Annotated in this window: 35 protein-coding genes (1 of these 35 running past the window's edge); 23 read left to right on the top strand and 12 right to left on the bottom strand. The window is 74.4% G+C overall.

Translation table 11 applies throughout. From position 1 onward, the window contains the following. Positions 1 to 125: 125 nt before the first annotated feature. On the top strand, positions 126 to 1,448 hold the full coding sequence (locus AB0C76_RS03330) for an MFS transporter (protein WP_359958881.1): 1,323 nt from the start codon (positions 126 to 128) through the stop codon (positions 1,446 to 1,448). Positions 1,449 to 1,635: 187 nt separating this feature from the next. Here AB0C76_RS03330 and AB0C76_RS03325 read toward each other — a convergent pair whose 3' ends face one another. The 4 genes from AB0C76_RS03325 to AB0C76_RS03310 all read right to left on the bottom strand — a co-directional run bounded on the left by AB0C76_RS03325 (position 1,636) and on the right by AB0C76_RS03310 (position 5,318). Then, a complete protein-coding gene (locus AB0C76_RS03325; protein WP_359958878.1) occupies positions 1,636 to 2,994 on the bottom strand; it encodes a sigma-70 family RNA polymerase sigma factor in 1,359 nt (452 codons plus the stop codon). Beyond that, positions 2,967 to 3,386 (bottom strand): YciI family protein, encoded by a 420-nt coding sequence (locus AB0C76_RS03320; RefSeq protein ID WP_359958875.1) that lies wholly within the window; start codon positions 3,384 to 3,386, stop codon positions 2,967 to 2,969. Before AB0C76_RS03320 ends, AB0C76_RS03325 begins: the two co-directional genes overlap by 28 nt. Positions 3,387 to 3,494: 108 nt before the next feature. After that, on the bottom strand, positions 3,495 to 4,853 hold the full coding sequence (locus AB0C76_RS03315) for an MFS transporter (protein ID WP_359958926.1): 1,359 nt from the start codon (positions 4,851 to 4,853) through the stop codon (positions 3,495 to 3,497). Positions 4,854 to 4,964: 111 nt separating this feature from the next. Beyond that, positions 4,965 to 5,318 (bottom strand): metalloregulator ArsR/SmtB family transcription factor, encoded by a 354-nt coding sequence (locus AB0C76_RS03310; protein WP_359958872.1) that lies wholly within the window; start codon positions 5,316 to 5,318, stop codon positions 4,965 to 4,967. Positions 5,319 to 5,486: 168 nt separating this feature from the next. Between AB0C76_RS03310 and AB0C76_RS03305 the strand changes: the two genes are divergently transcribed. Both AB0C76_RS03305 and AB0C76_RS03300 read left to right on the top strand, forming a co-directional pair. Further along, entirely contained in the window at positions 5,487 to 6,812 is a 1,326-nt protein-coding gene (locus tag AB0C76_RS03305) for a permease (protein WP_359958869.1), read from the top strand. Positions 6,813 to 6,885: 73 nt separating this feature from the next. Then, complete coding sequence (locus AB0C76_RS03300; protein WP_359958866.1) at positions 6,886 to 7,596, top strand: hypothetical protein; 711 nt, start codon at positions 6,886 to 6,888, stop codon at positions 7,594 to 7,596. Here AB0C76_RS03300 and AB0C76_RS03295 read toward each other — a convergent pair. The 3 genes from AB0C76_RS03295 to AB0C76_RS03285 form a co-directional block, all read right to left on the bottom strand. Continuing rightward, positions 7,572 to 8,411 (bottom strand): DUF4389 domain-containing protein, encoded by an 840-nt coding sequence (locus AB0C76_RS03295; protein ID WP_359958863.1) that lies wholly within the window; start codon positions 8,409 to 8,411, stop codon positions 7,572 to 7,574. The genes AB0C76_RS03300 and AB0C76_RS03295 overlap by 25 nt on opposite strands. A 119-nt stretch (positions 8,412 to 8,530) precedes the next feature. Further along, on the bottom strand, positions 8,531 to 9,349 hold the full coding sequence (locus AB0C76_RS03290) for an MBL fold metallo-hydrolase (protein WP_359958860.1): 819 nt from the start codon (positions 9,347 to 9,349) through the stop codon (positions 8,531 to 8,533). Then, a complete protein-coding gene (locus AB0C76_RS03285; protein WP_359958857.1) occupies positions 9,346 to 12,138 on the bottom strand; it encodes a BTAD domain-containing putative transcriptional regulator in 2,793 nt (930 codons plus the stop codon). Before AB0C76_RS03285 ends, AB0C76_RS03290 begins: the two co-directional genes overlap by 4 nt. Positions 12,139 to 12,289: 151 nt before the next feature. Here AB0C76_RS03285 and eccB point away from each other — a divergent pair, with 151 nt between their 5' ends. The 8 genes from eccB to AB0C76_RS03245 all read left to right on the top strand — a co-directional run bounded on the left by eccB (position 12,290) and on the right by AB0C76_RS03245 (position 29,567). Next, positions 12,290 to 13,747 carry a type VII secretion protein EccB gene (eccB, locus tag AB0C76_RS03280; RefSeq protein WP_359958854.1) on the top strand — a complete coding sequence of 486 codons (1,458 nt, stop codon included), beginning with the start codon at positions 12,290 to 12,292 and terminating at the stop codon, positions 13,745 to 13,747. A gap of 58 nt (positions 13,748 to 13,805) precedes the next feature. After that, positions 13,806 to 14,159 carry a hypothetical protein gene (locus AB0C76_RS03275; RefSeq protein ID WP_359958851.1) on the top strand — a complete coding sequence of 118 codons (354 nt, stop codon included), beginning with the start codon at positions 13,806 to 13,808 and terminating at the stop codon, positions 14,157 to 14,159. 55 nt (positions 14,160 to 14,214) lie between these two features. Then, on the top strand, positions 14,215 to 14,505 hold the full coding sequence (locus AB0C76_RS03270; protein ID WP_359958848.1) for a hypothetical protein: 291 nt from the start codon (positions 14,215 to 14,217) through the stop codon (positions 14,503 to 14,505). Between the two features lie 13 nt (positions 14,506 to 14,518). After that, a complete protein-coding gene (locus AB0C76_RS03265) occupies positions 14,519 to 15,010 on the top strand; it encodes a hypothetical protein (RefSeq protein WP_359958845.1) in 492 nt (163 codons plus the stop codon). A 114-nt stretch (positions 15,011 to 15,124) separates the two neighbouring features. Then, positions 15,125 to 17,320, top strand: a complete 2,196-nt coding sequence (locus AB0C76_RS03260; RefSeq protein WP_359958842.1) for a hypothetical protein — start codon at positions 15,125 to 15,127, stop codon at positions 17,318 to 17,320. Positions 17,321 to 17,445: 125 nt separating this feature from the next. Continuing rightward, a complete protein-coding gene (locus tag AB0C76_RS03255) occupies positions 17,446 to 17,880 on the top strand; it encodes a YbaB/EbfC family nucleoid-associated protein (RefSeq protein WP_359958839.1) in 435 nt (144 codons plus the stop codon). Then, the gene (locus AB0C76_RS03250) at positions 17,873 to 18,169 is read left to right on the top strand and encodes a hypothetical protein (RefSeq protein WP_359958836.1); all 297 of its coding nucleotides are present in this window, start codon (positions 17,873 to 17,875) and stop codon (positions 18,167 to 18,169) included. The genes AB0C76_RS03255 and AB0C76_RS03250 overlap by 8 nt, the downstream gene beginning before the upstream one ends. 67 nt (positions 18,170 to 18,236) lie before the next feature. After that, a complete protein-coding gene (locus AB0C76_RS03245) occupies positions 18,237 to 29,567 on the top strand; it encodes a hypothetical protein (protein ID WP_359958833.1) in 11,331 nt (3,776 codons plus the stop codon). A gap of 59 nt (positions 29,568 to 29,626) precedes the next feature. Here AB0C76_RS03245 and eccD read toward each other — a convergent pair whose 3' ends face one another. Beyond that, positions 29,627 to 31,009, bottom strand: a complete 1,383-nt coding sequence (eccD, locus tag AB0C76_RS03240; protein ID WP_359958830.1) for a type VII secretion integral membrane protein EccD — start codon at positions 31,007 to 31,009, stop codon at positions 29,627 to 29,629. A 145-nt stretch (positions 31,010 to 31,154) separates the two neighbouring features. Here eccD and eccCa point away from each other — a divergent pair, with 145 nt between their 5' ends. The 7 genes from eccCa to AB0C76_RS03205 all read left to right on the top strand — a co-directional run bounded on the left by eccCa (position 31,155) and on the right by AB0C76_RS03205 (position 45,965). Beyond that, the gene (gene eccCa, locus AB0C76_RS03235; protein WP_359958827.1) at positions 31,155 to 35,150 is read left to right on the top strand and encodes a type VII secretion protein EccCa; all 3,996 of its coding nucleotides are present in this window, start codon (positions 31,155 to 31,157) and stop codon (positions 35,148 to 35,150) included. 112 nt (positions 35,151 to 35,262) lie between these two features. Continuing rightward, complete coding sequence (locus AB0C76_RS03230; protein ID WP_359958824.1) at positions 35,263 to 38,103, top strand: hypothetical protein; 2,841 nt, start codon at positions 35,263 to 35,265, stop codon at positions 38,101 to 38,103. A gap of 423 nt (positions 38,104 to 38,526) precedes the next feature. Continuing rightward, positions 38,527 to 38,958: a hypothetical protein gene (locus tag AB0C76_RS03225; RefSeq protein WP_359958821.1), complete on the top strand. Its 432-nt coding sequence runs from the start codon at positions 38,527 to 38,529 to the stop codon at positions 38,956 to 38,958. A 96-nt stretch (positions 38,959 to 39,054) separates the two neighbouring features. Further along, positions 39,055 to 39,492: a hypothetical protein gene (locus AB0C76_RS03220; RefSeq protein WP_359958818.1), complete on the top strand. Its 438-nt coding sequence runs from the start codon at positions 39,055 to 39,057 to the stop codon at positions 39,490 to 39,492. A 55-nt stretch (positions 39,493 to 39,547) separates the two neighbouring features. Next, on the top strand, positions 39,548 to 40,966 hold the full coding sequence (locus AB0C76_RS03215) for a hypothetical protein (RefSeq protein WP_359958815.1): 1,419 nt from the start codon (positions 39,548 to 39,550) through the stop codon (positions 40,964 to 40,966). A 45-nt stretch (positions 40,967 to 41,011) separates the two neighbouring features. Next, positions 41,012 to 44,395, top strand: a complete 3,384-nt coding sequence (locus AB0C76_RS03210) for a right-handed parallel beta-helix repeat-containing protein (protein ID WP_359958812.1) — start codon at positions 41,012 to 41,014, stop codon at positions 44,393 to 44,395. 364 nt (positions 44,396 to 44,759) lie between these two features. Further along, positions 44,760 to 45,965 carry a S8 family serine peptidase gene (locus AB0C76_RS03205; RefSeq protein WP_359958809.1) on the top strand — a complete coding sequence of 402 codons (1,206 nt, stop codon included), beginning with the start codon at positions 44,760 to 44,762 and terminating at the stop codon, positions 45,963 to 45,965. Positions 45,966 to 46,222: 257 nt separating this feature from the next. Here AB0C76_RS03205 and AB0C76_RS03200 read toward each other — a convergent pair whose 3' ends face one another. Continuing rightward, positions 46,223 to 46,843: a TetR family transcriptional regulator gene (locus AB0C76_RS03200; RefSeq protein ID WP_359958806.1), complete on the bottom strand. Its 621-nt coding sequence runs from the start codon at positions 46,841 to 46,843 to the stop codon at positions 46,223 to 46,225. A 68-nt stretch (positions 46,844 to 46,911) separates the two neighbouring features. Between AB0C76_RS03200 and AB0C76_RS03195 the strand changes: the two genes are divergently transcribed. Further along, positions 46,912 to 48,372 carry an FAD-dependent monooxygenase gene (locus AB0C76_RS03195; RefSeq protein ID WP_359958803.1) on the top strand — a complete coding sequence of 487 codons (1,461 nt, stop codon included), beginning with the start codon at positions 46,912 to 46,914 and terminating at the stop codon, positions 48,370 to 48,372. 7 nt (positions 48,373 to 48,379) lie between these two features. Here AB0C76_RS03195 and AB0C76_RS03190 read toward each other — a convergent pair whose 3' ends face one another. Both AB0C76_RS03190 and AB0C76_RS03185 read right to left on the bottom strand, forming a co-directional pair. Continuing rightward, positions 48,380 to 48,718, bottom strand: coding sequence for a hypothetical protein (locus tag AB0C76_RS03190; protein ID WP_359958800.1), 339 nt, complete (start codon positions 48,716 to 48,718; stop codon positions 48,380 to 48,382). Between the two features lie 32 nt (positions 48,719 to 48,750). Continuing rightward, a complete protein-coding gene (locus AB0C76_RS03185; protein WP_359958797.1) occupies positions 48,751 to 49,500 on the bottom strand; it encodes a hypothetical protein in 750 nt (249 codons plus the stop codon). A gap of 469 nt (positions 49,501 to 49,969) precedes the next feature. Here AB0C76_RS03185 and AB0C76_RS03180 point away from each other — a divergent pair, with 469 nt between their 5' ends. The 3 genes from AB0C76_RS03180 to AB0C76_RS03170 all read left to right on the top strand — a co-directional run bounded on the left by AB0C76_RS03180 (position 49,970) and on the right by AB0C76_RS03170 (position 51,776). Continuing rightward, the gene (locus AB0C76_RS03180) at positions 49,970 to 50,395 is read left to right on the top strand and encodes a hypothetical protein (RefSeq protein ID WP_359958795.1); all 426 of its coding nucleotides are present in this window, start codon (positions 49,970 to 49,972) and stop codon (positions 50,393 to 50,395) included. A 187-nt stretch (positions 50,396 to 50,582) separates the two neighbouring features. Beyond that, the gene (locus AB0C76_RS03175) at positions 50,583 to 50,945 is read left to right on the top strand and encodes a hypothetical protein (RefSeq protein WP_359958793.1); all 363 of its coding nucleotides are present in this window, start codon (positions 50,583 to 50,585) and stop codon (positions 50,943 to 50,945) included. Between the two features lie 141 nt (positions 50,946 to 51,086). After that, the gene (locus AB0C76_RS03170; RefSeq protein WP_359958790.1) at positions 51,087 to 51,776 is read left to right on the top strand and encodes a sigma-70 family RNA polymerase sigma factor; all 690 of its coding nucleotides are present in this window, start codon (positions 51,087 to 51,089) and stop codon (positions 51,774 to 51,776) included. Between the two features lie 7 nt (positions 51,777 to 51,783). On the opposite strand, the gene AB0C76_RS03165 is transcribed toward AB0C76_RS03170, so the two are convergent. Further along, complete coding sequence (locus tag AB0C76_RS03165) at positions 51,784 to 54,717, bottom strand: AfsR/SARP family transcriptional regulator (RefSeq protein WP_359958787.1); 2,934 nt, start codon at positions 54,715 to 54,717, stop codon at positions 51,784 to 51,786. Positions 54,718 to 54,977: 260 nt separating this feature from the next. On the opposite strand from AB0C76_RS03165, the gene AB0C76_RS03160 reads away from it, so the two are divergent. Next, positions 54,978 to 57,671, top strand: the 5' portion of a protein-coding gene (locus AB0C76_RS03160; protein WP_359958784.1) for a BTAD domain-containing putative transcriptional regulator. The gene runs 96 nt beyond the window's last position; the window shows 2,694 of its 2,790 coding nt (coding positions 1-2,694); it begins with the start codon at positions 54,978 to 54,980; the stop codon falls past the right edge of the window.

The raw sequence follows: 57,671 nt of genomic DNA, 5'->3' as shown, positions 1-57,671 counted from the left end.
CAGTGTCGCGGCAACACCGGTGCGAGCGGAACCCGGGCCCCCGGATCTCGCCAGAACTCTTGATGTGAAGTATCTTGATGTCGAGATTGATCCGGGGTGGGCCCGGGAACGGAACGGGGGAGAACATGGGACGGAGCGGGAACGGGCTGATCGGACAGCTGCGGCGGCCGCCGGGCGGACGGGACGCCCGCACGATGCTGCTCGCCCAATTCGTCGACCGCACCGGCACGGGCGTCTGGGCCGCCGCCTCCGTCCTGTACTTCACCTTCGTCCGCGGACTCGACGCCGGGCGGCTCGGCCTCCTGCTCGGCGTCGCCGCCGTCGCCGGGATCGCCGGCTCGCCGCTCGCCGGGCGGGCGGCCGAGCGCTTCACCGTCCGCGGCCTCCTGACCGCGTGCCACCTGCTGCGCCTCGGGACGATGGCCCTGCTGCTCGTTGTCGACCAGTACGTCCTGATGCTGCTCCTCGTCGCGCTCACCTGCCTCGGCGAGCGCGGCGCCAAGACGCTGGAGATGCTCTTCGCGACCCGGGTCGCGGGCGAGCGGCGAGGCGAGTACCAGGCGCTGTTCCGCAGCGTCGCCAACGCGGGCTACGCACTCGGCGCGGGCATCTCGGCGGCCGGGCTCGCGGTGGGCACGGTGACCGCCTACCGCGCGCTGATCCTGGCCAACGCGCTCTCCTTCGTCCTCGCCGCGGCCCTCGTCCGGCGGACGGGCGAACCGGCCGGGCACGGGCTCGTGGTGACGCGGAGCACCGCGCCGAGCAGGCCCGGGCCGGCCGCCGGCAGCCCCTGGCGGGACCGCGGCTACCTGCTCTTCGTCCTCCTCGACATGCCGCTCAACCTCGACGACTCCGTGCTCAACGTCGGCCTCCCGCTCTGGCTCGTCCACCACACCAGCGCGCCGCACGCCCTCGTGCCCGCCTTCCTGGTGCTCAACACCGTGCTCGTGGTGGTGCTCCAACTGCGCGTCTCCGCTTGGGCGCAGGGGCCGGGCGGGGCGATCAAGTCGCTGGCCTGGTACGGCGCCACGCTGCTCGCGAGCTGCCTGCTGCTGGCGGCCTCGACCGGGCGCGGGGTGTGGGTGGCGTCCGCGGCGCTGCTCGCGGCCGGGGCGCTGGTGACGTTCGCCGAACTGCTGCGCTCGGTCAGCTCCTGGGAGTTGGCGGTGAGCCTGGCCCCGCCGCAGGCGCGGGCGTCCTACCTGGGCGTGGCCGGGATGTCCCAGTCGGTGCAGAAGTCGGCCGGGCCACTGCTGCTGACCGGCGTGGTGATGACGGCCGGCCCGGTCGGCTGGATCGGGCTCGGCGCGGTGGTGACGGCCCTCGGCGCGGTCCAGCGCCGGGCGGCCGGCCGACGACTGGCCGCCCTGGCGCGGCCCGTGGAGTCCGAGCGGCGCGAGGACGGCCGGCAGGCGGCCCGCGAGGTTCAGCGGACGACGTCGATGTAGCTCATCGTGCCCACGGATCGGGAGCGGGCCGTCGCCTCGCGGCTCGCCCTCGGCCGCATTCCCGTCGGCCGTCTCCGGCACGAGGGGACGGAGCTCCGTGCTGCTCGGCGTGAGCCGCGCTCCTTCACCGCACGGCAGTCGGGGCGCAGCGTGATCATGCGTACGACCGGCATGCGCCCGACAGGACTCACCCCCGAATTCCCTCGCCGCCGTCCGCCAGGGCGGCGGCCTTGCGCAGGAGGACGGAGCGTTCGCGTGCGTTGGCGCAGAGGCGGACGGCCCGGTCGAGCTCGGCGCGGGCCTCGGCGGTGCGGCCGAGGCGGGTGAGGAGCTCGGCGCGGACGGTCGGCAGCAGGTGGGAGCCCGTGAGGCGGCCGGTCGCGGCGAGGTCGTCGACGAGGTCCAGCGCCGGCTGCGGGCCGCTCGCCATCGCCACCGCGACGGCCCGGTTGAGCTCGACGACGGGCGAGGGCGCGACCCGGCCGAGCGCCTCGTAGAGGAGCACGACGCGGTCCCAGTCCGTCTCCGCCACGGAGGGCGCCAGGGCGTGGCACGCGGCGATGGCGGCCTGGAGGCCGTACGGGCCGAGGCCGCGTCCGGCCGCCGCGGCGCGGTCGAGGGCGGCCCGGCCGCGGCGGATCGCCGAGCGGTCCCACCGGCGCCGGTCCTGGTCCTCCAGGAGCACCGGCTCGCCGTCGGGCCCGGTCCGGGCGGGGAACCGGGCCGCCGTGAGCTCGAACAGGGCCAGCAGGCCGTGCACTTCGGGCTCACGGGGCAGCAGCGCGGCCAGCATCCGGGTCAGCCGGACGGCCTCGCGGGCGAGGTCGGTGCGCAGCAGGTCGTCGCCGCTGGTGGCCGTCGAGCCCTCGGTGAAGATCACGTACAGGACGCTGAGGACCGCGCCCAGCCGGGTGCGGCGCTCGTCGGCCGGCGGCAGTTCGAACGGGACGCCGGCGGCGCCGATCGTCTTCTTGGCGCGGGTGATCCGGGCCTGGACGGTCGGCACGGGCACGAGGAAGGCGCGGGCGATCTCCTCGCTGGACAGGCCCGCCACCACGCGCAGCGTGAGGGCCACCCGCGCCTCGGGGGAGAGCACGGGGTGGCAGGCGATGAACATGAGCGCGAGCACGTCGTCGTCGACGCGGTCCGGGTCCCACGGCAACTCGTCCGTGCGGTCCGGCGGCTGGAGGGCGCCGGTGGCCGCCTCGCCCTCGTTGAGGCGGCCCGCGAGCCGGGCGTAGCGCTCGTCCCGGGCGGAGCGGCGCCGGAAGCCGTCGATCGCGCGCCGCCGTGCGGTGGCGAGCAGCCAGCCGACCGGGCTGGCCGGAGCGCCGTCGCGCGCCCAGGAGACCAGCGCCTCCGCGAGCGCCTCCTGGGCGACGTCCTCGGCGAGTTCGAAGTCCCCGGTGTAGCGGGCGAGCGCGCCGACGATCCGGGCGGACTCGATCCGCCAGACCGCCTCGACGGCCCGCCGGGCGCAGTCGCCGCCCGGCGGGCCGTCAGCGGGAGCCGGCTCCGTCACAGCTGGCCGGTCCGCTCGCGCCACGCCCGCTCCTTGACGATCCACTCGTTGTCCTGCGGGAACTCGTCGATCGTCGGGACGCGCCGGATCTCGCACTTCGACCCGGTGACGGCGGGCATCCGCTTCGCCCACTCGACCGCCTCCTCCTTCGAGGCGACGTCGATGAGGTAGAAGCCGCCGAACAGTTCCTTCGTCTCACCGTAGGGGCCGTCGGTGACGACGGGGGTCTCGCCGCTGTAGTCGACCACGACGCCCTGGCCCGGGTCGTCGAGGCCCTCGGCGGCGACGAGCACGCCCGCCTTGATCAGCTCCTCGTTGAAGCGGCCGACGGTTTCGAGCATCTCCTCGAAGGGGGTTTTCATCATCTCGGCCATCGACTCGTCGGTGCCGCGCATGATCAGCATGTACTTGGCCATCGTCGTTCTCCTCGGTGCCGGGGGTCGTCCGTGACCCCCTCTCTACCTCAGGTCGAACGGCGGCGTGGGGAATCGACACAAGGCGGGAGAACTTTTTCAGGCTGGCTCTCAGTGGCCCGCCGCCGGGCGGGGCCAGCTGTGGTGGTGCTGGTCGATCACGTAGTGGTGGACGTGCTGCCAGCCGCCCTTGGTGGCCGGGCGGGCGTCGGTGAGGTGGGGGTGGCCGGGCGGGAGGTCGGTGTGGAGGTGGCCGAGGGTGTCCGGGTCGCGGGCCGGCCACAGGGCGGCGGCGCCGGCCGCGGCGGCCAGCGCGACGGCCCCGAGCACGACGGCCGTGACCGGGAGTCCGGCACCCGCCGCGAGCCAGCCGGCCAGCGGGTAGGTGAGCAGCCAGCAGCCGTGCGAGAGCGAGAACTGGGCGGCGAACGCGGCCGGGAGGTCCCCGTCGGCGGACGAGCGGCGGATGAGCCGGCCGCCCGGCGTGAGGACGGCCGAGCTGCCCGCGCCGATCAGGGCCCAGGCCGCGAGCAGCGCCGCCCACGCCCACGCGCCGGGACCGGCGGCCGTGATCGCCGTGACGGCGGCGAGTACGACGGGCAGCGCGAACGCGGCGGGGAGCATCACCCGCCGGTCGCCGGTCCGGGCGAGCAGTCGGGGGAGCAGCAGGGCGGCCAGCATCGAGCCCGCGCCGTAGGCGCCGAGGGCGAGCGAGACGGCGCCGGCCGGGCGGTGGAAGTGCTCACGGACCACGACGACGGTGTTGACGAACACGATCGCGCCGGCCGCCGCGACGGCGAGGTCGAGCGCGAGCAGGGCGCGCAGGCGCGGGGTCGCCCAGAAGAGGCGGGAGCCGAACGCGGCCTTGGCGTAGGCGCCGCCGGTGCGCTCGACCGGGGCGGGCTTGGGCAGGACGGCGGAGACGACGAGGGCGGCGGAGGCGAGGAAGCCCGCGGTGGTGCCGGCGAACAGCCAGTTGTACGGGACGACGGTGAGCAGGAGGGCGGCGAGCGCGGGGCTGAACAGGGACTCAAGGTCGTAGGCGAGCCGGGACATCGACAGCGCCTGCGTGTAGTCGCGTTCGGCGGGCAGGAGGTCGGGGATGGTGGCCTGGAACGTGGGGGTGAACGCCGCCGAGGCCGCCTGGAGCAGGAAGATCAGCAGGTAGACCTCCCACACCTGGGTGACGAACGGCAGGGTGAGCGCCACTGCGGCCCGGGTGAGGTCCATGCCCGCCATGAGGGCCCGCCGGGGTATCCGCCCGGCGATCGCGCCGGCCAGCGGGGCGATCGTGACGTAGGCGACCATCTTGATCGCGAGCGCGGTGCCGAGCACCGCCGAGGCGTCGGCGCCCGCGAGGTCGTACGCGAGCAGGGAGAGCGCGACGGTGGCCAGGCCCGTGCCGACGAGCGCGACGACCTGCGCGGTGAACAGGTGGCGGTAGGAGCGGTTGCGCAGCACGGAGAGCATGGGGCCGTCCCGGTGGTCAGGGGGCGGTGGGGACGTGCCCATGATAGTCAATGCGTGCGTACGCGTGCACATGTTTGTGGGACGTGGGCCCGGGCGGGCTCCGCGGGGGCGTCAGTCGTGCGGCGGCAGGTGCCGGATCTGGTGGTCGGCGACGTTCATGGCCTCGTCGACGAGCCGCCGGAGGTGGCCGTGGCGCAGCGAGTAGACGACCCGGCGGCCGTCGCGGCGGGTGGCGACGAGGCCGGAGAGCCGGAGCTTGGCCAGGTGCTGGCTGACGGAGGGGCGCGCGGCGCCGGTGGCCTCGGTCAGCGTGGTGACGTCGGCCTCTCCCTCGCCGAGTCGCTCCAGGAGCGCGAGGCGGGTGCGGTCGGCCAGCAGTCCGAGGATGGTGGCGGCGACGTCGAGCCGCTCCTCGGCGCGCTGGTGCGAGTGGTGTGCATCTGCCAGCTCGGTGCCACTGCTCATCCGGCCATCGTAGGTCGTCGGACGGCTGTGGGTGTGCTCGGGTGCGCACTCATCGTGAGTTGCCGGGAAGCCGGGTGGGGTGGCGGCCTCTCGGATACCGTGCTGGGGTATATGATCCCGGACCGTCCGGCGGGAAGCCGGGAAGCCTGGGGGAAGGCGGACCACCACATGCACGCGATCCTGCACGCCCTGTCCATCACCGGTTCGATGACCTGGGAGATCACCTGGGCCCTGGTGCTGGGCTTCCTGCTGTCCGCCGTCGTCCAGGCCGTCGTGCGCAAGGCGACGATCGTCCGGCTGCTGGGGGACGACCGGCCGCGCACCCTGGCCGTCGCGTCCGCGCTGGGCGCGGCGTCCTCGTCGTGCTCGTACGCGGCGGTCGCGCTGGCCCGGTCGCTGTTCCGCAAGGGGGCGGACTTCACGGCGGCGATGGCCTTCGAGATCGCCTCGACCAACCTGGTCGTCGAACTCGGCGTGATCCTGGCGCTGTTGCTGGGCTGGCAGTTCACCGCGGCGGAGTTCGTGGGCGGCCCGGTGATGATCCTGCTGCTCGCGCTGCTGTTCCGGCTGTTCCTGCGGGACCGCCTGCTGCGCGAGGCGCGCGAGCAGGCGGAGCACGGCCGGGCCGGCTCGATGGAGGGGCACGCGGCGATGGACATGTCCGTGCGCGGCGAGGGGTCGTTCGCGAAGCGGCTGCTGTCGGGCGGGGGCGTCACGTCCGTCTCGCACGTGTTCGTGATGGAGTGGGCGGCCATCCTGAAGGACCTCGTGATCGGCCTGCTGATCGCGGGGGCGATCGCCGCGTGGGTGCCGGACAGCTTCTGGCAGGCGTTCTTCTTCGCCGACCACCCGCTCGCGAGCAAGCTGTGGGGGCCGTTGGTCGGCCCGCTGGTGGCGGTCGCGTCCTTCGTCTGCTCGATCGGGAACGTGCTGCTCGCGGTGGTGCTGTGGAAGGGCGGGATCAGCTTCGGCGGGGTGGTGTCCTTCATCTTCGCGGACCTGCTGATCCTGCCGATCCTCAACATCTACCGGAAGTACTACGGCGGTCGGATGGCGCTGTTCCTGTTCGCCACGTTCTACGCGGCGATGGTCGTCGCCGGGTACGTGGTCGAGTTCGTCTTCGGCGGCCTCGGGCTGGTGCCGGACCAGCGGACGGCGGAGATCCCGATGGCGGGCATCGGGTGGAACTACACGACGTGGCTGAACATCGCCTTCCTGCTGCTGGCGGCCCTGCTCCTGGTGCGGTTCTTCCGGACGGGCGGCAGGGCGATGCTCCGCATGATGGGCGGCTCGCCGGACGGCGGTAACCACCGCCACGGTCATGACGACCACGACGGTCATGACGACCACGACGGTCATGACGACCACGACGGTCATGACGACCACGACGGTCATGACGACCACGACGGCCATGACGACGACCGCCACGGCCATCACGACGGCCACGACGGTCATGACGACCACGACCACCACCACGGTCACGGCCACCACTGACTCGCCGCGCCGAGCCGCGCCGACTCTGCCACGCTGAAGAGTGCAGCTACCTCGACCGAGGAGGCCCGCACCCATGTCAGCGCAGAAACCGGGACCGGCCGAGCGGCGGGCCCGCGCCGCCGCGCTCCGGGCGGAGGAGGCCCGCCGGCAGCGGCGCCACCGATGGCTGGTGGCCGGGGTCGTGGGGGTGCTCTCGCTCGCCGTGATCGGCGGGATCGCCGGCGTGATCGCGACGAACCAGAGCTCGACCTCCCCCTCCGGTGTGCCGGCGCACCCGCGCACGACCGCCGAGGGTCGCACCACCCCGCCGCCCTGGGACGCGCCCGCCGACGCCGCCGCGGCCGTGAAGGCGGCCGGGCTGCCGATGCTGGGCGCCGAGGGGGAGGTCCTGCACATCCACGCGCACCTCGACGTCTACGCGGACGGGCAGCCGGTGACCGTGCCGGCCCTGGTGGGCATCGACGAGGCCGCGCAGAAGATCAGCCCGCTGCACACCCACGACACCACCGGCGTCCTGCACATCGAATCCCCCGTGCAGGCCGACTTCAGCCTCGGCCAGTTCCTGACCGAGTGGCAGGTCTCCGCCTCCGCCGACCACCTCGGCGGGCTGCGCACCGACGCGACCCACTCGCTCACCACGTACGTGGACGGCAAGGCGGTGGCCGGCGACCCCGCGGCGGTCATCCTCCACGCGCACGACGAGATCGCCCTGGTGTACGGCACGGCGGAGGAGAACGCCAAGGTCACCGTGCCGAGCAGCTACAACTGGCCGAGCGGGCTCTGAGGCGCGCGGGCGGCGGGGCCCGGCACGAGGGGCCCGATGACGCGCTCGGTCGGGTTGACGGTGTTGTCGTCCTTGTCGTCCGAGTTCACCGAGGTGGTGATCGAGCTCGTCGCCCAGGAGACCACGCCGAGGATGATGAACACCACGAGCAGACCGCGCCCGCCGCCGCTGAGCACGAGCGGGCGGGTCGCCGACACCGGGCCGTCCGGCTCGCTGCCCGCCTCCTCGCCGAACAGACGCTTGGGGTAGGCGGAGGTGAGCATCACGAGGTAGGCGGTGGTGCGCATCCGGTAGCGCACGATCGCGGCCGTGGCCTCGAACAGCGGCTGCGGCATCCGGCCGAGGACCAGCACGACGAGCCAGAGGACGAGCGAGGCCGTCCACCACCCCGCGTACACCAGGCCCTGCACGATCGCCGCCGGGATGACGAGGAAGATGCGGAACAGCACGGCCAGCCGGTTGAGCTCCCCGGGCCGCAGCTCGACCCGCACCGGGTACTCGGGCGTCTGGAACCGGAACGGCGGGTAGCGGTCGTGCATGAGCATCAGGTACGAGGTGACCCGGGTGTCGTAGGGGACGAACGCGGTCAGGTAGTCCGCCGCGAAGCCGGGCAGGCGGCCGAGCGCCAGCGCGCCGAACCAGCCGATGACGGTGACGAAGAACGCCACCACCGACAGCACCCACACCACCACGAACTGGGGGATCAGCAGCAGGGCGCGCAGCAGCACCGTCCAGCGGTTCTGCCGCCCCGGTCCCGGCATGTCCAGCACCGGGAGCCACTCACGGCTGACGGGGGCGGGGGGAGCCTGCCACATCCGGGCCTCCACGGTCTCGGGACGACGGACCCCGGCGGGTCGGCGGCCGGGTGCCTTCCGAAGATCGCAGCAGGCCGCCCGGCCCGCGCGCGGTGCTGGGCCGGACGGCTGACGGGTCCTTAAGCCGTGAGGTACGCCGGGTCGTGGGCGCAGATGATCCGGACGTCGGCGGAGCGGGTGCGCTGGAGGGCGCGCAGGCGGTCGAGGTTGTGGAGGCGGGCCGGGTTGTCGACGGCCATGAGGCGCTGGAAGGCGGTGAGCCCGGCCGGGCGGCGAGGGGAGCCGGGGGCGATGTCGGCGTGGTTGAAGTAGGCGTCCCCGGCGTGGAGCAGCCAGCGGTCGCCGGTGCGGACGGCGACGCCGCTGTGGCCGCGGGTGTGGCCGGCGAGCGGGACGAGCAGGACGTCGGCGCCGGCCTCCGGGAGGACGGGCATCGCGCGGAAGCCGTACCAGTCCTCGGTGGCGGCGTCCGGCCGGTGCTCGACCCAGCGCGGGCCGTGCGCCCACTGGGCCGGGCGGTAGCGGTCGCGCTCGTTGAAGGTGTGGCCGGCGCGGGCGGCGCGGAGTTCGTCGGCGAGCACGTGGACCTCGGCCTGCGGGAAGTCGCCGAGGCCGCCGGCGTGGTCCGGGTCGAGGTGGGTGAGCACGACGGCGCGGACGTCGCGCGGGTCGTGCCCGAGGGCGCGGACCTGGTGCAGGGCCGTGCGGGCGGGGGTGAGGCGCGGACGGACGGTGGCGAGGAATCGGCGCCCGAGGCGCTCCCGCGGGCGGGCCACGTCGTCGGTGCCGAAGCCGGTGTCGACGAGGACCAGCCCGTCGGCGCCCTCGATCAGCAGGCAGTGCGCCGAGAGCAGGCCGAGCAGCCGCCCGCCGCCGCCCATCAGCGCGCGGCCGCCGAGCGGGCACATCGTGGCGCAGTCCAGGTGGTGAACGGTCATGTCGCCTCCAGGGGTTGGGGAGCCTCGGGGTTGCGGGACAGCAGCCGGTCGAGGCCGGCGGCCAGCTGGACGTCCCCGTGCGCGGTGTACAGCGCGCCGGCGGTGCGCCGGTGTTCGGCGGCCTCGGCGGAGCGGCCCAGGGAGTCCAGGAACTCGCCGAAGTGGCGGTGTGCCAGGGCGTGCAGGCGGACGTTGCCGGACGAGCGGCACAGGTGCAGGGCCTCGCGCCAGGTGAGTTCGGCGGCGTGCGGGTCGTCCAGGGCGTGCAGGGCGAAGGCCTCGTTGACCATCGCCCACACGTAGGCGTTGGCGGTCGGCTGCGCGGCCAGCAGGTCGCGGGTCTCGCGGGCGAGGTCGAGCGCGGCGGCCGGGGCGCCGAGGGCGACCTTGAGGGCGGCCGCGTTGCTGAGCACGGTGGCGGCGTGCTCGCGCAGGCCGGTGCGCCGGACGAGGGCGAGGGCGGCGTCGGAGAGGCGGTCGGCGCCGACCTGGTCGCCGGTGAGGGCGGTCATCGAGGCGCGCACGGACAGGGCGTGGATGTGCAGCTCGCCGTCCTCCGGCGTGGTGCGCTCGACGGCCCGCCCGGCGAGGGGCAGCGCCTCGGCGACGCGCCCGGTGGAACCGAGGGCGCAGGCCGTCGTGGCCTCCATCGCGGCCAGGCCCTCGCGGTCGCCGCTCGCCCTCGCCGCGCCCAGCCCGACGCGCAGACAGGCGAGGCGGTCGTGGACGCGCCCGGCGCCGTAGTAGAGGGTGGCGGCCGCCCGGGCCAGTCGCCAGGCGCGGTCGTGCTCGCCGTGGTCGGCGGCGGCCGTGACCAGCGCGCGCAGCACCGGCTCCTCGGCGTGGCACCAGGCGAGCGTGGCCTGCGGGTCGGTGAGCCGGGGGAGGGCGAGGTGCCCGGTGCCCGGGGGGCGGAACGGCTCGTGGTACGGGTTCAGGCGGCGGATGGCCGTGCCGGTGGCGAGCAGTTCGTAGTCGACGAGGCGGCGGAACGCGTCCTGCCGGCCGGCGTCGGGGAGGCCCGCGAACAGCTCGGCGCCGTACAGGCGGACGAGGTCGTGGCGGGCGAAGCGGCCGGGGGCGGTCTCGGTCAGCAGGTGGTGGGCGGCGAGGGAGCCGAGCGCCAGCCGGGTCGTGTCGGTGTCGGCGGCGAGCAGTGCGGCGGCCGCGTGGACGTCGACCTCGGTGCCGGGATGGGGGGTCAGGAGGGGGAGCAGGTTCCTCGCGTGCGACGGCAGGTGACGATACGTCAGGCTGAGTGCCGAGTGGACGCCGAGAGTTCCGTCCGGAGTGGCAAGGGTGGGCAGGCGGGTGCGTTCGTCCGCCAACTCTGCGACCAGATCCGCCAGCTGCCAGCCGGGGCGGGCCGCGAGCCGGGCGGCGGCGATCCGCAGGGCGAGGGGGAGCCGGTCGCACAGTCCGACCAGGCGGCGCGCCGCTTCCGGCTCGGCCGCCACGCGCTCGGCGGTGAGGCGGAATCGGAGCAGACGATGGGCGTCGGCATCGGGCAGCACGTCGACCTGGAGCATGGCGGCGCCGTCGGCGACGACCAGCTCCTCCAGGCTGTTGCGGCTGGTGACGACGGCGACGCAGTCCGGCCCCGCGGGCAGCAGGTCGGCGACGTCGTCGGCGCTGCGGGCGTTGTCCAGCAGGACCAGCAGCCGTCGCCCGCGGGTCCGTTCGCGGAACAGCGCGGCGCGCGCGGGGCGGTCCTCGGGGATCGCCGGTTCGGGCACGCCGAGCGCGCGCAGGAAGCGGCCGAGGGCGTGCGCCGGGTCGGCCGGCCCGGCCGGGTCGAAGCCGCGCAGGTCGGCGAAGAGTCGGCCGTCCGGGAAGCCGGGCGCGGCGCGGTGGGCCCAGCGGACCACCGTCGCCGTCTTGCCCACTCCGGCCGGGCCGACCACCACGGCCAGCCCGTCCCCGGTGCGGTCCGGGCCGCACTGGGCGTCGAGCCAGCGGCCCTCCGCCTCCCGGCCGACGAACCCGCGTGCAGGGGTGGGAAGTTGGTCGGGTACCGCCGATGGCGCGGGCGTCGGCGGCTCGGCGGGCTCCTCTTCGGGTTCCTCGCCGGCGAGCACGTCGGAGAGGGCCTGCTGGAGTTCGCGGCCGGGGCGGATGCCGAGCTCCTCCGCGAGGCGCGCGCGGGTCCGGTGGTAGGCCTCGAGTGCGGCGGCGGTCCGGCCGCTCCGGTGCAGGCAGTGGACCAGCAGAGCGGCGACGGGCTCGCTCAGCCCGTCCGCGGCGACGGCCTGCTCCAGCGCCGGGACGGCCGCGTAACCGCGCCCGAGGCGGAGCAGGCGCCGCGCCCAGGCAGCGAGGAGCTCGGTGCGGGTGCCGTCCAGGCGGCGGGCCAGGACCGCGGCGGGCACGGTGGCGGGGAGGTCGGCGAGGGCCGCGCCCTGCCAGAGGCGCAGGGCCCGTTCGAGGAGCGCGGCGGCCGTGGCGTCGTCGTCCGTCGCGGCGGCCCGTGCGCCCAGTTCCTCGGCGGCCAGGGCGTCGACGGCGGCCGGATCGCCGGTGAGGTGGTAGCCGGGGGAGCGGGTCGTCAGCTCGAAGGGGGAGCCGGCGAGCAGCTTGCGCAGCGCGGCGATGTGGCCCTGGAGCGCCGCCTTGGGGTGCGCGGGCGGCTCGTCCTCCCAGAGCAGCTCGACGAGGCGCTCGACCGGGACCGTCCGGTTCAGCTCCAGCGCCAGCAGGGCGAGCACCGCCCGCCGTTGGGCGCCCCCGACCGCGGTGGGGGCGCCGGTGCCGAGCGTGAGCTCCACCGGGCCGAGCAGCCGTATCCCCATGCGTTCCGTCCTGCCGTCACGTCGTTGGTTCGACCGCAGCTTACCCGCCAGTAGCCAAGCGGTTCCCGATGCGTTGAACGCCTTCGCCCGCCGCACCCGTTCACGGAGAAGGGCGCACCGCCGGGCGCCCGGAGACACGGGGAGGACGTGGATGCAGTCCCGACGCGACCAGGTGCAGGCCCACCTGTTCGTGGTGAGCAGACTCGCCTCCGGCATGCTGCGCGCCGAGCCCGACGCCGCCGACACCCCGACCGGACGCACCACCCGGGGCGCGGTGACCGGGCTCGCGCTGGGCGTGCTGATCGGCCTCGGCGCCGCCGTCTACGGGGTGATGGTGCCCGGCGGCGACACGGCGTGGGCCAAGCCCGGCACGCTGGTGATGGTCAAGGAGACCGGCGCCCGCTACCTCTACGTCGGCGGGCAGCTGCACCCGGTCCTCAACGACACGAGCGCGAAACTCGTGGCCGGCGAGCAGATGGCCGTCCAGGAGGTGAGCCGCGCCTCGCTCGCGGACACCCCGCGCGGCGCGCCGGTCGGCATCGCGGGCGCCCCGGACGGGCTGCCGCCGGCCGCCGACCTGGCGGGCGGCACCTGGCTGGTGTGCGGGACCGTCCAGCCGGCGCCGGGTGGTGGCGCGCCCGTGCCGAAGCTGGGCGTGCAGCTGGACCCGGCGAAGGAGGGCAAGGCGCTGACCCCGGGCCAGGGCCTGCTGGTGACGACCCCGGACGGCGCCGTCCACCTGCTCTGGCAGGGCCAGCGCCTGCGCGTCGACACGGCCGACAAGGCCATCCAGGCGCTGGGTTACTCGGGCACGACGCCGTTCCCCGTCACGGCAGGGATGCTCAACGCGCTGCCCGCCGGCCCCGACCTCGCCGCACCCGCCGTCCCCGGACGTGGCGACCCGGGCCCGGCACTGGCCGGCGGCCCGACGCGTGTCGGGCAGCTCTTCGAAGCCCAGGGCGGCGTGCACTACGTTCTTCAGCGGGATGGGCTCGTGCCACTGACGAAGACGCAGTTCGCGCTCCTGATCGGCGATCCGGGCACCCAGAGCGTCGCCTACGCCGGGGCGGCCCCGGCGCCCGCGCGGATCGGCGCGGCCGACCTCGCCGCGCATGCAGCGCCCGGCGCCGGGACCCCGGCGCCGGGCCTGCCCGAGTCCCCGCCGACGCTCGTCACGCCGCTGCGCGACGAGGGCGTGTGCGCGGACCTGCGCGTGGGCACGGGGGCGCCGGTCGGCTCGGTGACGGTCCTGGGCGCGGCCGACGCCGGAGCGGGCCGGGCGCCGGTGTCGCCTCCGGGCTGTGCGGCCGCCGACCTGGTCGCCGTCCGCCCGGGCCGCGGTGCGCTCGTCCGTGCGCTCTCCGGCGCGGGCACGGGCAGTACGGAGTACCTGGTGACCGAGGCGGGCGTGCGCTACCCGCTGCCGTCCGCCGCCGCCGTCAAGCAGCTCGGCTACGCCGGCGCCACTCCCGTCGCCGTCCCGACGGGCGTCCTGGGGCTGCTGCCGGCGGGCCCGAGCCTGGACCCGTCCGTCCTCGGCGGCGACGCCACCGCGAGCCCGGCCGCCAGTGCCGCACCCGTCGCCGCGAGTTCGCCCGCCTGCGGCTGAACCGGCCCGTGAACAGCCTCCGTTGACGAGGTAGACCGACGAACGAAAGGAGCTCCCGATGACCACCCCCGCACCCGGCGGCACGCTCAATGTGGAGCAGCAGGCGATCCAGAACGCCCTGCAGAGCCTCGAAGGCCAGATCGCCGCGATGATCGCCTCCGGCCAGACGGTCGAGCGGATCAACATGGAGATCGCCGCCAACTACGTCTCCGGCGCCAGCCGGAAGTTCCAGGACAGGGTCAACGACTGGGTCACCAACTACAAGCGGGTCATGCAGGCCTTCGACAAGCTCACCCAGGACCTGGGCAGCGCCCGGCAGATCCTCGCGAAGGCCGAGGAGGACGCGCACGTCCAGGGCGGCAACTGGGGCGCCTCGGACGGCGTCTACCACGCCCTCGGCGGCAAGAGCTGACGTTCCGTCAGAAGCATTCCCACCCCAGACCACCGAACACGAGGAGGAGACGCCGATGCCCGGTCCCACCGACATCATGCTCAAGCACGAATCGATCGACGCGGCCTTCCAGGACCTGCTCAGCGCAGCCCAGACCATGCAGAACGACCTGCACGACCTGATCACGCAGCTCGGGGGAATGGAGGCGAACGCCGGTCAGTACAAGGAGGCGTTCCACGAGTTCCTGGCGATCGCGAACCGCAGCTACGAGGCCATGCACAACGACATCCAAGCGGGCGCCACGGCCCTCGACGAGATGAACCAGGCCATGAGGTACGCCGACCGGGCCGCCGCCGCGGGCTTCTGAGCGGGGCACGGGAATGGCCAAGGAATTCCGGACCACCGCGGACAGCCTCAACTCCATCAGGACGCAGGTCGACCTCTGGCGGAGCTGGCTGCTGGGCAACGTGCCGCCGGCCGGCGCGCCCGCGCACGCGGACGGTGACAAGCACACCAACCTGATCCGCCAGATCCAGGCCTTCGCGGCGGGCGGGGACGGTCTGGGGACCGTGGACAACCCCGACGGCTACAGCAAGCTGCTGGGCGCGCTCGAGATGCAGACCTCGACGCAGATGCAGACGGACTTCCAGAACTTCACCAAGGCGGTGAAGGCTCAACTGGACGCCATCGTCAAGTCGTTGGACCGGGTGTCGGACGGCCTCGACCTGGCCACGGTGAAGTTCGCGACGGGTGAGGAGCACGCGCTCAGCGCGGCCGAGATGTTCACAATCCTCTCCGGTTCGCCGAACACGAGCTCGACCAACCCGGTGACGCCGCCCCCCGTGCCTCCGACGACCCCGCCGAAGGCCTGAGTGCCGTCGCGGGCCCGGCCGCGGTCGCCGGGCCCGCGACGCCGTCCGTGAGTGGCAGCCCACGTCGTTCGCAGCGTTCGCAGCGTTCGCAGGATCCGCAGGAGAGTGATTCGATTGGCCGAGAGCGGTGGCAGTGGTGGTGGCGGTGGGGCCGACTACCCCTGGGAAAAGGCGCTGAAGGCCTTCGGCAATCCCAGCCCCGTCTCCCGCGACGACGTGGCCAACCCCGCGATCGTCGGGGACTGGATCAGGGGATCGATCGTCCGGTCGTCGACTCTGCTGACCGACGGCAAGGACAACGACGTCGTTGTCACCGCCGTCCTGAAGAAGTCGGACGGTTCCACCTGGTACGTCGGACTCAACGGCAACTACGGCGGTAACGGTCAGGACAAACCGGGCTTCGACTTCGCGAACAACAAGTGGGACCAGTTCGTCGGCAACATCGACCTCTTCATGCCGGCACTGGTTCTGGGCGGCGAGAACAAGGCCACGAGCCGGCCCAGCCTCGCGTCCGGCGCCTACCTGGTGAAGAACCTTGGCGCGCTGCTCGATCTCATGAAGGTCGACATTCACGCGTGGGGGAACGACCTCGACGTCGCGGACAGCGACTTCCAGGGCACTGCGGCCGGCGAACTGAAGTCGTTCCTGGCCAGCATCGAGAACGCCCTGCTGCTCCTGGAGTTCCGGATCAAGCGGCACGGGGACCCCGTGAAGGCGCTGGACGACGCGCAACTGGCCCTGGGGGACGCGTACACCAACCTGACCAAGGCTCGCGACGCCTGGAGGAACTTCAGCACGAAGTGTTCGCCGATCCCCTGCCTGCGGGAGGCGCTCACGGAGTTGCTCCAGGACCCCATGCTGGGCAAGGGCACCGACGGCAACGACACGGTCCTTTCCGGTGGCCTCGACGTGCGGAGCGACGCGTTCCTCTCGGCCGTGGAAAGCCGGGCCAAGCAGCTCTGGAAGAACTACGTCGCCGACAACCTCGACAAGCCCGCGCTCGGGTACCTGGGCACCCTCAGCGACAAGTTCGCCGACGTCTCGGCGTCGCTGTACACGGACATCCCGACCGAGACTCCCGCACCGGCCCCCATCACCGCGCCGAACCCCGACGGCACCGGCGGTGGCGGCGGTGGCGGCGGGGGTGACGGCAAGGACGGTGGCGGCGGTCCGGGAGGGAAGGACGGAAACGACAAGCTCAACCTCGATGGTGGCGCAGGCGGCGGTGACGGCAAGGGCGGAGACAAGCACGGCGGCGGGCCGCTCGGCCTCAACGGCGGCGGGCCGCCCCCTCCGAAGCACGGCGGGCCGCTCACTCTGGACCCCAACGGCGGCGGCGCCGGCGGCAGCCGCGTCCCGCTGCTCGACAAGGACGGGAAGCCGCTGCTCGGCAAGGACGGCCAGCCGCTGACCGTCCCGCCCGGTTCGACCATCGACGGCCAGGGGCGGGTGATCGGCCCCGACCACAAGCCGGTGCTCGGCCCGGGCGGCACGCCCCTGGTGGTCCCGAAGGGCACCAAGCTGGGCGCGCCGACGCCCGTGGTTCCCGGCGGCGGGTTCTTCACGGTGCCGTCGGGTTCGAAGATCGACGAGAACGGCATGGTCCTCGGCCCGGACGGCAAGCAACTGCGGGACGCCAGGGGCAATCCGGTCTACGCGGGCAAGAAGGGCTCGATCGACAAGGACGGTCGGCTCCTCGACGCCAACGGCAAGCCCGTCACGACGAACGAGCAGCTGTTCGCCGACGAGGAGCACGCCCTCAACTCCCTGACCACGCTCGACCCCGCCACCAGCAACGGCGGGTTCGACCTCGGGTCGCTGCGGGGCGGGAACCGGTGGTCCGATCCGGGTTCCCTCGATCTCGCCGACGGGCTGTCGGGTTCCTTGGGCGGCGGTCGGCTGTCGATCCCCGACGTGGACGTGCCCAAACCGGAGACAGCGTCCGGCTCACCGCTGACCCTCACAGGGGGGTTCTACGGTGACAAGGCGGTGAGCGAGAACGGAGCGGTCAACTCCCCGGCGGACCGGGCCCTGTTGGAGACCGCGAGGAAGGCCGCCGCCGAACAGGCGCTGACCGAGAAGGCCGGTCCGAAGCCCCCGAACCCGGCTCAGGAGGAGGCTCAGCTTCAGGGCCGCAACGTTGCCACCAGCAGCGGCGGCATGCCGCCCATGATGCCGCCCGGCGGCATGGGCGCAGGGGCCGGTGCCCCGCAGGACGGCAAGGAGCGGCAGCGCACCACTTGGCTGGCCGAGGAAGAAGAGGTCTGGGGCACCGACGCCGGCGCCGTCAGCGGCGTGATCGGCCGGTGACGGCACGAGGGGTGAACGCGACCCGCCGCCCCTCCCGTTGTCCCGAATAGCAACCCCAAAGCCGACGCGCCCCTGACCCCGACCCCCGTGGGGCCCGGGGCGCGTCCTTCTCCGAGAGGCGTCTGATGGCGGTCTCCCCGTTCGCGCAACAAATCGAAGAGGCCATGGAGACCCTGCGCGAGCAGCAGGCCAAGCTGGCGGAGGCGACCAGCAAGCTCCAGGCGACCACGGTGTCCGTCACGTCCAAGGACCGCATGGTCACGGCCGTCCTCGGCGCACAGGGCCAGGTGGTGTCGCTGACCTTCCACACCACCGCCTACCGCTCCATGGCCCCGGCCCAGTTGAGCGCCGCCCTGACCGACGTGCTCAACCGGGCCCGGGCGGACATGGGCGCCAAGGTGACGGAGTCGCTGGGCTCCTTCGAGGGCCTCGGTGAGACGCTGCGCACCTCGATGACCGGCGGCACCGAGCTCGACGAACTGCTCGCCCCGCTCCAGGCGATGCGACCTGGCTTCACCGCCGGGGCCCGGCGCGAGCGGCAGGAGGAGTTCCGTGGCTGAGTTCAAGGCGACCGCGGAGATGGGGTCCGCGTTCTCCAAGTACCCCGAGATGTCGGCCCTGCTCCTCAGGATGCAGGGCAGGGTCCACGAGATCGACGGGTTCAACACCAACGCGGCCGGCCACGACGAGATCGGCAACGCCTACTTCGAGACGGTGGATCCGCCGACGAAGGGCCTCCTCAAGATGCTGGGCCAGGTCAGCAAGATCGCCGAGAAGGCCGGCCACAACGGCCAGACCGCCGCCAAGCTGTTCACCCGCACGGACGACGACCTCGCCTCGGGCGTCTAGTGCCACGGCACTAGCGCCTCCGGACGGCCCGGCCGACGCACCTCGCACCCTCAGGAGTTCCCCCGCCATGTCGATCCACATCCCGGACGGGCTCGCGAAGCTCTTCCACGGTCTGACCGGCATGGCGTGGCCGGAGGCGGACGAGGACAAGTTGCGCCTCGCGGGTGACGACTACCTCCTCGTCGCCAAGGACATGCCGCAGTTGGAGGACTACATCCGGGACCTGACCGCCTATTGCCAGGGGCAGGTCTCGGGCCGGACCGGCGACGGCTTCGCCGACATGGCGGCCACGCTGATCAGCATCGGCGGGGGCAGTGCCCTCGCGGAGGCGGCGGAACAGGCCAAACAACTGGGCAAGGTCGCGCACGACACCGCCAACCAGGTCGAGTACACGAAATGGATGATCATCGGTCAGCTCGTTCAGCTGGCCGCCGAGATCGCCTGGGCGATCGCCGCCGCCCCGTTCACCGGCGGGGCGTCCCTCGGCGAGGCCGTGGCCGCCAAGCTGGTCACGCAGGCCGTGCTCCGCAAGATCCTCGCCTGGCTGATCGACCGGATCCTGATGCACACCTTCGTGAGCATCGCCGGTGGTGTGGTGATGGACACGATCATCCAGCTCATCCAGATCGAGAAGGGCCACAAGAGCGAGTGGGACACCAAGTCCCTCCTCCAGGCCGTCGAGTTCGGAGCGCTCAACGGCCTCATCGGCGGCCCGCTCAGCCTGATCGGGGCCGGGCTGACCAAGCTCTTCCGGAACGTGATCGCCAAGGGCCTGGGCAAGGAGGCCGGCCGCGTCCTCGGGGGGGACCTGGCCAAGGTCTCCAACGGGCTCGCCAAGGACAGCCTGGGCACGGTCCTGTCCAAGGACGGGTTGAAGGCGATCGAGAACGACGCGACCAAGGCCCTCGGCAAGGACATCGGGAAGGCCGCCGAGAACTCCCTGGCCAACGAGGCCGGGCACAGCGCGGCGGGGGCGGCCGCGCGGGACGCCGCGAAGGGCGCCGAGAACTCCCTGGCCAACGAGGCCGCGCATAGCGCGGCGGGGGCGGCCGCCCGGGACGGTGAGAAGTGGCTGGCGAAGGAGTCCGCGGAGGCCTTCGGCAACGACCTCGCCCAGACCATCGGCCGCTACTCCCACGACATCGCCAACGCCTTCAAGGGCGGCCTGCGCGAACTCCCCGCGCAGGCGGTGGCCCGGTTCGAGAAGGACGTCGCGCAGGTCTTCGAGAAGCACTTCGGTGCCGTCCTCGGCAAGGAGGAGGCCGCAGCCCTCGGCAAGGACTTCGCCAAGGCGATGGCCGCCAACGGCGGGCGCGGCGCCGCGGAGCACGAGGCGCTGCGCGACGCGATGCGGGCCGCGCTGAAGCCGGGCGGGCTGAGCTCGGAGGGCGTCGACCAGTTGGTCGAGCACCTCCCCGGGCTGCTCGACAAGGTGGGCGGGGACACCAAACTGTTCAAGGTGGGCATGGCGTTGGGCGGTTACCTGGGCGGCGGCGTCCAGAACGGCCTCACCGAGGGCTTCTACAACCTCACCTTCGGGCCCGACCACGAGTTCTCCGTCTCCTGGGAGAGCTTCGTCTCCGGCATGGCCATGGGCTTCGTCGGCCACATGGGACACCTGGCCGTGCACCCGCTCGTCGAGCGGTACAAGGTCTGGGTCTCCGAGAAGCTGGCCGACCCGAACGACACGGGTCCCGAGACCCAGTACCTGCCCTGGAACCACCCGCTCACCATCCTCTCGGCGGTGGCCAACCTCACCGGCCGTCCCACGCCCTTCCCGGTGCCGCGCCCGAAGCCGATGCCGGTCAAGGTGGAGCACTCCGGCGAGTCGGCGCACACCGACGTGCCGAAGGCGGATGCGCGGGGCGGCAGCGAGGGTGCGAAGGCCGGGAGCACCTCGACGGTCGGCGGCAGCAGGTCGTCCTCGTCGTCGGAGCAGGTGCCGACCGCACCGGTGCCCGACTCGGTGAAGGTCCAGGGCGGCGGGGAGCACCAGCAACCGTCCGAGTCCGAGGCCGGCGGGCAGCAGGGGGCGGTCAAGACCTCGTCGGAGGGCGGCACTTCGCCGTCCGGCCCGGTGAGCGCGCCGGAGGCGCCGGTGCAGGTCGCCACGTCGGAGGGCGGTCCGGAGGAGGTCGTACCGCCGGTCCAGGTCGCGACATCGGGGTCGGTGGCGCCCGAGGCGCCGAGGCCCGTGGCGCCCGAGGCGCCGCGGAACGTCGACGTCCCCGTCCTGCCGGTCGCCGAGGCGGCCCCGGACGCCGCGTCGCCCCACGACGCTTCCGTGGCTGGTCGCCACCTCCCCGACGGGAGCGGCTGGCTCCTCCACGACACGGGCGCGGACGCGCCGCCCGTCCCGGCGGACCTCAGGAGCGTCCTCGACCGTTCGCGGGAGGACGGCACCCGCTACCCCGTCCTCGTGCACGTCGGCGAGAACGGCCGGCCCACGCTGCACGGCGAGGAGGTCCCGCCGGAGCGGATGGCGGACATCCTCCGCCGGCGCGAGGCGGACGGGGAGTGGGAACCCGGCGCCCAGACGGTCGAGTTCCTCGGGTACGGTGACCGGCGCAGCGTCGACCCGCAGTACGTCCAGCGGGTCGTCGACGAGCTCGGTCGCTCGCCGCGCTTCGCGGACGTCCAGGCCCGGACGGGCGGGAACGGCGCCGATGCCATCGTCCGCACCGCCGAATCCGCCGAGCGCGCCCGGACGTTCGACGAAGGCTCCGCCGACCGGCGCACCTTCGGGGACCGGCTGCGGACGTCCTCCGACGGCACCACCGGTCCGTCCGCCGAGCACTCGCCGCTGTCGGACCTCACGAAGCTGCACGAACTCACCGCCGCCGAGCGCGTGGACGCGCTGCGAGACCTGCCGAACGAGCGGCGCCGGGAGCTGGCGCGCGACGCGGCCGTCATCGAGAGCCTGAAGAAGCTCGGCGGCACCCGGGAGTTCGCGGAGAGCGCCGCGCACCTGATGGTCGACTCCTCCCCCCGGATCGGAGGGTCCGGGCCCGCGCACCGGGAGACCGTCGAGCAGGTCGCCCGGATGCTGCGGAACCGTCACGTCGCCGTGAAGCTGCTGGAGGCGGGCCACCGGGTGAGCACCGCGTCCGACGGCCGCCCGACGACGACCCGCGAAGTCGCCCACGCGGTCCTCGACGTGCTGTCGGCCCGGGACCGGGCGATCGTCAGGGAGGCCCACCGGGCCGGGCTGAAGGGGGACGGCGTAGGAGAGCCGACGCGCAACGACGCGTCCCGGGGCGAGCACGAGTACTTCGCCCGGGTCACCGACGCCTACCTCGGCACCGACGGCGGGCCCGACCGGGTGCGGCGGAACGAGCCGCCCGAGCTGTCCGCCCTGCTGAAGCGCCTGTACGGCAAGGACCCGGCGCACCCGAACGACGGCAACGGCCCGCACCTGGCGCCGTCCTCGCCGTCCGGCCAGGGCGGACAGCCGAACCAGGTCGCCGCTCCGGGCCAGGGCGGCGGGCCGACGACCTTCGTGGCGCCGCGACTGACGAGCGGAGTCAGCGACCTCTTCGGTGGTCTCGGCATGGACGATCGACCGGGCAACCGCGTCTTCGACGGGGCCACGAAGAACGTCGGAGCCATGCCGAAGCTGTCCGAGGCGGACTACCTGGCGTTCCTCAAGCCCGATGAACCCGATGCCCTTCCCCCTCTTCGACCGCTCGGCTTCGTGGTCAGCGCCATGACGAGTTACAAGAGCGCCGGCGAGATCAAGACCGTGATCGAGCGGATCATGGAAGGTTCGAAGGGCATGGACGGCCGGGTGGCCTTCGTGATCGGCCTGAACGCCCCGAAGGGCGAGGAGGCGGCCCTCGCCGCCGCCGCCCGGGAGGCCAGGGGGATCGCGGAGACCATGGGCGTGCCGGTGGCCGTCGTGACGTCGACGTTCTCGTGGCTCAAGGTCAAGGGGGAGGAGGTCTTCCCCTACGGCGAGATGCGCAACGAGCTCCTCGACAGCGCGCCGACCCACCAGCTGATCAAGGCCATGATGGACGGCGGCCTGCATCCCTACCTCGCGGTGCAGGACTACGACATGGGCTCCCGCAAGGTGCCGTCGGGCCAGCACGTCTTCAACTTCGTCGAGGACACGCTGCACCGGCCGCAGCCGCACCCCGACCACTCGCGCACGGGCACGGGCGAACAGGCCGACCACCGCCTCGACGTCGAGGACGACGCCCTCGACCCCAGCCGCCCGCTGGCCTTCGTCGGCGGGTACCGGATGCCCACCGAAGAGGCGGACCTGGACCGGCTCGTCGCCGATGTGCAGGCGAGGTTCACCAAGAAGGGGAAGCAACTTCCGGCGAAGTGGCTGGACGCCGAAGGACGGGCGGAGATCCTGGAGCAGGTGAGGCTCGCTGTCGAGGCGGACATGCTGGAGCGCGACTGGCAGGCCTCGTACGCTCCGCTGCTGCCCTACGCGCCCGAGCCCAACCTGATGGTCGACGGGCCGGCGGTCCTGCTGGCCGACGGGCGCGGCACCCCGGCCCTGAAGTGGGGCCCGGGCCGGGCGGAGTTCGAGGAACTCGGGCGCGGACTCAACCGGATCAACGCCTGGGAGCTCGACCGGTACTACCGGAACGAGCTGGAGGGCAAGCCGGAGACCGTGGACGTGCCGAGGAGCACGCGGCCCACGAAGACGCCCACGTTCCTGGACCAGGGACGGGACGAGATCATCGAGCGGGTGCGCGCCGACGCGTCCAACAACCGTCTCCCGAACCGGGGTGAGGCCTTCCGCACCGACTTCCGGGGCGGTGCCACCGTCACCGACCTGTCCCGGCTCGTCGCCGACCACCTGGAGAAGGTGGCCGCGTACACGGGCAGGGGCGCGGGGCCGAAGATGGCGCTGGGGCAGTCGCACGTCGGCCTCGCGACCCCGTCCGCGCGTCTGAACAGCAAGGACTTCCGCCTGGGCGACGGCGATCCGAACTCCTCCGCCAGGTCGGCCCGGCACACCATCGGACTCGGGCCCTACCGGGAGGACTACGGGAAGAACCTCGCCGACCGGTTCCAGAACGAAGACCGGCTCAACCGGTCGCACCGGGAGCCGGCCGGGGGCCGGAACGCGACGGTCCCGGTGGATCCCGCCGACTACAAGACGCCCGAGGCGTGGCAGAAGGAGATGGTCAAGACGCCGGCCGGCCGCGACTGGCTGCTGGCCGGACAACCGGGCCCGGACGGCAGCGCGACGCCGCGGCACCTGATCCCGACGGACGGCCAGGGCAGGCCCGAGTTCGGGCCGGGCGGGCTGACCAAGAACGTGCTGAGCCACTCGACGTCGGCCCCGCTGGACCCGGAAGGGCCGTTCGCCGGCATCAAGGCGGGCATCCAGGACGAGCACAAGCTTCCCACCGCCCAGGCACTGGCCCTGTCGACGGCCGCGATCCGCCTCGGGCGTCGCCTCGCCGACCTCCGGTTCAACCCCGAGCGGACGTACACCGCGCCGCGCGCCGAGGACGCGGTCGGGCCCTGGCGGATGCCGACGGAGCCGGCGCTGCGCGAGTACGGCGGTCTGTACCGCACCTTCGGGCGCATCCGGGCGGAGAACCGGCCCGGCGGTGCTGCGGGGCAGCCCACCGGCGCTCCCGGGGAGCTGCGGACCGCCATCGAGGAGGTGCGCAAGGAGGTCTTCGACTGGATGCTGAAGCCCGCGAACCTCGAACGGGTCACCACGTACGCCCGGGAGAAGGGCGTGAACCTCGACGACCTGTTCCTGGCGATCGAGCACGGCGAGGACCGGACCGGCCCGACGGGTGACGTGCTCCCGAAGATCCTCGCATCGATCCGCAAGGCGAAGCTGGACTTCGGCACCGGTGAGCCCGTGCCGCCCTTCAAGGGCAACCCCAAGAAGGTGATCAGGGTGGACGGGCCCGGGGACGGTGACACCACGATGGACATCGATCCCGTGATGGACACCGGTACCGCGATGGACATCGATTCCGCGATGGACATCGATCACCCGGCGCCGGAGGGGACGCCGGAGCCGGGCCCCGCCGTCCCGGGCGGCGCGTCGAGGCCCGTGCGGTCCGTCCACGAGCTGGAGCTCCTCGCCCCGGAGGCCCGTCGTGAGCTCGCGCGCGACGCCGAGTACGTCAAGAGCCTTCGCGAGAGCCTGGAGCCGGAGGACTTCGCCGATGCGGCGGCCCGGCTGATCGTGGACGTCGACCCCCGCACCCACCAGCCCGTCGCGGCGCGGCACGCGGCGTACGAGCAGGTCGTGCGCATGCTGCGGGATCCGAAGGTCGCGGAACGGCTCCTCACGCAGGAGGTCCGGGTGGTCGTCGTTCCGAGGGACGTGCCGATCACCGAGGTGGCGGGCCTGGAGCACCTGAACGACCTCCCCGAGGTCGACGGCCGGCCCTGGCGGACCGTCCGGGGCGTGCAGTCCGGGAAGATCGTGGTCGTGACGGAGGAGAACCTCCTCGGCGCGAGGACGACGCTCGGGCGGGCCTCCTCCCACCCCGAGGGCTACTCCACGACCACCCACGAACTCGCCCACGCCATCCACAAGTTCGGCCTGACGGGCGACGAGCACGCGCTCGTCAGGGAGGCCTACCGGGGCAAGCGCCAGGCCGACGGACTGACCGACCTGTTCGGCGAGGAGCCCGTCGCGGCGTGGCCCGACGGCGGGCGGCGCAATGCCGCCGACGAGCTGGTCGGCAACTACTCCTCGGCCGACGAGTACGAGTACTTCGCCCAGCTGAGCAACGCCTACCTCGGCACCAACCACGGGAACGACCCGGGCACCCGGCTGCCCCGCAACAACGGCGCCGACTGGGTCCGGCGCAACGACCCGGAACTGCTGCCCCTGCTGGAGCGGCTGTACGGGCCCGACCCCCAGGCCGGCCACCCCGCCCCGGCCAACCCGGTCAGCCGCACCCGCGCGGAGGAGGAACTGTACGGCGGCTTCCGGGAGTTCATGCGCACGGCGACGGGCGAGCCGCACCCCGAACCGGAGGGGCCGAGCCACCCCGTCTCGGAAGCCGACCTGATCGAGCTCGCCCTCAACCCCGTTGCCGCCACGCCGGCCCACGGAGCTCACGGAGCCCTCCTGTCGCCGGAGGGGGAGGACCCGAAGCCCGTCGTCATGACCGACGAGCAGTTGGTCAGGCCGCTGGTCAACGAGATCCTCCCGAGCCCGCACCCGGGCATGACCTTCGCGGTCGGGCACCTGCGCCTGGAGGGGGAGGACAAGGCCGGGAACCCCTATGTGTGGACGTCGGAGCGGACCAACAACGGGGCGAGGCAGTTCCCCGGGATCAACGACCGGGATCGGCTCGACGAGCTGAAGAAGCTGTCCCGGCCCGAGGACGACAACGCGATCAAGCAGGGGAAGGGCTACCAGAGCGCGGAGAAGTGGCGGGCCGAGAAGGTGGCCACCGTGCTCCGCGAGGCGGCCGCTCAGCACAAGGCCGCGTCCACCGGACTGACGGAGGCGGTCGCGGGGTACAAGTCCGCGTTCGCGGCTCTGGACACCTGGGTCACCAAGCCCACTGAAAGGGAGGCGGCCGAAGCGCACTTGGCCGCGGTCGCCAAGAAGATCGAAGAAGCGGTAGCCCTGGCCGCGACCGCACGGGAGAGGACCACGGAGGACGAAGGGGACAGGTCGAGGGGTCCGCGCGAGTTCTGGAACAAGATCGCGCTGGCGGACACCCTCCATGCCGAGGCGGCCGAACTCCACCGGCAGGTCGTGGACATCCAGAAGACGGTGAAGGATGCCAAGACCGGGAACGAACCGGTGGCGAGGATGGCGGAGTTGCGCACGGAGGCGGAGGATCTCCACAAGCGGGCCTTCGAGAAGTTGAAGGAGTACGCGCAGGCCGAGGGCGACGTGGCCGCCGAACTCCGGAAGCCCGCTGCCGACCACTCCTTCGGCTACCAGCGGAAGGACGCCGAGGTCAGCCTGCTGAACGCGGCGTACCGGCAGCTGGAAAGCTGGGGTTTCAAGGAGAAGAACCAGGTGTCCGGGACGTTCACCGTCTTCTCCACCAAGGGCACCTGCGAGAGCTGCAAGGACGTCGTCCGCGACCTCAACCAGGCGTACCCCGGGATCCGGGTGGTGGCCGCCTATCCGAAGGACGACGGCAAGTTGCCGCCGAGCCGGGAACTCACATTCGGGGGCGCGAAGATCAACGTCGCCATCCCGTACGGGTACGAGCACGTCGACGGGACGTTCGACGTCACCGTCGCCGACGTCCGGGGGAGGAAGCAGCGCCACCAGATCGCGTACAAGACCGTCGCGCCCGTCGCTCGCCCGAGCGACGCGGCGACGGCGGCCGGGGCGGGGACACAGAAGCCGGAGGCGGGGGCGGGGGCGCCCGAGTCGTCGTCTCAGCCGGTGAAGCCGCAGGCGAAGGGCGCGTGGGGCAGGCCTGCGCCGCAGTCGTTCGGACAGCGCGAGCATGCGGGCCCCGACGCCGAGCACCCCGTCGCCGACCACTCCGGCAGCCCCGACGCGCCGTTCTGGCCGGCGGGCGAGGCGCCGGACCCGGCCACCGCCGACGCCCTGGCCCACTTCCCGCACGATCCGGCCGTCCGGCTGGTCGCCCTGCACACCAAGGACGCCCAGCTCCCGCTGAGCCCCCGGCAGCTCGCCGACCGGCTGATCGAGTGGCACCGGAGCGGCGGCTGGGACGGCCGGACGACCCTGCGGTTCGTCGCCTGCGACCTGGCCTCGCAGGGCGGCCACACCCAGGTCGCCGAGGTCCTGGCGCACCTGGCCGAGCACGGGCTCGCACCGGAGATCCACGCGGCCACCGGCCCGGTCTGGTTCGTGCCGGACCACGGGAACCCGGACGGGCCCGGACACCTGCTGGTGGCCGCCGAGGTCGGCATCGACGCGCACGGCCGTCCCGTCGTGGTGCCCGGGGGCCACTGGGTCGGCCACCGTCTCGGCGAGGACGGCGTGGTCGTCCGCACCGAGCTGCCCTCCGGGGACCTCCCGCCCGGCTACCACGCGGCGGAGCACACCGCGGGCCAGGGTGAGCACCACCTGCGGCCGATGGAGGACACGGCACGGTTCGGGTACCACGAACGACCGGAGGGCGACGACTCCGGTTCCTCGGCGAGTGGTCACACGCCGCCGACCGAGGTGGGCAACCTCGTGCCGGTCGCCGGCGACGGCCTCTGTCTGCTGCGGGCGGTGGCCGCCAGTGACCCGCGCGGCGTGCAGCGGCTGTTGACCGACTCGGGGGTGACCAGCCTGGCCGACCACGAAGGCCTGCTCGACATCGTCATCCGGTACCTCGACCGGCAAACCGCGGATAGCCTGCCGCACGACGTCGTCCGGATCGTGCGGGGGGACGACCACGCATACCGCGGTCTGACCCCGCACGAGTACGTGGAGTTGGTCAACGCCGTACACAACTGGCGGACGCACTGGGCCACCTCGTCCGGAGACATGTTCGCGCCGCTGGCGGCGCACGCACTGGGCGTCCGGCTGCGGATCGTCCACACGCAGGACGGGGCCTCGATCGAGTTCGGCGATCCGGCCGCCCGCCAGGTCACGGTCTTCTACACGCCCGGCCCCGGCCACTACGACGCCAGCGACCTCCTGCACCGTCCCGAGGCGCCGGAGCGCGCGCAGGCCCTGGCGACCCAGATCGAGACGACCGGCGACACCATCTCCCGGGTGATCATCCGCGGCCGCCCGGACGGCCCGTACAGCGACACCATGGGTGACCACTCCACCGCGTTCGCCGTCCAGGTCTCGGCGGTGACCAGGCACCTGGAGGGCCGTACCTTCGACCACGCGATGGCCGGGCTCCGCACCCTGACGGACGAGGTGCACAAGCTGCCCGGTGCCGCGATGATCGACGGTCTGCCGACCGACCACCGGTGGAGGATCGCCGAAGCGGAGCGTGAACTCGTCGAACTGGAATACCTGTTGCGACTGGCCACCGGCTCCGAGTTCCGGACCTCGCTGCTCCAGCAGTACGCGTCCGCCTTCCTGCACTACCGCGAGCTGATTCCGCTGTCCACGATCAACGTGGCGGCGGTGAGCAGGGCCACTGCGGGGAAGGGCAAGGCCGAGGCCGCGCCGAACCGGCTGCTGAACGCCTTCGAGGACGGCGGGGACCGCATCCGGCAGACGGACCTGCAGGACGCGATCCTCGGCCTCTTCGACCCGCGCGCCGCAGCCCGGGTGGTGGCCGAGCTCGACCCCGACACGCTCGCCAGGCTCGCCCCCGGTATGCCGTCCTCCGCGACTCGTGAGCAGCGGATGGCAGCGCTCGTCGAGCAGCACCTCCGGTCGGTGGACCTGGCCTTCCCCCGGGCCTTCGACGCGGCCTGGGGACACGACGGGGATCGGATGGAGCGAGCGGCCGTGCAGCTGAAGATGCGCCTCCGTCCGGAGGTCCGCCAAGTGGTCGACGACTACCTGCGGAACAGCAAGCTCGACGTGCAGGCCAAGCTGAACGAGCTGGAAAGGGCCCAGCAGGATGCCGTCCTCCTGCCCAAGAGGCAGAAGGAGAAGGCAGAGGTCGCGATCGGTGCGTTGAGGCGCGAGGGAACGGCGCTCGAAGAACTGACCAGGAAGTTCGAGGAGATGCAGTTGGACCTCTCGAACGATCCGGCGGCCACCGGCAACCCCACTGCGCCGTCGCACGACGGGGATCGCCCGTCCGGCCGCAACGCGCAGTACGCCGCGGGCACCGGCCTGCCGGAGGAGGAGACGGGCCCGCAGGCGCGGCTCGCGACCCAGGCCGTCATCGGGCCGGACGGGAGGGTCGAGCGGCTGCTCTTCGCGGGCCGCAGCCCCTCTCCGTTCTCCGGCACCATGGGAGCGCACACCACCGCCTGGGTGGTCCACCAGGACGTGATCCGTCGGGCCGTCACCGGAGAGGCGATCCCGCAAGCCATGCGGAACCTGGTGCTGGTAGCCCAGCACACCGTGCATCAGCAGGCCGCGCGCAGAGGGGTCATCGGGATCGAGCCCTACCACCAGGAACGGCTGGACGCGGCTCGCTCGGAGGTCGACGACCTGGTGCGCGACGTCGGGAACGGACGCGCGGGGACGTCCCCGCAGGCTCTCCAGCGGTTCGTCAACAGCCTGCTCACCTATACGAACTACCTCCCCGGGGCCACCATCGAAACGGCGAACACCAACGGCCGGGCCGAGGCGACGCACCGCGCGTTCCTCCGGGGGCATCCGGCCGGTGCCGGCGCGAGCGCGGCGCAGCTGGCCCATGCGGTGGTCGGTCTGTTCGACGTGCACGACGTCCAGGAGGATGCGGCCCTCGTGCTCGCCGAGCACCACCGCGAGCTGATCGAGTGGGCCTACCCCGGGGTGCTCGCGGCCGCCGGGCTGGGCTCCGCCCGAGCGCTGCTCAACGCGGCGCGAAGGGCCGAGCGGGCTCGGGAGAGGCGCACATAGGTACGCGTGTGCCCCGGCTGCTGGCAGCAGCCGGGGCACGGGGCGGATGGTGGCGGGCCTCAGCCGCCCAGGCCGCGCAGGTGCTGGTAGAGGCCGCAGGCCTGGAGGGCCAGCGGGAGCAGCGCGAGCGCCGTGAGGGTGTGGAGGATGTCGGCGATGCGTCCCCAGTAGGGCAGGAGGCGGCGGCCGGGGACGGTCCAGGCGGCGACCAGGAGGGCGGCGGTCAGGGCCACCAGCACGCCGAGGAGGGCGAGGCGCTCGGTGGGGGAGGCACCGGCGGTGAAACGGGTGAGCAGCACGGCGCCGCCGTACACGCCGGGCAGGAGCAGGACGAGGCGCTGGCGGATGCTGCCGATGGCTCGGGCGTGGAGGACGAGCAGCAGCGCGAGCGCCCCGGCTTCGGCCGGGCCGGCCCACCCGTCGGTGAACGGCAGGACGGTGAGGCAGGCCGCGCAGACGGTGCCGATCGCGGTGTAGAGCGCCATCAGGTAGTCGTCGGCGACGAGCGCGCGGGGGAGGACGGCGGTGGCCGGGACGGGATCGATGTTCTCCTGGAGCTCCTCGGCGTTGCGCGGCAGCATCGGCAGCCGCAGGCCGGAGAGCCGGAACGCCACGGACGGCACGAAGGAACCGACCAGGACCGCGAACACCGAGACGAGGGCGACGAGTTGGTCCGCCGCGAGGCCGAGCAGGAGCAGCGCCCCGGCCAGCACCCCGAGCGCGGCGACCAGTACCAGGCCGATGAACAGCGGCGCCGCGGCCCCCACCGCCGCCAGCGACAGCACGGCCGCGCCCGCCGCGGCCGAGGAGGCCGCGAGCACCCGGGCCCCGAGCAGGTCGTCGCCGCCCGGCCCGGTGGGCAGCAGCAGGGCGGCGAGCCCCAGGTACGGGACGGCGGCCGCGCCGAGCGCGGTGCCCGCGCCCGCGTCGGCCATCGCGCGGGAGGCGCTGGCCGCGCCGAGCAGCAGGAGCGCCGCGACGCCCGCCGCCGCGGCCTCGCGCGGGGCGACCGGGCCCGGGAGGGCCAGGACGATCCAGCCGGCCGCGAGCGCGGCCAGGCCCAGCGCGAGGGCGAGCCGGCGGGTGAGGGCCGGGCGCCAGGTGTCGCCGCGCTCCCGCACGCCGGTGGCGACGCCGTCGACCAGGTCGTCGAAGTGCACCGGGGGCAGCGCCTCGTGCCGGCGACGCAGGTAGAGGGAGTCGCCGTCGTGGAGCTGGAGCGCCTCGACGCTCCGCTCCTCGTCCAGCGGCTCCTCGCCGAGCCGCTGGAGCACCCAGCCGCCGTGCTCCAGCCCGGCCTCGGCGAGGTCGGGCCCGGCGTGGCCGATGATCGCGGGGAGCAGGTCGGCCAGGGGGACGTCGGCGGGGACGGCGAGTTCGAAGACCGCCTCCGGCGCCTGGAACCTCAATCGGCACAGTCCTGCGACGGCGCTGGTGCTCACGCCACTCCTCGGGGTCGGGGTCCGTAGTGCTCTCCGTCTTCTCGAACGGGCCGTGCGGGAGTCGGCGTTCAAGCACCTGCTGAACCCCGCCGCCGCCGCCGTCCGTCAGCGTGAGAGGACGGTGGCGGAACGTGAGGAGCCCTGAGTGAGTGTGGTCCTGGTCAAGCGGACGCCCAGGCGTCCGGGGCCCGAGATGCCGGACGGCGACGTCCAGCTCCAGGAGCCGCCGGTCCTGCCCGAGAAGCAGAGCGGCATGGCGAGCATGATCGGCATGGCGCCGATGGCACTGGGCTCGCTGTCGATGGTGTTCATGTTCCTGCGCCCGGCCGGGCCCGAGGGCGGTGGCGCGCTCAGCTACGTCGCGGTCGGCATGATGGCGCTGTCCGCCGTCGGCATGCTCGTCACCCAGTTGGTCCGCGGCTCCAGCGACCGCAAGCACCAACTGAGGGCCGAGCGCCGCGACTACCTGCGCTACCTCGCCCAGATGCGCCGCCAGGTGCGGCGCTCGATCGACGCCCAGCGCCAGGCACTGGCCTGGCGTCACCCGGCGCCCGGTGAGCTGTGGTCGCTGGTGGGCACCACCCGGCTGTGGGAACGGCGGTCCGCCCACCCGGACTTCAGCGACGTCCGGATCGGCCTCGGCAACCAGCGCCTCGCGACCCCGCTCGCTCCGCTCGCCACCAAGCCGGTCGAGGACCTGGAACCGCTGTGCGCCCACGCGCTGCGCCGCTTCATCCACGCCTACGGCACCGTCGCCGACCAGCCGATGGCGATCCACCTGCGCGGCTTCGCCCAACTCCTGCTGCGCGCCGACGATCCCGAGGCCGCCCGCGCGCTCGTGCGCGCGATGATCGCCCAACTCGCCGTCGTGCACGGGCCGGACGAGCTGCACGTCGCGATCGTCGCCGACGCCGAACGGCGCCCGCACTGGGAGTGGGCCAAGTGGCTGCCGCACGCCCTGCACCCGACCGACACCGACGGCGCCGGCCCGGTCCGGCTGGTCGCGGGCAGCCTCGGCGAGGCCGAGCAGCTGCTCGGCGAGGAGTTCACCGGCCGCCCCGGCTACGAGCCCGACGCCGTCCCGAGCCGCGACGAGCCGTTCACCGTCCTCGTCCTCGACGGCCCCGGCGCGCACGGCGGCAGCCGCGCCGCACTCACCGGTTACCGCAACGCCGTCCTCATCGACCTCGCCGACACCCTGGAATGGCGTCCGGCCCGCACCACCCTGCGGCTGCGCGTCGAGGACGGGCGACTCGCCATGGTCGGTGCCGACCGCAACCGCAAGGACGTCGTCACCGACCTCGGCCGCCCCGACGCCCTCGCCCTGCCCGCCGCCACCCGGCTCGCCGCCCAGCTCGCCCGCTACCGCATCGCCGACGGCGTCGACGCCGCCGAGCCGATGGCCACCGACTTCGACCTCACCGCCCTGCTGGGCATCCCCGACCTGCACGCTCACGACGTCGAGGCGCTGTGGGCCCAGCGCGGCATCCCGCAGCGCCTGCGCGTGCCGCTCGGTCTCGGACCGGACGGGCGGCCCGTCGACCTCGACCTCAAGGAGTCCGCGCAGGGCGGCATGGGCCCGCACGGCATGCTCATCGGCGCCACCGGCTCCGGCAAGTCCGAACTGCTGCGCACGCTCGTCCTCGCGCTCGCCGTCACCCACTCCTCCGAGGTGCTCAACTTCGTCCTCGTCGACTTCAAGGGCGGCGCGACCTTCCTCGGCCTCGACACCCTGCCGCACACCTCCGCCGTCATCACCAACCTCGCCGACGAGGCCTCGCTGGTGGACCGCATGCGCGACGCCCTGCACGGCGAACTCGTGCGCCGCCAGGAGCTGCTGCGCGTCGCCGGGCACGCGTCGCTGCTGGAGTACGAGACGGCGCGGGAGGGCGGCGCGGCGCTGCGGCCGCTGCCCACCCTGTTCGTCGTCGTCGACGAGTTCAGCGAACTGCTCTCCGCCCACCGGGACTTCATGGAGCTGTTCGTGATGATCGGGCGGCTCGGCCGCTCGCTGGGCGTCCACCTCCTGCTCGCCTCCCAGCGGTTGGACGAGGGCCGGATGAGCGCGCTCGAATCCCACCTGTCCTACCGGATCGGCCTGCGGACCTTCTCGGCCATGGAGAGCCGGGGCGTCCTCGGGGTCCCCGACGCCTACCAGCTGCCCTCCCAGCCCGGCAACGGCTTCCTGCGCAGCGACATCTCCACCCTGACCCGCTTCAAGGCCGCCTACGTCTCCGGGCCGTACCGGCCCAAGCGGCGCGCCGCCCAGCAGGCCGTCGTCGCCGGGCAGGTCGTCCGGTACGGCACCGACTACGTGATGCAGCGTCAGGCACCGGTGGTGGAGGTGGAGGAGGAGGTCACGGCCTCGGCGGGTTCCCTGCTGGAGGTCGCCGCCGGGCGCCTGCGCGACGCAGGACCGCCCGCCCACCGGGTCTGGCTGCCGCCCCTCGGCGTCCCGCCCACCCTCGACGAACTCCTGCCCCCGCTCGTCCCGCACCCCGACCGCGGCCTCACCACCGAGGACGAACGCGCCCACGGCGCCCTCGAACTCCCCGTCGGCGTCATCGACCGCCCGTTCCAGCAACTGCGCGACCGGCTCACCGCGGACCTCTCCGGCGCCGGTGGCCACGTCGGCATCGCCGGCGCCCCGCAGAGCGGCAAGAGCAACCTGCTGCGCACCCTCATCACCGGCCTCGCCCTCACCCACACCCCGCGTGAAGTCCAGTTCTACTGCCTCGACTTCGGCGGCGGCACGCTCTCCGCCCTGCGCGGCCTGCCGCACGTCGGCGGCGTCACCGGACGCCACGACGGCGAACGGGTGCTGCGCACCATCGCCGAGGTCAACGGCATCATCACCCGGCGCGAGAAGTACTTCGCCGAACTCGGCATCGACTCCGTCGCCGCCTTCCGCCGCCGCAAGGCGGCCGGCGACCCCGCGCTGGCCGGCGATCCGCACGGGGACGTCTTCCTCGTCATCGACGGCTGGAACACCCTGCGCCAGGAGTTCAACGACCTCGTCCAGCCGCTGGTCCTGATCTCCCAGCGCGGCATCAACTACGGCGTCCACCTGGCCATCGCCTCCACCCGCTGGGGCGAGATCACCGCGGGCCTGCGCGACCAGCTCCAGACCCGCTTCGAACTGCGGCTCGGCGACTCCGTCGACTCCGTCATCAACATGCGCGCCGCCGCCAAGGTGCCCAAGGTCCCCGGCCGCGGCCTCACCGACGAACAGCTGCACTTCCTCACCGCCCTGCCCCGGATCGACGGCTCCGGCGCCACCGACGACCTCGGCGAGGGCGTCGCCGACCTCGTCGACGCCGTCGCCGCGCACTGGACCGGGCCCCGCGCCCCCGAGGTCCGGATGCTGCCGCTCAGCCTCGATGCCGCCGAGCTCCCCGCCCCAGAAGGCCGGTTGCGGGTCGCGATCGGGCTGGAGGACACCGAGGTCGCGCCGCTGTGGCACGACTTCGAGGAGAACCCGCACCTGCTGGTGGTCGGCGACAGCGAGTCCGGCAAGACCAACCTGCTCGAACTCGTGATCCGCGGCATCACCAGCGCCTACACGCCCGCCGAGGCCCGCATCATGCTCGTCGACTTCCGGCGCGGCCTCTACGACGCCGTCCCGGAGGAGTACCGGCTCGGCTACGCGGTCGCCGTCGACAAGCTCCGCCAGATCGTCGACGGGGCGTCGCGCGCGATGAAGAACCGCATCCCGCCCGCCGACATCACCCCCGCCCGCCTCAAGCTGCGGGACTGGTGGGAGGGGCCCGAACTCTTCGTCCTCGTCGACGACTACGACCTCGTCGGCGCCGGAACCGGGGCCCACCCGTTCGCCGCCCTGCTCGACGACCTCGCCCAGGGCGCGGAGATCGGCCTCCACCTCGTCGTCGCCCGCGGCGCCAACGGCATCGCCCGGGCCATGGGCGACCCGCTGGTCCGCAAGCTCCAGGAGGTCAACTCGCCGACAATGCTGCTCTCCTGCCCACCGTCCGAGGGATACCTGTTCGGCAACCTCAAGCCGAGGGAGTTCCCGGCGGGGCGCGGGCTGTACATCACGCGGCGCCGGACGGTGCAGGTGCAGACCGGCCGCCTGTCGGGGCCGGGTGGCTCGGGCGGCTCGGATGGGGAGCTGGGCGCGTAGTGGTCGGCGGAGGGTCGGCGGGGGTGGACAGCGGTCGGCTGTCCGACGTGGGCGGGTGGACGGGGGTCGATCGATGAGCCGGGTGACGACGGAGGGCGTCGAACGTTCGACGTTGCGTGGATTGGGGCCGCACTTCGTGATCGCGCCGCCGGGCGCGGTGGCGGCCGGGTTGGCGGCGGCCCTGGCGCCGGTGCGGGCCGAGGCGCACAGCCTGCTGGTCCTCGCGGCGGCCGAGGACGCGGCGCCCGTGCTGCGTGCGTCGCTGCCCGAACTGACGCGTGCGGCCTACGGGCTGGGTGCGGACACGCTCGTCCTCGCGGCCTCCGGCCTCGCCGCGCCGGGGCCGGACGGCCACCGGCCGGCCGAACGCCTCGCCGGGCGCGCCGGGTTGACCGTCGTCGCGCCGGACGCCGTGGTGTCCGTCGAGTCCGACGGCACCCTGCGGGCCGTGGGTGGTTCCTGGTGGCGCTGCCGGCCGGGCGGCGGACGGGCGGAGGCCCTGGGCGAGCGGTGGCCCGCACCGGTGACGCTCACGCCGCTGGCCGGCGGCGGGTTCTGGGCGACGTCCGGGACGCCCGTGGAGCGGCCCGCGATCCTCGACCACGCCCCGGGGCGGGAGGGCGCCCTCGTGCTGGTGATCGGCGAGCCGTCGGGGCGGCTGCCGTCGGGCCTCCAACTCGTGCACGCGGCAGCGGAGTCGATGACGGCGGCGAGCCCGGACTCCGTGTTGCTGCTCAGCGCTCCGTGGGCCGAGCCGATCGAACTCGTCGAGCTGGCGGCGGTCGTGGCCGCCTCGCTCCGGTACGAGGTGCGGGCCGCGATCGGCCTGCCCGTCCGCGACGGCGCCGGCCACCGGAACGTGCACGTGGCGCCCGACGGGACGGCCGGCTGGGAGCCGTACCTGACCGAACTGGCCGCCTGTCCGGTCGAACGCAAGGTCACCGCCGTCGGCTGGCGCAGCCGCCCCGACGCCCCCACCGCCCCCGGGCCCGCCCGCTACCCCGCCTTTCCCGGCTGGGAACTGGAGGCCGTCGCGGCCGGCCTGTGGCTCCGACCCACCGGCACCACCCACCGCGGCCCCCGCATGCGCCGCCCCGACCCGGGTCGGCCCGTCCTCGTCGTCGGCACCCCCGGCCGCCCGGTCACGGAGGACACCTGGGCCCGCCTCGGCGACGCCCTCGCCGGCCTCCCGTCCGCGCCCCGGCTCGGCCTGGTGGTGGCGGGCACGATGGACGCGGAGTCGCAGACGGTGGGCCGCTTCTGCGCCCGGCTGCACGGGATGGACTGGCTGGGGCCGGAGCCCCTGTGGCCCGCCCCGGGGGCGGGGGAGGCGGTTGGCGAGCCCCGACCGGGCCCGGCGGCGGAGGCCGAGGGGGCGGCCGTCCCGACACCGGATGGTGCGGCCCTCGGCGCGCCGGTGCCGGGGCTGCCGCAGGGGCAGGGGGCGTCGGCGGCGTCGGCTCCCGTTGCGGCGGCCGGGCCTTCGGCAGCCGGGGGGCTGCCCCCGGCTCCGGCAGCGGCAGAAGTCGACAGGACCGGCCTCTCGTCCTCCGTCTCGCCGGACGCGCCGGATCGGGGCGCGGCCGAGGCGTCCTCGGCACACGTGGAGGCGGAGGCCCCGGACGGCCGGGAGCCGCCCGAGGCCGCTCCCGAGCCCGTACCCGCACCGACGCCGGTCTCCGCCGTCGGTGGCCGGAGGTCCGGCTCGGTGCCGCCGACCACCGGCGGGACCTCCGGGCCGGTTCCCGCGTTCCCTGCCGCCGGAGCGCCCGTGCAGGCGCCCGCCGAGCCGACGGCTCCGTGCCCCGGCGGTCCGGCGGCGGTCTCGGACGGCGATGTGACCTCCGGGGGCGTGGACGGTCCGGCCGACGGGTCGGCGCCCGGCGAGTTGCCGTGGCGCCGGGCGGGCGACTGGCCGAGCCCGAGCACAGCAGCCGTCCTACCGGACGCGGGCGGCGGCGAGATCGGCGACCAGGAGGGTGATGGGCCGGCTCCGAGCCAAGCACGTGCTGTGCCCGACGCGGACGGCGCCGAGATCGCGCAGCGCGCGGGCGGAACCACCGCCACGCCGACGCCGGGTGAGCCGTCGTCGGACCGGGCGGGCCTACCGCCTGTCCCGACCGTCGCAGCACCGCCGGAGCGCGATGTTGCGCCCGCACCCCCTCCCCAACCCGCCGAAGCCCCGACCCCGGCCGGGGACCGCGCCGCCCTGGTCGCCCTCCTCGGGGCGGCCTACCCACGCCTCGCGCGCCGCGCCGAGGACGCGTCGACCAGGCTGCCGGGCCTGCGCTCGCAGGCCGCCGGGGGCGACCCCGGGCCGGAGCTCGTCGCCGTCCTGCTGCACCACACCGAGCCCGCTCTCCCCGTCGTCCGCGAGGACCTCGTCGCGGCGGCCCGGACGGGTGCGCCCGGCCCGCTGGGGTCGTACCTGCGGTGCCTCACCGCCGGGTTGCGCCGGCTCCCGAGCCACTACGGCGGCGTGCTGCTCGCGGCGCCCGCCGACGGGGGCGGCCTGGCCCGCTTCACGCCGGGCACGATCTTCACCGAGCGGGCGCCGGTGAGCGGGCTCGCCGCGGTGGGGGCCGATCTCGGGGAGGACGTGGAGGTGGAGTTCGCGGTGTGGTCCGTCGGCGGGCGTCGCTGCTCGGCGTTCGGCGAGCCGGGTGAGCCGGCGGCGGTGGTGTTCGCACCGGGGACGGGCTTCGAGGTGGTGGCCGTCGACGAGCCGGACCCGGCCGCCGGGGTCCCCGCCCGTGTGCTGCTCCACGAGGTGGGGAGCATCCGTCCCGCCCCCGACCGCCTGCGCACCTGGCTGGCCCGCCGGGACGCCATCGCCCCGGCCGACCGCGTCAGCCCACCCCACCCGGCCAACCATCGCCTGGACTTGGGGGCGGCCGGCCAGCAGCCCGGTGAGGACCGTGGCCGGCCCCGGCCGGCGGCGAACGGGCGGTGACACCGGCTGCCGGCGCCGGGAGAGCGAGGACGGCCGCGGCCCCGGCTACCCCCTGCTCGTCGCGGGCGCGTGGGGGCACCGGTACCCGGAGCGGGCCGTCACATTCCTCAACTCCGCGAACGCGGACGACAAGTGGTGGATCCGGAGTCCCGTCGGCGGGCGGACGTGCTCGATGTGCGTCCGGACGTAGTGTCGGTCCTCGTCGGGGTGAACGACATCGGGTGGCGCACGATCGACCCGGACGCTACGCGATCTCCGCGGATCGGTTCGAGGCCGGCTGCGACCGTTTCCGTCGAACCGGATTGCGCACCGGGCAGGTTGAACCCGTTCCGGAGGGGTTTCCGTCAGCACTTACGAGGGGCTGACGTGTTCGCCCGGCCCCGGCTGGTCCCCGTGTCACTGCCCTGGAGCAATGGAGCAATCATGAAGAAGATCAAGGCCGTTGCGGCTTCCGTGGCCGCGCTCGCCGCCCTCGCCGTCGGCGCGGCGCCCGCGAGTGCGGCGGATCTGGGCGGGGGCGTGACCACGTGCAAGAGCCCGGTGTGGGGCGGCTCGTACCTGTGCGGCGGGTCGTACGGCGACGGCACGGCGACGTACTACTTCCGCGACGGCCGTCAGGAGGTGTTCGTCATCGGCACCGACCACGCGGTGTGGACGCGGTGGACCACCGACAAGGCCGGCCACAAGAGCGGCTGGCTGTCCATGGGCGGTGTCCTGGCGGGCCCGGTCGGCATCCTCGCCTCGGACATGGGGTTCGGCAACTTCGAGATCGGCGCGATCGGCTCCGACGGCCACCTCTGGGCGCGTGCCCGTGACACCAACGGCAACTGGACCGGGTGGGCCTCGGTCTCGTAGCCGGGTCCCGGTTGAACCTTCCGCCGTCGGCCGGCCGTCGGAGAGGACGTGGACCCCGGTGCGGAACGCGCCGGACGGGCAGGAGGAGTGCCGAAGGTGAACGAGGCGGAGCGGGGCGGGTTCAGGCTCGCGGCGGTGTTCGACGCCGTGGATCCGGTGACGGGCCCGGGGTTCGCCCCGGACCGTCCGCAGCTGGCGGAGGGGCCGGAGCGGCAGGCCGTGGTGCGCTACCTGCGCGGCGGGGCGGCCGTGTTGCTCACGCCGACGCTGATGGACGACGTGGTCGATCCGGAGCGGCGCGGAGTGGTCCCGCTCGGCTACCGCACGGACGGGCGGTGGATCTGGACCGACACGGTGACGTACTACCTGGAGACGTACGGCCTGGCGCCCGAACCGGGCCTGCTCGCGCACGTGCGGGCGCAGGGGGACGGGCGGTGCGTCCAGCCGGGCCGCGAGGTGCTGGAGCAGGCGGTGGCTTTCGTCCTGGCGCCGCCGGAGCCGGAACAGGCGGCGGTGTGGACGGTCCGCCCGTAGTCGGCTGAACGCAATCGGGGGCGCCGTCCGTCGGTGCTTGTAGGAGTGGCGTCGAGTGCAGGGGATGAGCGTGGGCGAGGAGAAGCGCGGCACGGGGGAGCAGGGCTCGCCCGGCTTCCAACTTCCCGTGGTGAACTGGGCCGTGGCGGCCGAGGCGGAGGGTGAGGACGAGACGGCCGAGATCGGTCCGGCTCTCTCCGGGCCGGGGTCGGGCGGCGCGGTGGGGTCCGTGCCGGAGGTGCCCGCCGGGGCCGCACCCATCCCGCCGCCGGCACTGCCGGAGTCCGACCCCCTGGTCGAGGCCGAGACGGCCGCCGCCACGCCGGAGGCGCTCGCGGAGGCGGCCGTGGCGGACCGTGAGGGCGCCACGACCGCCGCCGACGGCCCCCGCCCGGGCCGGGTCTCGCGTCCCATGGTGGCTGCGGCGGTCGCTGTCGGCCTGGTGCTGGTGGGTGCGTCCGTCGTGGTCACGCAGCTGGGCGGTGGCGATCCGAAGCACGGCCCCGCGCAGGCGGACAACCCGCCCGGGTACGGGCAGGGCGGTGGCGACGGCGGCAACGGGTACGTGCCGGGCACTGACGGCAACAGCGGTGGTAACGGCAACGGCGGCAACAGCGCGGCGCCCGGGGCTCCGGGGGCCGTGGTGCCCGGTGGCGATCCCGCCGCGGCCGCGCCGACCCTGGACGCCGGGCAGCCGGCCGCCGCCGGTCAGCCGACCGGCGCTCCGGGAGCCGGCGCGCCCGGGGCCGGTGCGACCGCGCCCCGGCAGGGCGGAACGGCGAACCAGGGCGGTGGCAACCCGGCGACCACGTCAGGTGGTTCATCAGGCGGCGGCTCCGGCGGAAACGCCCCGCAGCAGCCCGCCCCGGGGGCTGCCAAGCCCGCCGTCCCCGGCCCGCAGCAGCCCGCGCCGCAGCAGCCAGCTCCCCAGCAACCGGCCCCGCAGCAGCCCGCCCCACCGCCCGCGAAGCCCGCCGACCCGCCACCCGTGGTGACGGTCCTCGGGCCGGGCTGCGGCGGCAAGGGCTCCTACAAGGAGATCGGCCGCTTCAGCAAGGGCATCGAGGGCTGGATCAGCAACTCCGGCGGCTGGAGCGGCGACGGCTGCAACGGGAGCTACACATCGGTCCCGATGTACGGTGACGCCTCGAAGGACGACCCCACCGCCTCGGTGGTGTGGACGTTCAACGTGGGCAACGTCAGCAGCTGCGCCCTGTCGGTCTACGTCCCCGCGAGCGGCGACGTGACGAAGGTCGGCGGCCACCCGACGTACTACACGGTGCAGAGCGGCGGCTCGGGGCGGTCCTTCAACGTCAACCAGATTTCCAGCCAGGGAAGTTGGGTGGACGTGGGCAGCTTCTCCTACAACGGCTCGCTGGCCGTCACCCTGCACACCCGCGGAGTGGACTTCGGCAGCGGTGCATCCCACGCCCACCACGCGGCGAGCGCGATCCGCGCGACCTGCACCTCCTGAGCTCCTCCAGCTCACCTGAGACACCAACGAAGGGAATCCCCCGGCATGTCACGCGCGGTGCTGACGGTCTGTGCGGAGCAGCGGGAGTCCGGCTCGCAGCCGGGCTTCTACCGCACGATCGGCGAGGCCCTCCAGGCGGCCCGCAGCGGCGCGGTGATCTCGGTGCGCCCCGGCCGGTACGAGGAGAACCTGGTGGTCACCAAGATGGTGACGATCACGGCCGAGGACGTCCGGGGCAGCGTTCGGATCAGTCCGCGTCGCGGTTCGGTCCTCCAAGTGCTGGCCGAGGCCGTGCAGTTGACCGGCCTGGTACTCCAGGGCCGGGACGAGGAGCTGCCCGCCGTGGACGTGCCGCGCGGCCAGCTCGCCCTCCAGGACTGCGAGGTGGCGGGCAGTGCGTGGACGGCCGTACTGACCCGTCAGCAGGGCGAGTTGGCGATGCGCGGTTGCCGCGTGGTGAACCCGGCGGGCGCCGGCCTGGTGGAGACCTCGACCGGCGCGAGCGTCATCGAGGACAGCGTGATCGAACACCTCGGCACCTCCGCCCTGGTGATCGGCGAGCGCGCCAACCCCACCGTGCGCCGCTGCGTGCTGCGTGACGCCCGGGGAAACGGCGTGTGCGCCAACGGCGAGTCCCGCGGCGTGATCGAGGACTGTGAGATCTCGGCAACGGACAAGCCGGCCATCGCACTCGAGGAGCAGAGCACCACCCGCGTGGTGCGCACCGAGATCCGTGACAGCGCGCTCGGCGTCTTCATCGGCTCCACCGCCCGCGTGGAGCTGGAGGACTGCACCGTCAGCGCCGTGCGCGCCCACGGCTACGTGCTCACCAACGGCACCGATCCGCTGCTGCGCCGCTGCCGCGCGGTCCGCACGCAGGGCAACGGCCTGCACGTGGCCGGACGCGCCAGGGGCACCTTCGAGGACTGCGAGGTGACCTCCGCCGTCCAGGCCGGCATCCACGTCGGGGAGTCCGCCGGGCCGAGCCTGGTGCGGACGGTGGTGCGCGACGGCGAGACGGACGGCGTCGAGCTGACCGGCGAGAGCGCGGCCGAGTTCGACCGCCTGGAGGTGCGGGACGCGGCCGGCGCCGGGGTCGTCGTCCGCGACGGCGCCAACCCGCTGCTGCGCCGCCTCGCCGTCACGGCCGCGGCCGGGCACGGCGTCGAGGTGCTGCGCGACGGGCGCGGCCGGATCGAGGGCGCCACCGTCGTCGACTCGGGACGCGACGGGGTGCGGATCGAGGACGGCGCGAACACCTACGTCGGCGGCAGCACCGTGCGCGGCAGCAAGGGCTGCGGGATCTCGGTCGGTGCCGAGGGCGTCGCGACGCTGCGCGACGTCGAGGCCGAGGACAACGCGTACGACGGCGTGAGCGTGGAGCACGACGGCGAACTCACCGCCACCCGGGCCGGGTTGCGGGCCAACCGGCGGCACGGCCTGCACCTCCTGCCCGGCGCCCGGGCGACCCTGACGGGCTGCCGGATGACCAACAACACCGTGGACGGCATCCGTTCGGAGTCCGCGGAGCCCGTCCGGCTGAGCGACTGCCTGGTCGCCGAGAACGAGGGCGCGGGCCTGCGGCAGACCGAGCCGACCGAACGGCTCGCCGTCGAGCACCTGGACAGCCGCGACAACCGCTCCGCGGACGCCCACGGCACGGCCGCCGCGGCGGCCGCGACGACCCCGGCCGCCGGGGAGGCCACTGCGGACGGCCCGGCCGGCGAGGCCGCCGCCCCCGCGCAGCACGTGAAGGAGCAGGGCCCGCAGGCCGTCCTGCAGACCCTCGTCGGCCTGGAGGGCGTCAAGGACCAGGTCGCCACGCTCGTCAACCTCAACAAGCTCGCCCGCCGCCGCGAACAGGCCGGCCTGCCGGCCCTCCCGATGAGCCGCCACCTCGTCTTCGCCGGCCCGCCCGGCACCGGCAAGACCACCGTCGCCCGCCTCTACGGCGCGATCCTGGCCGAGCTCGGCGTGCTGCGCAGCGGGCACCTGACCGAGGTGGCGCGGGCCGACCTGGTCGCCTCCATCATCGGCGGCACCGCGCTCAAGACCACCGAGGTGGTCAAGGAGGCGCTCGGCGGCGTGCTGTTCATCGACGAGGCCTACACGCTCTCCGCCGGATCGGGCGGCAGCGGTCCCGACTTCGGCCGCGAGGCGATCGACACCCTCGTGAAGCTCATGGAGGACCACCGCGACGACCTCGTGGTGATCGTCGCCGGGTACGAGGACGAGATCCGCGAGTTCCTGGCCTCCAACCCGGGCCTCGCCTCCCGCTTCAGCCGCACCGTCGCGTTCGAGAACTACAGCGACGACGAACTCACCACCATCGTCGAGCGGGCGGCCGCGAGCCACGGCTACGAACTCGACGAGGGCACGCGCGAGGCCCTCGCCGTCCACTTCGAACGGATGCCCAAGGGCCCCGACTTCGGCAACGGACGGGCGGCGCGCAAGGTCTTCGAGGAGATGGTCGACCGGCAGGCCGGGCGGCTCGCCGAACTCGAACAGTTCGACAACGCCGACCTCACCCTGCTCCTCCCGGCCGACGTGGGCGAGGAGGCCGCGGCGGCGGTCGCCCGGGCCGCGACGGGGGAGGAGGAACCGACGGCTCCCGGCCTGCTGGACCGGCTGCGCGCGATGGTCGGCCTCACGGCGGCCAAGGAACAGGTCGAGGACCTCGTCAACCTCACCCGCCAGACCCGCCGCCGCGTCGAGGCCGGTCTCCCGGCGGCCACCATCAGCCACCACCTCGTCTTCTCCGGGCCGCCCGGCACCGGCAAGACCACCGTCGCCCGCCTCTACGGAGAACTCCTCGCCGAACTGGACGTGTTGCCCAGCGGCCAGCTCATCGAGACCGCCCGCGCCGACCTCGTCGGCCGCTACATCGGCCACACCGCCCAGCTCACCCGCGACGCCTTCGAACGCGCCCGCGGCGGCGTGCTCTTCATCGACGAGGCGTACACGCTGACGCCCCGGCACGGCGGGGGCGGCGACTTCGGCCAGGAGGCCGTGGACACCCTGATGAAGCTCATGGAGGACCACCGCGACGAGGTCGTCGTCATCGTCGCCGGCTACCAGGAGGAAATGCGCGGCTTCCTCGCCTCCAACCCCGGCCTGGCGTCCCGCTTCTCCCGCGAGATCACCTTCGACCACTACTCGGACGACGAACTCGTCACCATCGTCCGCCTCCAGGCCGAGGCCGCCGGCTACACCTGCACCCCGGACACCCTGACGGCCCTGAGCAGCCTCTTCCGCGTCGTCCCGCGCGACAACTCCTTCGGCAACGGCCGCTTCGCGCGGCAGATGCTGGAGGCGATGATCACCCGCCAGGCGGGTCGCCTGTCCCGCCTGGACATCGCGGACCTGGACGAACTCAGCCTCCTGCTGCCCCAGGACATCCCGGCCGAGCGCATCGGCAGCTTCGCGTGAGCCGGGGAACCGGGCGGATCGGGGGTTTCTCTTGACCTCGGAACCGGTGGCCGGCGTCCCGGCCGCCCCCATGACAGCCGTCGGCCGGCGGATCAGGGAGGGGAGGGGAGCGGCAGCCGGGGTGTCGGCGTCCGTGGGGGACGCGTGTGGGGATGCGCCCGCACTGCCGACCCCCTCCCCGACCACCGCCGACCGACGGCCTTCGCCCGCCGAGGAGCCGAGCCGGGCGGGCGCGTACGAGTCGTCGGCTCCTGCGCGGCGGCCGTCGATTCCGGCCGCACCGGCGGCGCCGGCCACCGCCGGTCGCCGGGCCCTGGCAGCGCGGGCGTCGGCGACGGTACTGGCGGCTACGCTGCTGCTTCCCGTGGGGGCCGCATGGGCCGACACGCCCGCGCCCGCGCCCTCCTCTTCGTCCGGGGACGCCTTGCCGGGCGTCAGCCAGGTGCGGCGGGATACGTCCGGGAAGCCTGCGGGCTGCCTGCCCGCGTCGGCGAAGGGCACCCACCTCACGCCCTGGCCGCAGACCTTCCTGCGGCCCGACCGGGTGTGGCAGCTGAGCCGCGGCGACGGGGTGACGGTAGCGGTGCTCGGCTCGGGGCTGGGCGACGGCTCCGGACTGCTCGCCGGCCGCACCGACTTCGCGCCCAGGCTCGACGGGGCCGCCGACCCGGCCCACGACTGCGTCGGCCACGGCAGCTTCCTGGCCGGGCTGATCGCCGCCGACCGCCGCGACGGCACCGGCTTCTCCGGCCTGGCACCCCACGCGCGGGTCCTGGCGGTGGGCGTCACCGACGACACCGGCGCGACCACCGCGGACCGGCTCGCCCAGGGCATCACGGCGGCGGCCGACCGGGGCGCGCGCGTCATCGCCGTGGGCGTCACCGTCCCCGAGGGCAACGACGCGCTGGCCGGAGCCGTCCGCCGGGCCCGGGCCAAGGGCGCGCTGATCGTCGCCCCGGCCGCACCCGACACGGCACCCGGCGCGCAGACCAAACCGGCCCCCGTCTACCCCTCCGCCTACCCCGAGGTGCTCGCCGTCCGCGACCTCGGCCCGGCCGGGGCCCTGCCGGAGAACGCCGCGGTCGGCGGCCGGGTGGACCTGGCCGCCCCGGGCGACGCCGTGACCGGTCCCGGCCCGGCGGCCGGCGGCTACTACACGGGCGCGGGCCCGAGCTTCGCGACGGCCTTCGTCGCCGGCACGGCGGCCCTGGTCCTCGGCTACCGCCCGGCCCTCACCGCCGACCAGCTGACGGCCCGCCTCGAAGCCACCGCCTACCGCCCGGGCGGCCCGGTGCCCGACCCGCAACTCGGCTACGGAACGGTGGACTTGGTCTCGGCCGTGACGAGCACGATCGACCACGAGACGTCCCCTGGCCCGCACCCCACCGCCCCGACCACGTCCGCACTCGCGATGCCCCCTGGCCGCCCCACATCCGAAGCGCCCGCCCAGGCCACGGCGGTGGCCCTGACAGCACTGGGCACGATCGGCCTGGTAGCCATCGCCGGGGCCGTGGCCCCCCGGGGCCGCGCCCGCCGCTGGCAACCGGCAAAGGCCGACGACGCGTCGTAGCACCCCCCCGAGCGCCGCCCACGCCCGGACCGGAAAGTCGACGGGCCCGCCTTCCCGCTCCGGGCATCACCCACACCCTGCCTGTGGCGACCCGCCGTGGCCCGCACCGCCAGGTGAATCCACCGCCACGGGCAGTGGGATCCTGTGCACCGACGACGACCTCTGGGGCACCACGGTCGTCGGACCGCCGAGCCTCATCGAAGCCTTGCTGGACGGACCCCGAGGTCGAGGCGGTCCGGCTGCCCTAGGCAGTACACCTAGCCCAGTCCGTTGCCCAGCAGGTCGAAGGCGCGTTCGGTGGCGTGGACGGCTGCCGGGTAGTGCTCGTCGGCCGAGGTGCCCGCGGCCAGGTGTTCCTGGTTCATGATCGCGAGCTCGCGCTGCACCACGATCACCTGGGCGGCCACGAGGCGTGCGGCGAGTGGGTCGACGCCGGCCTCCTGCAGGGCCGCGGACAGGGCTTCGGTGCCGCGTTCGGAGTAGCGGATCAGCCGTGATGCCAGGCTCTCGGTGCCGGTGATCAGGCGGAGGAAGGCCATGACCTCGGGGTCGTCGCACAGGCCGGTGTTCGGGTCGCGCTGGGCCAGGGCGTCGAGGCGCGCCGCCCGCAGCGCCTCCAGCGGGGGCTGGCCGTCCGGGCGGGCGCGGACGATGCGGGCCGCTTCGCTCTCGTGGTCGGCGAAGCGTTGCAGGACGAGGTCCTCCTTCGTCGGGAAGTAGGCGAAGAGGGTGCGCCGGGAGACGTCCGCCGCCTCGGCGATCTCGGTGATCGACACCTGGTCGAAGCCCTTGTCGAGGAAGAGGCGGATCGCGGTCGCCGCGATCGTCTCCCGGGTGCGTTCCTTCTTGCGTTCCCGCAGGCCCATGCGCTGATTCATGCACTCAGTCTACCTCGTGGTAGACTGAGTGCAGAATTGCACCCGGTTTCTTCTCTTTGGGGGTTGTTGTGCAGACCGAAGTCATCGTCGTGGGGGCGGGCCCGACCGGGCTGATGCTGGCGCACGAGCTGACGCTGGCCGGGATCCCGGTCGTCGTCATGGAGAAGCTGCTCGCCCGGAGCACCCAGTCCCGGGCCGGCGGTCTCCAGCCGCGCACCGCCGAAGTGCTGGACCTGCGGGGGCTGTTGGAGCCGCTGCTCGCGGAGCTGCCGTCCCGGGAGAGTTCGGGCGGGCACTTCGCCGGCCTGCCGGTCGAGCTGGACTGCGCGCCGTGGCGCACCCGGTACCCGCACCCGGTCGGCGTCCCGCAGGCCGCGCTGGAGGCGCACCTCGAAGGACTGCTCGCCGAGCGGGGCGTGCCCGTGCTCCGAGGCCGTGAGGTGACGGCGGTCGCGCAGGACGCGGACGGGGTCACCGCCGAGTGGCGAGCGGAAAGCGGCGGCGGCGAGATCCGGGGCCGCTACCTCGTCGCGTGCGACGGCGGGCACAGCACGGTCCGCCGACTGCTGGGCGTCGCCTTCCCCGGCCGGGGGCGCCGGATGTCCGCCGTGGCCGCGGACCTCACGCTCGTCTCGCGCTCGGAGAAGGTCCGCACCGAGCCCGGACACTTCAGCGAGTTCACGCGGTCGGCCAACGGCTTCCACGCGATCCTGCACCCCATCGGCCCGGACCTGTACCGGATGCTGTTCGGCAAGCTCTCCGGGGACGGCCCGGACCACGCGTCGCCGGTCTCCGCCGACGAGGTCCGGGAGGCCCTGCACGCCGTGTACGGGCCCGAGACGGTGCTGGGCGAGCTGCGCGCGGCCTCCCGGTTCGGCGACGCCGTGCGCCAGGTCGAGCGCTACCGCGAGGGCCGGGTGCTCTTCGCCGGGGACGCGGCGCACATCCACATGCCGATCGGCGGCCAGGGCGTCAACCTGGGCGTCCAGGACGCCGTCAACCTGGGCTGGAAGCTCGCCGGCACGATCAACGGCTGGGCGCCCGCCGGCCTGCTCGACAGCTACCACGAGGAGCGGCACCCGGTCGCCGCGCGGGTGCTGCGCCACACCCGCGCGCAGGGCGTGATCATGAATCCGGGGCGGGACGAGGAGATCGCCACGGTCCGCGAGATCGTCACCGACCTGCTGCGGCTGCCCGACGCCCACCGGTACGTCTCGGGCATGATGTCCGGCCTGGACCTCCACTACCCGGGCGTCGGCCCCCGGCTGATCGACCTGGAGCTGACCACCGGCGACGGGCCGGCCAGGGCGAGCTCGCTGATGCGCTCCGGCCGCGGCCTGCTGCTGTCCCTCGACGGCGGGCGGCGGTCGGTCGGCGACCGGGCCGACCGGGTCGAGCACGTCCTGGCGAGGACCGACGAGGACGTCGACGGGGCCGGGGCCCTCCTGATCCGCCCCGACGGCTACCTCGCCTGGACCGACACCGACGGCACGCCGCTCGACGCGGCCCTGGCCCGCTGGTTCGGCTGAGGTCCGCTCAGGCGAGCCGGTCCGGGGGAGGGAGCCGGGTGACCGGATCGTCGGACCAGGAGTAGACCTCCAGGTTGGACAGGTACCCCTCGAAGGCGAACAGCATGGCGCCGCCCACCGGTTCGCCGGTCGCGTCGAGGACGGTGGCCTCGGCGAACGGGTTGTCCACGGTGGGCGCCGCGGGCACCGCCGTCCGGTCCAGGGTGAAGTCGATGCTCGGGCACGGGCAGGAGCAGTGGCCGGCGACGCGCAGATGGGGGATCTGCGCGGACAGCTCCGGGTACGCGTCCCCGAGGAGGGCGTTCAGGAGGTGCACCGCTTCGTCGGGGATGGGCTCGCCGGTCATGGCCCGAGCCGACCACCCGGCGGCCGGGCCGGTCAAATCCGGCGGTCGGCCATCGCGTCACCGGTGAGGGCGGCCAGTTCGAGGATCGCCGCCGCCCGTGCCCTGGGGCGACGGCGGGGGAGGACGACGACGCCGCGGCAGCGGGTCAGGAAGTGGGCGACCAGGTGGCGCCGGTCGGGGCCCGGAGCCCCGGAGGGTGCCGGGGTGAAGGCCACGACCGCGCCCCGGGCCAGTTCGCCGCGGCCCTCGGCGGCGAGCCGGTCGAGCAGGGCGGAGGCGGTTCGGGCCCCGGCGAGGGAGGCGTCGGCGCGGATCACCACCTGGTCGGCCGCCGACGCCACCGCCGCCTGCCGGGCGTCGTCGCCGGCGCCGGTGGCGTCGGCGAGAACGACGGGGTAGTGGGTGCCCAGATCGGTGAGGGACTGCCGGTGGTCGGCGTACGGGTGCTCCGGGCGGGCCGTCAGCAGCGCCAGTCGGCCGCCCACGTGCCGGAAGGCGTCCGGCAGGGGAGCGGCGGTGAGCAGGGCGCTGAGCGCGTGCGGTGGTGTCGGCGCGGCGGCGTCCGGCCGCGGCGGCGCGAGGTCGAGGACGGCCACCTGGTGGCACCGGTGCTCGGCCAGCAGGGCGCCGAGCGCGACCGCGAGTCCGGCGGAGGCGTCGGCGGGGGCGGCGGGTGTGCCGAGGAACGCGACGCGGTGGCAGGCGAGCAGCGGGGTGCGGACCCGTTCGATCTGCTGCCGGGGGTCCGCCGACTCGCGGAACAGCTTTCGGGGGGCGTGCACGTGGGGCGCGGTGGCGGCCGGGGGAGCCGGAGGACGGAGCGCCAGGACAGGTGCGGGTGCCTGCGCCGGCACCGGCACCCGTCCTGGCACTGGTACCTGCACCGGCACTGGCGCCTGCACCGGCACCGGCACCGGCCACTCGGCCGGAGTGTAGTCCGGACTGGCGTCCGCTCCAGGCCCCGACAGCAGCTCGGTCCAAGGGACTTGGAAGCCGGGATGCGTGCCGTCGGAGTAGGCCATCGGGTGTCCCTCCCGGTTCGTTCGTGTGCCGCCGGGGCCGCCCCTCCGCCCGCCCCGGGCCGGCCCGCCCAGCCGGAACTACGGCGGCCGGTGCGCGGAGGGTTCAGCGGCGGGTTCGACCGGGAGCACGGGCCGTGCCCGCCGGGCGGGTGCTGAACCCCGTTCAGCGGGGGGCCCGTTGAGCTGGTCAGGGCGCACCGTGCGTCCTGACCACGCTTGGAGGAACCCCATGCGCACCACCACCCGTGCCGCCGGCCTGCTGTTCGCGGCCGCCGGCCTGGTCGGCCTCACCGGAGTCACCGCCGCGCAGGCGGCCACCGTCCCCGCGGTGCCGAGGATTCCGGCCCAGCCGATCGGCCCCGTGGTTCCGGGCGTCCCGGCCCAGCCGGCCGACAACTTCGTCCTGTGCTCGGGCGGCAACTACCCGTCGTACGCGGTGTTCCCGAAGCGGGGCGGCTTCTCCACGCACGTGGTCGCACCGCACCAGTGCGAGCAGCTGTCGCTGACCGGCATCGGCAAGGAGCAGGTCGTGCTGTACGGCCTGCGGCCCGACGGCCGGCCGTTCACGATCGCCAAGGACACCTTCGACGACCGCGACGGTGAGCGGATCCGCACGCTCGGCACCCCGGACGCCAACGACTGGACCACCTTCTAGGACGCGGAGCCCAGCCGCCGGCCGGGCGGCGACCAGGCCCGGCCGGCGGGTTCCGCTGTCCGCAAACCCCCGACCGGACCGGGCTACCAGTCGGTACCGTCTCCGGGACACGTCCGGCCGGTTCCGGGCGGCCCAGAAGGAACGACGGAGCGAGTCCCGGACGCGGGACGGGGGAGGACGACGAAACATGGGAACCGAGCGCGCGGTACCGCGTGAACTGATCGCGGCTCTGCTGGCCGAGGGCGCGCAGGTCGTGCCGGGGCCGCCGGCGCTGCCGGTGCCGCCGGGAGCGGCGGAGGACGTGATCGCCGTCGCCCGGCGGGTGGCGCTGAACGGGTTGCCGTCGGGGCGTTGGCGGCCGGTGTCGTCGCCGGGGCTGCTGGAGCTCGCGGCGGCGATGGTGGTGGACGAGCACCCTTCGGCGCCGGGCTGGTCGGCGCAGGAGCGGGAGCGGTTCACCACGTGGGTCGCCGTGCTGATCGAGCACCGTGGCGAGGACGGCGTGCAGGACCTGGTCCGGGCGCTCAACGAGGAGCGGGACGCGGCCTGAGGACGGGCGCAGGGGCCCGCGGGGAAGGGACGTTGGCGCGGAGTTGGTGCATCCTTGGCGGCCGTTGACAGTCTGCTGTCACAGCCGCCGGGGGGATCCGGTCGGACTGTCCCTGACCCCGACCGCTCTGTGAGGTAGTGCGTGTCCCAGCAGCCTGTCGCCCCGACCGCCCCCGGCGTCCAGCAGCCCGCAGAGTCCGCCGCCCAGCCCGCTCCTGCCGTGAAGACCGCCGTGCAGCCCGCCACGGAGACCACCGCGAAGCGGGAGGGTCGCCCGACCCTCGACCCGCAGGACCTCGCCGAGATCCACCGGCTGCACGGCGGCTACCTGCTGAACGTCCTGCTGCGCACCACGCGCGGCGACCGCGGCAAGGCCGAGGACATCCTCCAGGAGACCCTGCTGCGCGCCTGGCAGAACCCGGAGGCGCTGAAGGCCGGGCCCGAGCACAGCCGCCCGTGGCTGTTCACGGTGGCCCGGCGGATCGCCATCGACCACTACCGGATGGCGGCCTCCCGGGCGCCCGAGGCGCTCGGCGAGTCGGTGGAGGACCGGCCGGTCGCCGAGGACCCGTACGAGCGGGTGGTGGCCTCCCGGGACATCGCCCTGGCGCTGCGGCGGGTGCAGAAGCACCACCGCGAGGTGCTGGTCGAACTGCACCTCAAGGACCGGTCGGTGGTGGAGGCGGCGGCGAAGCTCGGGGTGCCGCCGGGGACGGTCAAGTCCCGCAACTTCTACGCGATCCGCGCCATGCGCCCGGTCCTCGCGGCCGAGCACGGGTACGCCCCGAAGGCGGTCGAGCGCGGGTGCGCTCCCAGGGCCGTGGCGAGTTGACCGGTCGTCATGACCGGCGGTGCGTCAGCGCGTCCAACTGCTCCTCGATCGCGGTGACGAATTCGCCCATGGACGACGGCAGCCGGCCGTCCGCCCGGTAGCGGTCGAGCGCCGACCGAAGCCGCTCGGCGGCCTCCGGCGCCCGGCCGCGGCCGGCCAGGAAGGCGGCGTAGGACTGCTCCGCGAGGGCGAGGAGGTGCAGCAGTCCGGCCTCCTCACAGGCGGCGAGCGCGCGGCGCCAGGCGATCTCGCAGGCCTCCTCGTCGGCGACCGGCTGGAGGGCGTGGGCCTCGGTGAGCATCGACCAGAGGTGGCAGATCGTCACCGTCGAGCCGGGCAGCAGGTTCCGGGCCTCGCGGGCCTGCCGGAGGGCGCCCTCCCGGTCGCCGACCAGCAGGCTGACCTGGGAGCCGTGGGCGAGGGTGGCGGACAGGCGGTGGGGTTCGCCGGTGCCGGTCGCGTACGCGAGCGCGGCGGCGGTGAGCGCGGTGGCCTCGCCCGCGCGGCCGACGAGGGCGCTGGACACCGCGAGGGCGTTGAGCGCCCGCAGGTGGACGGCGCCGTCCTCGGGGCGGGTGCCGGCGAGGGCCTTGCGGCCGCGGTCGACCGCCTCCTGGTAGCGGCGCAGGCCGAGCAGGGCGCTCGCCTGGGCGACGCCGACCCGTGCGCTGCCCACCCGGTCGCCGCACCGCTCGGCGGCCTCCCGGCCCGCCGTCATGCAGCTCAGCCACTCGGTGAAGAGCCCGGCGGAGTAGTACTGCGGTTCGCTGGCAGCGGCCAGCCGCCAGGCCCGCGCCGGGTCGGTCCGGCCGGCTGAGGCGACCAGGGCGCGGACGGTCGGCTCCTCGGCCCGGAACCAGTCGATCGCGGCCCGGGGCCCGGCGGGTGCGGGGAGGGCCGGCGGGTGGTGGACGCTCCCGCCGTACGTCTCCTGGCCGGGCTCCAGGTGCTCGGCGCAGGCGCGGGAGGCCTCCAGGTAGTAGTCCATCAGCCGCTCCGCGGCGAGCTGTCGGTCCACCTCCGGGCGCCGGCCGAGCAGTTGCGCGCTGAACAGCTGCACGAGGCCGGACCGGCCGTACCGCCCGTGCCGGGTGCCGGTCAGCAGATGGTGGGCGGTGAGCTCGCCGAGCGCCCGCCGGGCGGTGGCCGGGTCGGCGCCGAGCAGGGCCGCGCTCGCGAGGACGTCCACCTCCGGGGCCGGGTGGGCGGCCAGGACGGTCAGCAACTCGGCCGCGTCCGGTGACAGTCGGCGGTGGGTGCGGCGCAGTTCGCCGGAGACGCCGAGGGCGCCGTCGCCCTCCAGGACGGCCAGCCGGGTGGGCTCGTCCGCGAGGTCGGCGACGAGTGCGGCGATCGTCCAGTCCGGCCGGGCGGCCAGCCGGGCGGAGGCGATCCGCAGGGCGAGCGGCAGGTGGTCGCAGAGCGCGGCGAGCCGGGCGGCGGGCTCCGGTTCGGCCTGCACGCGCGCGGGTGTCAGCACCCGCTCCAGCAGGCGCAGCGCGTCGGACCCGGGCAGTGGGGCCAGGCGCAGCAGGGCCGCCCCCTCGGCGGCGACCAGGCCCTCCAGGGGGCTGCGGCCGGTGACGACGACGGCGCAGCCGGGGCCGTGCGGGAGGAGGTCGGCGACCTGGTCGGCGTCGGCGGCGTCGTCGAGGACGACGAGCAGGCGCCGGTCCCGGGTCAGGCTGCGGTAGAGCGAGGCGCGCCCGGCCCGGTCGGCGGGGAGGGCGGGTTCGTCGACGCCCAGCGCGCGCAGGAAGGCGCCGAGCGTCTCGCCGGGGTCGGCCGGTCCGGCCGGGTCGAGGCCGCGCAGGTCGGCGTACAGCTGCCCGTCCGGGAAGCCGTCGGCCGCGGTGTGGGCCCAGGCGACGGCCAGGGCGCTCTTGCCGACGCCGGCCGGGCCGGCGACGAGGGCGAGGCCGTCACCGGTGCGGTCGGGGCCGCATTCGCGCTCCAGCCAGCCCAGTTCGGCCTCACGGGCGACGAAGTCGAGCGGGCGGCGGGGGAGGCGGCGGGGCACCGGGGCGCCGGCCGGCGACGACGGCACGACAGCGGAGTGCGCGAGCTCCGACGGGCCCTCCACCGGCCGCGTGGCCGCCAACCGCTCGCCCAGCGGCCGCCCGACCATCGGCACCGCCTCGATCAGCCGCCCGGCCGCCGCTTGCCCGCTCACCGTGTCGTCGTCGCCGGCCAGCACCTCGGTGAGTGCCGCCTGGAGCGCCGGCCCCGGCCGGATGCCGAGTTCGCCGTCGAGCCGGGCCCGCGCCTCGTGGTAGGCACGCAGCGCGTCGGCCGGCCGCCCGGCCTGGTGGAGGCAGCGCACCAGGAGCGCCGCCACCTCCTCGCGCAGCCCGTTCGTCCGCACGTTCTGCTCCAGGGACGGCACGGCCGCGGCGCCGGTGCCCTGCCGCAGCCGCAGCGCCGCCCAGGAGACGAGAGCTGCGGTCCGCGTCTGCTCCAACTGGCCCGCCACCGTGCCGCGCAGCGCGGTGTCCGGCAGGTCGGCGAGTGCCGGGCCCCGCCACAGCCGCAGCGCCTGCTCCAGCAGCGCGATCGCCTCGGCGAGCGCGGCGCCGTCGCCCGCCTCGGCGGCAGCGCTCTCGGCGAGGGCGGCGGCGCGGGCCGCCAGGTCGTCGAAGCGCAGCGCGTCCACGAGGTCGGCCGGTCCGGTCAGCAGATAGCCGGGTGCGCGGGTGTGCAGGACGAAGGGCCCGGAGGCGAGCAGCTTGCGCAGCGCGGCCACGTGTCCCTGGAGCGCGGCCCGCGCGCTGGCCGGCGGCCAGTCGTCCCAGAGGAGTTCGCAGAAGGCGTCCACGCCGACGACCCGGCCCAGGTGCAGCGCGAGCAGCACGAGAACGGCCCGCCGTTGTGCGCCCTGGAGTGCGACGAACCCGTCGCCCCCGGTCCGCAGCTCCACCGGACCGAGGAGTCGAATCCCCACGCGCCGCCCCACCTCGCCCCACGACTCCCGGACCGGTCGGTCCCGGGGTGGAGCAGTGTACAAAACGAATTCGTCCCCTTCCGGCGGGTGATCGAACGGCATCGAACCGGATCGAACAAAAAGCGATCATGATGGCACGAATCGCCGGAGTTCGCACCGGTGCGGAGCCCGGCCGATCGGGCCTATCCTCGGACGACTCGATCCACCCGCAGACGATCCACCCGCCGGCGAACGAGCCGATCAGCCAGACGAGGGGCCGCATGCGCATCGACCTGCTCGGACCGGTCGCCGTCCGGCGCGACGACGGGACGCTCGTCACGCCCTCGGCTCCCAAGCGGCGCGCCCTGCTCAGCGCGCTCGCCGTCCGGCTGAACCGGGTCGTGGCCACCGAGGAACTGATCGAACTGGTCTGGGACGGCGCGGCGCCGCCCACCGCCAGGGCCGCGCTGCAGGGCCATGTCGCCGTGCTGCGCCACACGTTGGGCGAGGAGCGAACGGCGGACCGCGGCGGCGAGCGCCTCGCGCTCGGCACCCGCGACGCCGGCTACGTGCTCACCGGCGAGCCCGACCGGGTGGACCTGGTGCGCTTCGCCGGCCTGTGCGAACGCGCCGGAGTCCTGCACCCGGACGGCCGGCACGGCTCGTTCGGCCCGTACCACCCGCAGGCCCCGGACGACGTGCGGGCCGCCGACGGCCCGTCGGCCGACCCGGCGCTCCCGCTGCTGCGCGCCGCCCTCGACCTGTTCCAGGGCCCCGCGCTCACCGACTGCGGCTCGGCCCTGCTGCGCGACCGGACCTCCCCGTACGTCACCGACCTGCGCCTGCGCGCCCTCGACCGGCTCGCCGACGGCCTGTGCCGGCAGGGCCGCGGCGGCGAACTCGTCGCCGAGCTCACCGAGGCCGTGACGGCGCACCCCACCCGGCAGGGCCCGGCCGCCCGGCTCGTCACCTGCCTCGACCAGGCCGGGCGGCGCGACGAGGCCGCGGCCTGGTACGGGCGGCTGGTCGCCCGCCTCGACGGCCCGCCGTCTCCCGAGCTGCGCCGCGCGGGCGAGCGCCTGAACCGCCCCGCCACCACCGTGACCGCGCCCCGCCCGAAGGTCGTACCGTCCCAACTCCCGCTCGCCGACCGCAGGTTCGTGGGCCGCGCGGCCGACCTGCGCCGCCTGGACGAGGCTCTCGCTCCCGCCCGCACCGGGCGGCCCGTCCTGGTCACCGGCCCGGCCGGGGCCGGCAAGACGGCCCTCGTGCAGCACTGGGCCGACCGGGCCGCCGGGCGGTTTCCCGATGGTGTCCTCCACGCCGACCTGGACGGCTTCGGCGAAGCCGGGCCCCGGGACCCGGCCGACGTGCTCGGCGACTTCCTCACCGCCCTCGGCGAACCGGCCGTCCCCGCCGCGCTCGGCGAACGCGTCCAGCGCTACCGCGAGCTGCTCGCGGGCCGCCGGGTGCTGGTGGTCCTCGACGACGCCCGCTCCGCGGAGCAGGTGACGCCCCTTCTGCCGGCCCCGCCCGCCGGGCCGTCCGAGCCCGCGCCCGTCACCGTCGTCACCAGCCGCCACCGCCTGCGCGACCTGCTCGTGCGCGAGGGCGCGGTTCCCCTGCAGGTCGACGCTCTCACCCCCGACGACGCGGCCGCCCTGCTCGCCCGCACCCTCGACCCCGCCCGGCTCGCCGCCGAACCCGCGGCGGCCGCCGAACTCGCCGAGCGCTGCGACCGCCTGCCGCTCGCCCTGCGCCTCGCCTCCGCCCGGCTGGCGGCCCGCCCCGGCTGGGGCCTGGCCGACCTCGCCGCCGAACTCGCCGACGACCAGGCCGCTCTGGCCACCCTCACCGGCACCGGCCGCGGCCCGCTCGGCATCGCCGCCACCCTCGACCGGACCCACCGCGCGCTCGACCCGGCCACCGCCCGGCTGTTCACCCTCCTCGGGCTCCACCCCGGCAGCGAGATCGCCACCGCCACCGCCGCCGCCCTCGGCGACCTGCCCGCCGCGCAGGCCCGCACCCACCTGGCCCGTCTCGACGCCGTGCACCTCCTTGAGGAGCACGCCCCCGGCCGCTACGCCCGGCGCGCGCTGGTCGGCCGCTACGCCGCCCGGCAGGCCGCCGACCTCGGGTGCGACGAACGACTCGCCGCGCTCGACCGGCTGATCGACCACTACCTCGACGCGACCGAGGCGAGGTCCGCCGAGGGCGGGGAGGGCACGGCCTGGTTCCGGCGGGAGGAGAGCGCCATCCGCGCGGTCGTGCTCTGCGCCGAACAGCACGGCCGCACCGCCGGGGCCTGGCGGCTCGCCCACCGCGCCGCCGCGTTCTACGAGCGCGCCGCCCACGGGCACGCCGGTCACGGGCGCACCGGCCACGGCCTCCCGGGCGGCGAGGGCGGTGAAGGCGTCGAGCACGACCGCGCCCGCTGGCGCGCCACGACGGAGGCCGGTCTGCGCGCGGCCCGTTCGGCCGACGACCCGGAGGCCGTGGCCAGGCTCTCCACCGACCTCGCCGTCCTCCTCGTCGACCGCGGCGCCCGCCGCACCGCGGTCGAGCACCTCGACCGGGCCGTCACCACCACCGGGGACCCGCTCCTGCGCCTGCTCTGCCGCGCCCGCGTCGCCCGCGCGCTCGTCCGCGCCGGACGGCACGACCGGGCCGTCCCGCTGTTCACGGACGTCGTCGCGGCCGCCCGCACCCCCGAGGCCGCGCACCTCCTCGCCGCCGCCCTCGTCGACCTGGCCGACGCCCTCGTCCTCGCCGGATCCCCGAGCCAGGCACTCGCCCACGCCGACGAGGCCGTCCGGCTCGCCGCCGCCCACACCGCCGACGCCGTCCGCGCCACCCACGCCCGGGCCCGCGCCCTGCACGCCCTCGGTCGCGTCGGCCTGGCCCTCGACTGCGCCGAACTGGCCGTCGTCCTCGGCCGGACGCTCGCCGACACCGTGCTCCAGGCCGACTCCCAC

The organism is Kitasatospora sp. NPDC048722, assembly GCF_040650235.1.
Classification (GTDB): Bacteria; Actinomycetota; Actinomycetes; order Streptomycetales; family Streptomycetaceae; genus Kitasatospora.
Note: the sequence above shows the minus strand (reverse complement) of the source record. Positions and strands in the feature narration are given on the sequence as shown.

Coding starts and splice junctions, on each gene's coding strand:
- AB0C76_RS03285 (WP_359958857.1), bottom strand. CDS start 12,138: ATGGGGATACGGCTGCTCGGCCCGGTGGAGCTCACGCTCGGCACCGGC.
- AB0C76_RS03295 (WP_359958863.1), bottom strand. CDS start 8,411: ATGTGGCAGGCTCCCCCCGCCCCCGTCAGCCGTGAGTGGCTCCCGGTG.
- AB0C76_RS03270 (WP_359958848.1), top strand. CDS start 14,215: ATGCCCGGTCCCACCGACATCATGCTCAAGCACGAATCGATCGACGCG.
- AB0C76_RS03225 (WP_359958821.1), top strand. CDS start 38,527: ATGAAGAAGATCAAGGCCGTTGCGGCTTCCGTGGCCGCGCTCGCCGCC.
- AB0C76_RS03290 (WP_359958860.1), bottom strand. CDS start 9,349: ATGACCGTTCACCACCTGGACTGCGCCACGATGTGCCCGCTCGGCGGC.
- AB0C76_RS03305 (WP_359958869.1), top strand. CDS start 5,487: ATGCACGCGATCCTGCACGCCCTGTCCATCACCGGTTCGATGACCTGG.
- AB0C76_RS03175 (WP_359958793.1), top strand. CDS start 50,583: ATGGGAACCGAGCGCGCGGTACCGCGTGAACTGATCGCGGCTCTGCTG.
- AB0C76_RS03315 (WP_359958926.1), bottom strand. CDS start 4,853: ATGCTCTCCGTGCTGCGCAACCGCTCCTACCGCCACCTGTTCACCGCG.
- eccB (WP_359958854.1), top strand. CDS start 12,290: ATGCAGTCCCGACGCGACCAGGTGCAGGCCCACCTGTTCGTGGTGAGC.
- AB0C76_RS03255 (WP_359958839.1), top strand. CDS start 17,446: ATGGCGGTCTCCCCGTTCGCGCAACAAATCGAAGAGGCCATGGAGACC.
- AB0C76_RS03330 (WP_359958881.1), top strand. CDS start 126: ATGGGACGGAGCGGGAACGGGCTGATCGGACAGCTGCGGCGGCCGCCG.
- AB0C76_RS03265 (WP_359958845.1), top strand. CDS start 14,519: ATGGCCAAGGAATTCCGGACCACCGCGGACAGCCTCAACTCCATCAGG.
- AB0C76_RS03310 (WP_359958872.1), bottom strand. CDS start 5,318: ATGAGCAGTGGCACCGAGCTGGCAGATGCACACCACTCGCACCAGCGC.
- AB0C76_RS03190 (WP_359958800.1), bottom strand. CDS start 48,718: ATGACCGGCGAGCCCATCCCCGACGAAGCGGTGCACCTCCTGAACGCC.
- AB0C76_RS03245 (WP_359958833.1), top strand. CDS start 18,237: ATGTCGATCCACATCCCGGACGGGCTCGCGAAGCTCTTCCACGGTCTG.
- AB0C76_RS03300 (WP_359958866.1), top strand. CDS start 6,886: ATGTCAGCGCAGAAACCGGGACCGGCCGAGCGGCGGGCCCGCGCCGCC.
- AB0C76_RS03180 (WP_359958795.1), top strand. CDS start 49,970: ATGCGCACCACCACCCGTGCCGCCGGCCTGCTGTTCGCGGCCGCCGGC.
- AB0C76_RS03210 (WP_359958812.1), top strand. CDS start 41,012: ATGTCACGCGCGGTGCTGACGGTCTGTGCGGAGCAGCGGGAGTCCGGC.
- AB0C76_RS03200 (WP_359958806.1), bottom strand. CDS start 46,843: ATGAATCAGCGCATGGGCCTGCGGGAACGCAAGAAGGAACGCACCCGG.
- AB0C76_RS03320 (WP_359958875.1), bottom strand. CDS start 3,386: ATGGCCAAGTACATGCTGATCATGCGCGGCACCGACGAGTCGATGGCC.
- AB0C76_RS03275 (WP_359958851.1), top strand. CDS start 13,806: ATGACCACCCCCGCACCCGGCGGCACGCTCAATGTGGAGCAGCAGGCG.